Genomic DNA, 57,671 nt, shown 5'->3' on the forward strand with positions numbered 1-57,671 from the left:
AAGTTCGTGCTCGCGAAACGAGGAATGATGTGTAGTTATTCTACTCAAATGACTAGTGACAAAGAGCAAAGGCTTGCCAGACGAACACTTCAGGCAGCATTTGGCTGGCTTTTATGCAAGGCAAAGTCAGTGCAGTGTAGTTATTCTACATAAACGGACGATAACGCGGCAGAAAAGCCAGCCAAACTGCTGCAAAAATAACCCTGACACGTCAACACGCCCTAGTCATCATTATCTTCCAAAGGATCATAATCTAAGGCATAGGTGACTTGTTCGTAATTAAAGCCTTGGCTCAGTAAAAACCGTACTCGTTTGGCTTTTTCTTTTGCAATTTGCTCGCGGGAGAGTGAGCCTTTTACTTCAAGCACTTTAGGGACCGTATACTTTTTGATGGCTTTCGCTTTTGCCAACTCAAACCAATCATGCTCATTTGCAGATAAGGCAGCTTCGATACAATCTTTAGTCAGCCCCTTTTGAGCAATAGCTTGACGAATGCGTATTGGTCCATGACCACGGGCAATGTGGCTTCGAACGAGAAGCTCGGCATAGCGCTTATCATTGATAAATCCTGACGCTTCACAATCATCAAGCACAGGATCGATATCAGCGACCTCAAAGCCTTTTTCGAGCAGTTTTGTGCGGATTTCTTGGCGGGAATAATCGCGGCGCGCTAACAGCGCGACCGCAATTTGACGGGCAGACTGGCTCAGAATACTTCGCCTGTTTCTAAATCAATATTCCCCTCGATATTATCATCATCGGATGCTGATGATGCCAGTGCACTTGGGTTACTCAATAATAACTCACGCAATGTCTTATCGATTTCAGCGGCAATGGCTGGGTTTTCAGTCAAATATTTACCCGCATTGGCACGGCCTTGACCAATTTTATCGCCCTTGTAGCTATACCAAGCACCAGCTTTCTCAATCAGTTTATGGGCTACCCCTAAATCGACTAACTCGCCAGTACGGTTGATACCTTGACCGTAAAGGATTTGAAACTCAGCTTGCTTAAATGGTGCAGCCACTTTGTTTTTAACCACTTTGACACGAGTCTCGTTACCAACCACTTCATCGCCTTCTTTGATAGCACCAGTACGGCGAATATCTAACTCAATTTCTGCCTTGGGTGTTAATGCCGCGACCGAGTCAACGATGATCACATCTACCGCGCCAGAACGGGTTAACGCATCACAGATCTCAAGAGCTTGTTCACCGGTATCGGGTTGTGAACACAATAAGTTATCAATATCTACGCCTAACTTTTTCGCGTAGATAGGATCGAGAGCGTGCGCGCTGAGCAGCTGCAATCACTTCTAATGTCAGAGTTGTCTTACCTGATGATTCAGGGCCATAAATCTCAACAATACGGCCCATTGGTAGGCCGCCCGCACCGAGGGCAACGTCAAGGGAAAGTGAGCCAGTAGAAATGGTCTCGACATCCATAGAGCGGTCTTCGCCCAGCTTTTGGCTCAATACCGCAGCAAGTGCTTTCTCTTTGTTTGGATCGACCTTCATTCCTGTTCCCTCATCTAGACAGCATCAGTACTGTCAAAAGTGATATTCAATTTAATAAAGCGGGTGATCAAAAAGCGAGGCTCTTTGTCGTAATCTGCTGACTAGTATACTGTACAATCATACAGTATCAATACCTGTGAATGAATTATTTTTATACCTGAAAATTTTCCCGTTTAGACAAGCTTTTACCCACCCATCCTGCAGATTTATCAAGATATCAGTGAATATCCACGCTTTGAGGATCAATTTTCTGTAAATTGTTGCTAAGATTGGCGCCAATTGATTTTAGACAGTAATAGTGCAAATCAACTGATTTTATCTCCCATTACTGTATGACTTTATTCCCTATTTCAGGGCCGGCATAGCGGACGATAACGATTTAATGAATCCTATAGATACCGATGATTTAGAAAAACATACCCCGATGATGCGTCAATATTTGACCATGAAAGCAGAGCATCACGACATGCTGCTGTTTTATCGTATGGGTGACTTCTATGAACTCTTCTATGATGACGCCAAACGAGCCTCTGAATTATTGGGCATTTCCCTTACGGCCCGAGGCAAAAGTGGTGGCGACCCGATCCCGATGGCGGGTATCCCTTACCATGCAGTTGAAGGCTATCTCGCAAAATTGGTTCAAATTGGCCAATCGGTTGCGATTTGTGAACAAATTGGCGATCCTGCCACCTCAAAAGGTCCGGTTGAGCGTAAAGTCGTACGCATTGTCACCCCAGGAACCTTAACCGATGAAGCGCTATTGCAGGAGCGGCAAGACAATCTGTTGGCCGCGGTTTATCAAGGCAAAGTGGGCTTTGGCTATGCGACTCTTGATGTGTCTTCTGGCCGTTTCGTGATTGCCGAATTAGAAACGAAGGAGTCTCTCGAAGCCGAATTGCAACGTACGAATCCGGTCGAAATTCTTTATAGCGAAGATTTTGGTGCACTGGAGTTATTGCATCATTTTAAAGGCAAACGTCGCCGCCCTGAGTGGGAATTTGATTACGATACCAGTATCAAACTGCTGTTGGCCCAGTTTGGCACTAAGGATTTACACGGTTTCGGCATAACCGATGCTCGCCTATCGCTGCAAGCGGCAGGCTGCTTGATGCAGTACGTAAAAGACACCCAGCGCACCGCCCTGCCCCATATCAATGCTATTACCCGTTTTAATCAAACCGATACGATTGTCTTGGATGCGGCAACGCGCCGCAACCTCGAGCTGACACAAAATTTGAGTGGTGGTCGGGATAACACCCTAGCAGCCGTGCTCGACAATACTGCCACAGCCATGGGCAGCCGTATGTTACAACGCTGGATCCATCAGCCGTTGAGGGACCATGCACAGATTTTTGCTCGCCAAACTGCGGTCAATGAGTTGCTCGCGACCGCGGCCCATGAGTCATTGCATGAGCAGCTTAAAGCCCTAGGTGATATCGAACGTATCATGGCAAGACTGGCGCTTCGTACCGCTCGTCCACGGGATTTTGCCCGCCTACGCCAAGCATTAAACCTATTGCCTCAATTACAGCAATCATTAGCACAGTTAAGTGCCCCCCATACGGTGAAACTAGGTCAACTCTTAGGCGAGTTTCCCGAAGAGCAACAACTGCTTGAGCGCGCTATTGTCGATAACCCGCCCATGCTTATCCGTGATGGCGGCGTAATCCGTGAAGGCTACAATGCCGAATTAGACGAATGGCGTGGCTTAAGTGAAGGTGCCAGCGATTATCTAGTACAACTCGAAGCGCGGGAAAAAGAACGCACCGGCATTGCCACGCTGAAGGTAGGCTACAACCGAGTCCATGGTTACTATATTGAAGTCAGCCGTCTGCAATCACAGCAAGTGCCATTAAATTACCAACGCCGTCAAACCCTTAAGAATATGGAGCGTTATATCACGCCCGAGCTTAAGGAATATGAAGAAAAAGTGCTGTCGAGCCAAGGTAAGGCGCTCGCTCTTGAAAAACAACTGTGGGACGAATTGTTTGATTTAATCCTCCCCAAATTGCATGAGCTACAAGCCTTTGCCAGAGCAGCCGCCGAACTCGATGTGCTCAGTAACTTTGCCGAACGAGCCGAAACCTTAGGCTATACCTGCCCAGAACTGAGCAGCGAAATCGGAGTAAAAATTGAGGCGGGTCGTCACCCTGTGGTTGAGCGTGTGAGTCAAACACCTTTCATTGCAAACCCTGTCACTCTGCACAATCAACGCCGGATGTTGATTGTTACAGGTCCAAACATGGGCGGTAAATCGACCTATATGCGTCAAGTTGCACTGATCACCCTAATGGCACACATTGGCAGCTTTGTACCCGCAGATCGCGCCATTATTGGTCCTATCGATCGAATTTTTACCCGTATTGGTGCCTCAGACGATCTCGCCTCAGGCCGTTCAACCTTTATGGTGGAAATGACTGAAACGGCCAATATTCTCCATAATGCCACTGCGCAGAGTTTAGTCTTGATGGATGAAATTGGTCGCGGCACATCAACCTACGATGGCCTGTCATTAGCCTGGTCTGCGGCTGAGTATTTAGCACAGCAAGTCGGCGCGATGACGCTGTTTGCGACCCATTATTTCGAGTTAACACAGTTACCGGAACTCATGGCTGGGGTCTATAACGTGCACCTCGATGCGATTGAGCACGAAGACACCATCGCCTTTATGCACGCGGTGCAAGAAGGTGCGGCCAGTAAGAGTTACGGTTTACAAGTTGCGGCCCTTGCTGGTGTACCAGCTCGGGTGATTAAGGCGGCAAAACATAAACTACATCAGCTTGAGAGTCGCGACCATCAAGTGGAGGGCACAAAGGCACCGATTCAAACCTTGTTAGCCCTGCCGGAGCCAGTGGAGAATCCGGCCATAAGCAAGTTAAAAGCCATCAATCCAGATAACCTGACCCCAAAACAGGCACTGGATTTACTCTATGAGCTTAAACGCTTGAGTTAAATAGCTTTGTTCATCGTAACTTAATAATAAAAACGCCCACAAAATGGGCGTTTTTTATGGGTTGATTAAACAACCTTAAGCATTAGTTTCTAAATAAAGCCTCTACAGATAGCCCTTGCGCCCCCAGCAAATCGCGCATGCGTTTTAAGGCTTCCACTTGGATTTGGCGCACACGTTCACGGGTGAGACCAATTTCAGCGCCAACATCTTCAAGAGTTGATGGCTCGTAACCCAATAACCCAAAGCGTCGCGCTAACACTTCTCTTTGCTTGGTATTAAGTTCATTTAACCACTTCACAACTGAGTTAGAGATGTCTTCGTCTTGTACTTTAAAGTCTGGACCTACGTTATCGTCATCAGCAAGCACATCGAGTAACGCCTTGTCGTTATCGCCACCTAAGGGAATATCGACAGAAGTGATCTTCTCGTTGAGCTTCAGCATACGGCTGACGTCAACACTGGAGACTTGCAATTTTTCGGCAATTTCCTCTGCCGTAGGTTCATGGTCAAGTTTTTGCGCTAATTCCCGAGCCGTACGTAAATATACGTTAAGCTCTTTTACTACATGGATAGGCAAGCGAATTGTGCGAGTTTGGTTCATGATTGCACGTTCGATGGTTTGTCTGATCCACCAAGTCGCATAGGTTGAGAAACGGAAACCTCTTTCTGGGTCGAATTTCTCGACAGCACGTATCAAACCAAGATTACCCTCTTCGATTAAATCCAGCAGCGCAAGACCACGATTATTGTAACGACGGGCAATTTTAACCACGAGTCGCAGGTTGCTTTCGATCATGCGGTTACGGGATTTTTCGCAGCCTTTTAAGGCTTTACGGGAAAAGTAAACTTCTTCTTCTGCACTAAGCAGTGGGGAAAACCCTATTTCACCTAAATAGAGTTGTGTGGCATCAAGATTTTTTTGCAGGTCATCTTGAACCTGTTGTTCGAGTCCTAATTCTTGAACTAAATCAGCGGCGATATCCTCTTTATCGAGATCAAACTCTGCGGCATCAACGGAAAAATCTACTAGTTCTTCTACGGCAGTGCTATTTATGCGGCTCATGATCGAATCTCCCAAACCTAATTTAACTGCTTGTATTACTGCAATTTATTATCCTCCATGCCAAAACAAGGCCCTAAACAATCATTGCTTAGGTAAGTAGTTGAGTGGGTTAACAGACTGACCATGGTAACGAATTTCAAAACGTAACATTACTTGATTAGTACCTGTACTACCCATTTTAGCAATCGTCTGTCCAGCGAGGACATGTTGCTTTTCGTCGACTAAGATCTGATCCGCATGAGCATAAGCACTAAGGTAATCGTCACTATGCTTAATAATGACTAAATTACCATAACCCCTAAGCGCACTACCTGCGTATACCACCCGCCCATCTGCTGCAGCTTTGATGATATCTCCACGTTTTCCTGCGATCTTAATACCTTTATTTCCCTGCTCATTGGCAGAGTATGTTCCTATCAATTTACCTCTTACAGGCCATTGCCACTGGCTTACACTATCGGGTAGTGTCGATGTCGGAGCAATAATTGAAGGGTTAATATTTTGTTGGGAACTTGTTGCAGAATACGCAGGCTTTGCTTTCTGATCAAGTGTTTTTTTCTGTGTTTCACTAGATACAGAATTCTGAGAAAAATCATCACTAACTGATTGTTTTTTATTTTTATTATGCTGATATCCACCTTTATTTACCGAATTAATTCCACCTAAAGTCGTAGAAGGTTTACTATTTTGATTATGGTCATATGTTAAATACAAAACCTGACCAGGATAGATGGTATACGATTTATCTAATTGATTAATTTTAGCAATTTCGGCGTAATCTTTGCCTGCAGCCCAAGAAATAGAGTAAAGAGTGTCGCCTTTCTTAACTTTATATGAATTGGATTTAATATTGCCTTTGTTGTGCTTTGAATAATTGTGGGAAAGACTTTCGACAGGTGCGGGGCGACTCGCCTGAAAGCTACAGCCCGCAAGCAACAACAGTAAACTGAGGTTTAAAAGTAAACCCGCATTCAACAATAAAAACTCCTTTTTGGGGCTATCTTACTGTTTTAGTAATTTATAAATCGATAAACGCGCTATGCAAGCTCACCATTTACTAAAGGAACAAATTTGACTGTCTCTATCACTTCAGAACTAAAACTATCCAAGTGACGCGTAATCCGCATCAATTGCTGCGTTTCTTCACCCACAGGGATAATTAATACACCGCCTTCGGCTAACTGGGATAATAACGCTTCAGGAACCTTTGCGGCAGCTGCGGTGACCATAATGCCATTATAGGGACTACGATTCTGCCAGCCCTGCCAGCCATCGCCATACTTAAAGGAAACATTATGCAGATCGAGCCGCTTTAATCTTTGCCTTGCTTGGATCTGTAACGTCTTTATACGTTCCACAGTGCAAAGCTCTGGTACTAATTGGGCGAGAATCGCCGCTTGATAACCTGAGCCCGTTCCAACTTCAAGCACCTTATGTGGCTGATGCTGCAGCAGTAACTCAGTCATTCGCGCGACGATATAAGGCTGAGAAATGGTTTGCCCTTGACCAATAGGTAAGGCTGTATTCTCATAGGCTTTATGGGCTAACGCATTATCAAGAAACAATTCGCGTGGTGTATAGGATATTGCCTTAAGCACGGCTGGATTGCGGATCCCCGCATCCTGAAGCTTTTTCGCTAAATTCACCGCCGATGTTAAGGCAACTCGAGTCATATTTTATCTACCCAATTTTGCAATATCGATAATTGTTTATACGCGGTCAAGTCTACGGTTAACGGAGTGATCGACACATAACCATGAGCAATGGCATGGAAATCGGTACCTTCACTCGCATCTTGTTCAACACCCGGTGGGCCGAGCCAAAAAATTTCTCGTCCTGCGGGATCTTGCGTACGCACAATGCCTTCAGCTTTATGCCGCGCTCCAAGGCGCGTCACTCTTATGCCTTTAATCTCATCCAACGGTAAATCCGGCACATTGATATTGAGGATCTGATCACTGGCAATCGGGTGCGCTAATAGCCCCTGCACGATTCGCCGCGCGTAAACGGCGGCAGTGTGATAATGCTTAAAGGCTTTGCCATTAAGCGAAATCGCTACCGCGGGGAAGCCTAAAAAACGCCCTTCCATTGCCGCCGCGACCGTACCCGAATATAAAGTATCATCCCCCATATTCGCGCCAGCATTGATGCCCGATACCACCATATCCGGCTCACCATCACAGAGCTCCCGTATGGCTAAGTGGACGCAATCTGTTGGTGTACCGTACACCGAAATATAACCATTATCTAACCTATTAATTCTTAATGGATTAGTCAAGGTTAAAGAGTTACTTGCACCGGAACAATTACGATCAGGTGCGACCGTCATCACAGTGGCGATTTCGGCAAGCGCCTCCGTTAAGGCTTTTATTCCCGGCGCATTCACCCCATCATCATTGCTGACAAGGATGCGGATCATAAAGTGGACTCGCCATTATCGATTAGATTGACCTCTGCAACATCGCTTTCAGTTGCAGTATTTGCCTCAGGAGCATTCGCATCCGGCGTAACTGTTGCTTGCCATTGCAGCTCTTTGACATCTTGATAATCAACCAGCTCTCTTAACAGCGATGTCGCAAAGCTACCCGCAGGTAAAATAAACTCGAGTACCAATCCATCCGCGGTTTGCTCGTATTTAAGTCCTTGAGGTTCCAGTAGCAATGGGCGGCGTTCCTGCTCAAGACCTGCGTGCTCAAGGCCGTAGCAATCGTCGCTCAGCTCAGCCATGGCTTGGGTTTCAACCTCAGCGGCTTCGCCCTGCGGCAGCATTTTTCCGCGACCCCAAAGTGGGGCAGAAAGCTGAATATCTTTCTCAATCAAGCGTTTTAATACCACTAAATCCCATTCAGGCGTAACGAAAAAGCTTTTGCTGCCCGCCAGCATCACACAATCCCCCGCTAAGGGTTTAGTGCCATAATTCGCTAAACGATAGGAGACAACGGTATTGAATAGATTGGAGCGCACCGCAGACAGATACATGCTGCGTTTATTACGGTCTTTCACCTTTTTGCCCGCTAGCATTTGCCGACCAAGCACCAGGTTTTTACCATCATGCCCAAAACGCTGCTCACCAAAATAATTGGGCACACCTATTTGGCTGACTTTCTCGATGCGGCTGATAATGTCTTCCACGTTTGTGACATTGCGCAGGGTAAGGATAAAACGGTTGCCCAAGAGCGCGCCAATACGTAATTTTTTGCTGTGGCGACTACTGGATAATATGGTTAAACGCTCGCTGTTTAGCTCGCTCCACGCAGGGGTTTCTTTACCTGGGATACGAATGCCAAACCACTGTTCTGTGATGGCATTTTTATCTTTTTGTCCTGCATAGGTCACTTCTTTGGGATGAACCTTAGCGAACTTCGCCAGCATTTCAGCCACTTGTACCGTGTTCAATCCATCCTTACGAATGTGGACTAAATGATGTTCGCCCTCGCCCGACGGGCTAAAAGGCAAAATCTCTTTGACGATAAAGTCGCTGTTAACGGTTCTTAAATCTGCGGTGCCCGTCGGTTTGCCGTACAGGTAATGTAGTTCGCTCATGGGTCTTTCTTATCTCTTAAAGTTGCAGGCTATTGGCGGCTGAGTAATACGACGGCTTCGACCGCGATGCCTTCTTTACGGCCGGTAAATCCGAGTTTTTCTGTGGTAGTGGCCTTGACGTTGATATCTGCAATATCAGCATTAAGATCGGCTGCCAGCACGTGGCGCATATCCTCGATATGCGGCGCCATCTTAGGCGCCTGGGCAATAATAGTGACATCCAGATTACCCAGCTCAAATCCCTTCGCCCGCGCTAAGGCATAACAATGGCGCAGCAAGACGCGACTATCGGCGCCCTTATAGGCGGCATCGGTATCGGGGAAATGTTTACCTATATCCCCAAGGGCCATCGCCCCTAAAATGGCATCGGAGATGGCATGCAGCACTACATCACCATCGGAATGAGCTACCAGTCCAGTTTCGTAGGGTACTTCGACCCCGCATAAAATTAACGGGCGCGGTTCACCAAATTTATGAACATCAAAACCATGGCCGATACGGATTTTCATGACTTATTTCCTAACGTATTTAATAAATTGCGCAATTCACTCAGCTTGCCTTCAAGCCTTAGCACGCAGTAAAAAAAGTTCTGCTAACTCCAAATCATCGGGATGGGTTACTTTAATGTTATCCGCCCGCCCAGCGACTAATCCAGGGGAAATCCCCGCCCATTCCATCGCCGAGGCTTCATCGGTCACAACGGCCCCTGCGGCAAGCGCGGCTTTTAAATGCAATCGCAACAAGGAGGTTGGGAATAACTGCGGCGTCAAGGCATGCCAGAGATTATCGCGGCAAACGGTCGAGCTGATTTCACCTAAGCTATTGGCGCGCTTCATGGTATCGCGGACTGGCATCGCCAAAATGGCACCTTGGGGAAAGTGCACCCGCGAAGCCAGCAATTTATCTATGTCTTGCGCCGTTAAGCAGGGTCTAGCCGCATCGTGTACTAAAGCCCAACCATTGTCGGGCGCCTTATCGAGTGCCGCCAGCACTGAGTCGGCGCGCTCAGAGCCGCCAATAACAGTCACCAGCTTGGGATGCTTGGCCTGGGGCAACGCGGCAAACTCGGTATCCTCAGGATGCAGCGCGACAATCACTTGGTTAATTTGCGGATGGGACAATAACTTGTCTAAGGTATGAGCCAGAATGCTTTGTCCCAACAAAGTTAAATATTGCTTGGGTTTACCCGCGCCCATGCGGCTGCCAATCCCTGCGGCTGGCACAATCGCAACCACATTAGGTGAGAAAGGATCCAGCTGAATAGCGACTTCTGTTTCAGTCTGTGGCGCGGCTTCTAAGACGATATCCATTTGTGCTCCGTTACTGCGAGGGACTCGATACTGCACGGTCACCGCCCACCACGCGATAGAAGGTTTCGCCCTCTTTCACCATGCCAAGCTCGTTACGCGCCCGCTCTTCAATCGCTTCGGTACCACTCTTAAGATCGATAATTTCTTCTTTAAGCACTTGGTTACGCTCATTGAGTTTTGCATTACCATCTTGCTGAGCCGCAATCTGTTTTTGCAGAACAAAGTATTCGGGCAGACTGTTATCGCCCGACCACAGCCGATATTGCAGTAAACCGAGTAGCACTATGAGTGCAATGACAAAAAATTTCATGGAGGAATTAGCGTCAATGTCTTGGATTAAAAAAAGATACTGCAGATAGTACAACAAAAAAGGCCACCAAGTGGTGGCCTTTTTACATCGGTCGGCTAAATTACGCCTGACCTTTGATTTCCTTCAAACCGCGATACGGTGCTTTTTCACCTAATTGCTCTTCGATACGTAGCAATTGGTTGTATTTAGCCACACGGTCAGAACGGCACAGTGAACCGGTCTTGATTTGGCCAGCCGCAGTACCTACCGCTAAATCAGCGATAGTAGCGTCTTCAGTTTCACCGCTACGGTGTGAAATCACCGCAGTGTAACCCGCCGCTTTTGCCATACGGATAGCCGCTAAGGTTTCAGTTAATGAACCGATTTGGTTGAACTTGATCAGGATTGAGTTTGCAATGCCGTTCTCGATACCACGGGTTAAAATCTTAGTGTTGGTTACGAATAAATCGTCGCCCACTAATTGGATCTTGTCGCCCATGATCTTAGTTTGGTATGCCCAACCATCCCAATCTGACTCGTCCAGACCGTCTTCGATAGAGACAATTGGATATTGTTCAGTCAGTGACTTCAGGAAGTCAGAGAAACCGTTTGAATCGAATACTTTGCCTTCGCCAGACAGGTTATATTTACCGTCTTTGTAGAACTCAGAAGCCGCACAGTCTAATGCCAGAGTCACGTCAGTACCCAGCTTGTAACCCGCTAATTCAACCGCTTCTTTGATTACCGCTAATGCATCGGCGTTAGAAGACAGGTTAGGTGCGAAACCACCTTCGTCACCTACAGAAGTGCTCAGGCCTTTACCGTGCAGTACTTTCTTCAGGGTGTGGAAAATCTCAGCGCCCATACGTAAAGCTTCGCGGAAGTTTTTCGCGCCAACAGGTTGCACCATGAATTCTTGGATATCAACGTTGTTATCCGCGTGCTCACCACCGTTGAGGATGTTCATCATCGGTACTGGCATAGCGTATTGGCCAGGTGTGCCGTTTAATTCCGCAATGTGAGCGTATAAAGGCATGCCTTTAAATGCCGCAGCCGCTTTAGCCGCCGCTAAAGACACAGCGAGAATCGCGTTAGCGCCTAACTTGTCTTTGTTTTCAGTACCGTCTAAGTCGATCATGATTTGATCAAGTTCGGCTTGGGCAGTCGCATCTTTACCGATTAACGCAGCACGGATAGGACCGTTTACGTTAGCCACAGCAGTTAATACACCTTTACCTAAATAACGGCTCTTGTCGCCATCACGCAGTTCCAGCGCTTCGCGGCTACCGGTAGAAGCACCAGATGGCGCAGCCGCCATACCGATAAAACCACCTTCTAAATGCACTTCGGCTTCAACTGTTGGGTTACCACGAGAATCCATAATCTCGCGACCAATCACGTTAATAATCTTAGCCATATTACCCTCGATTTAAGTTTAAAAGAGAAAAGAAAAAACCAATACCAATGGGAATTAACAGATGTAGAGTACGACCAAAATCTTTAAATTCCGTTTACTATTTCCGTCTATACGCATGTCGTTTATACACATGGGTATGAGTTTTGACTCATGTTTACGCGGCCTGAGTGTAACAAAAGGCCGGGCCCACTGTCGCGGGTCCGGCCTTAAAATTTATTTCTTCAGATCACGTTTTTGATGTGCACTCGCGGCAGCAACGAAACCTTCGAACAATGGATGACCATCGCGTGGGGTCGAAGTAAATTCAGGGTGGAATTGACCCGCTACAAACCAAGGATGATCTTTGAGCTCAATCATCTCAACCAGTTTACGGTCAGAAGATAAACCACTAAATACCAGACCCGCTTGTTCTAAACGTTCTCTGTACTTGTTGTTCACTTCGTAACGGTGACGGTGACGCTCAACACAAGTGTTACCTTTGTACGCTTGCGCCGCTTTTGAGCCTTCCAGCAGATGACATAACTGCGCACCTAAACGCATAGTGCCACCTAAGTCAGAGGCTTCATGGCGCTGTTCAACATTACCTTCTTCGTCAACCCATTCAGTGATTAAGCCAACCACTGGGAATGGCGTTGCTTTATTGAATTCGGTTGAGTGAGCATCGGCCATGCCTGCAACGTTACGGGCAAATTCAATCAGTGCCACTTGCATACCTAAACAGATACCGAAGTATGGCAGGTTGTTTTCACGGGCAAATTTAGCCGCCAGAATCTTACCTTCCACACCGCGCTCACCGAAGCCCCCTGGGACTAAGATACCGTCTAAACCTTGTAAAACTTCATCGCCTTTGGCTTCAACGGTTTGTGAGTCGATATACTTGATAGTCACAGATACGCGGTTTTTCAGGCCTGCGTGTTTTAACGCTTCGTTGACTGATTTATAGGCGTCTGGCAGTTCGATGTATTTACCCACCATACCAATCACGACTTCGCCGTTTGGATTGGCTTCTTGGTAAATGACGTTTTCCCACTCAGACAAGTCAGCTTCACGGCATTCTAAGCCAAAACGCTTAACCACTAAGTCATCTAAGCCCTGTGAGCGCAGCAGCGCAGGGATCTTGTAGATGCTGTCGACGTCTTTTAATGAAATAACCGCACGTTCTTCAACGTTACAGAATAACGAAATCTTCGCACGCTCGTTGGCAGGAATCGCACGGTCGCCACGGCAGATCAGCACATCTGGTGCAATACCGATAGAACGCAACTCTTTCACTGAATGTTGAGTCGGTTTCGTTTTCACTTCGCCCGCAGCACCAAGGAATGGCACTAAGGTTAAATGCATAAACAGGGTACGATCACGGCCCAGTTCAACGCCTAATTGGCGAATAGACTCAAGGAATGGCAGTGATTCGATATCACCCACAGTACCGCCGATTTCAACGATAGCCACATCGTGACCTTCGCCACCAGCTAATACTTTTTCTTTGATCGCGTTAGTGATATGCGGGATCACCTGAATTGTCGCGCCTAAATAGTCACCGCGACGCTCTTTACGTAATACTTCTTCGTAAATACGGCCTGTGGTGAAGTTATTGCGACGGTTCATCTTAGTACGGATGAAACGCTCATAGTGGCCTAGGTCGAGGTCTGTTTCTGCGCCGTCCTCAGTCACAAACACTTCACCATGTTGCGTTGGGCTCATGGTACCTGGATCAACGTTAATGTATGGGTCCAGTTTCATGATGGTTACATTGAGACCACGGGCCTCTAAAATTGCGGCTAATGAAGCGGCTGCAATGCCTTTACCTAGTGATGAAACCACACCACCAGTAACGAAGATATACCTTGTAGTCATGCTGAACCTGAGAAAATGAGTTTGAAAATACGTGCTTGTAAGGAAGCACTAGGACGGGGCAGTAGTATACCAAAGGTGTTGCCATTCGACAAACACCAATCCGGATAATTTGCCCTTTATCTTGGCTCGCCCTGTTTAACCTTATCCCAGTAGGCATCTAACTCTTCTAAGCTATGTTCTTCTAATACTTTATTATTTTGTCTTGCAAATGCCTCTACACCTTTAAAACGGCGCTCAAATTTAACATTGGCTTGGCGCAGCGCTTGTTCTGGGTCCACCTTTAAATGGCGCGCCAAATTCACCACCGCAAAAAATAAGTCACCCATTTCGGCCTGCACTTTGGCTTGGTCGAGCGTTGGCTGGTTCACCTCCGCCAGCACTTCCTCAATTTCCTCATGGATTTTTGCCACAACTGGCTCAAGCTCAGGCCAATCGAACCCAACGCGCGCGACCCGCTGCTGAATTTTGATAGAACGGGATAACGCTGGCTGTGCGCGCGGAATATCATCCAGCACAGAAACCTCGCTTGGTGAAGTCACCCCAGCCGCTAATGCCTTTTGTTCACGCTCGCTGGCTTTGATTGCTTCCCAATTGGCCTTCATCTGCTGACTACTGGCATCGGCCTCAAACGCGGCTTCACCAAATACATGGGGATGACGGCGGGTGAGTTTGTCGGTGATTTTATTGACGACAGTGCTGAAATCGAACCTGCCCTGCTCTTTACCTAGCTGGCAATAAAATACCACTTGGAATAATAAATCGCCGAGTTCATCGGGTAATTCGTCTAGGGCTAAACGTTCAATCGTGTCGGCCACTTCATAGGCCTCTTCGAGGGTAAAAGGCACTATGGTTTGAAAGGTCTGCGCCTTATCCCAAGGACAACCCGTTTGCGGATCGCGCAGCTTCGCCATAATCTTCAGTAGCGGCGCAACATCGGTTGCAGAAAGTGCTGTTGCGGGAAGCTCGTTTGGTGATGGCACTTTTGAAGAAGGTTCTTTGGTTGATAGCTCTGTTGCTGAAAGCTCAGTAGTAGAAGGCGTGGTATGGGAAGTCATGCAGATATCCTTTCAAGAGAGTCGACACAGGTGCAGGATGCGTAAACAGGAATACACTCAAGCTGAGTCGCAACTAAGGCTGTAATAAGGGCAATAAAGCGCTAATGATAAAGTAGCCAAGCTCAAAGTGCTATTTTGCGTCTGAGATTAGGTTTTAGTGAAGAAGATATGCCCATCCGAACTTTCAAAAACCAGCCAATACGCCTACCAAGATAGTGATGTGATGGACGCCTCAGCTTGCTGTATTATGCTAAGCTTGAAGCTAACAAATAGTTCAGGAGGTTTCCATCACATCACTATAGAATCTTGACTGGTTAACATCTGGTTAATCCACCCTGTTGTCATCTGCATGTCACTTAAGCTTCATCATTCAGTCAAAGCCCGTCACTAATCTCTAAGGCAGTCAACAGCCGCATAGGGTGAATATGAGATGACTGGAGCTAATTACAGGGGACTTGATCGCACGCTTATCGACGCACTTAAGACTCCCCGCAACTCTTCCCGTAACACTCCTTCCAACTCTTCCGACAATGCTCCATCCAGTGTTTACGACACTTCCTTCTCAACCCCACATATTGCCAACGCCAGCAACGCCGCAAATAACCAAACCATCACAGTCAACGCCCTTTGGCTATCGGATATCCATCTCGGTTGTAAGGATTGCAAAGCCGACTATCTGTTAAGCCTATTAAATACAGTGCGTTGTCAGCACTTGTATCTGGTCGGCGATATTGTGGATTTATGGGCGCTCAAACGCCGCCTGCACTGGCCCGAGAGCCACAATAAGGTATTGCAAAAGCTGATTGAACTGGCACAAAACGGCACTCAGGTGATGTATCTGCCGGGTAACCATGATGAGCTAATCAAGCCCTATGCAGAGCTTACGCTACTAAACATCAAGATTGCTCGCCAACATATTCATCAGGGAATTGGCGGCCACAAACTATTAATGCTGCATGGCGATCAGTTCGATGCCGATGTTTGCGTTGGCCGCTTCTACGCCATCTTGGGCGATCATCTCTACGACTTGTTGCTATTCCTCAACCGCAATCTCCATCGCCTGCGAGAGCGTTTAGGCTACCCGTATTGGTCACTCGCCAGCTATATCAAATCCCGCGTTGGCAAGGCGCAGACGGCTATCGCCCGTTTTCGCCAGGCCGTAGTGAATTATGCGCAGCACTATGATGTGGACGGCGTGATCTGCGGCCATATCCACCAGCCAGAGCTATCGATTCACGCTCGAGATAACCAATACAGTACGCCGGATAAACGCCAGATAGTCTATGCCAATGATGGTGACTGGGTAGAAAACTGTAGCCTGATCACCGAAACCTTAAACGGGGAATTACAGCTCTGCCGCTGGAATGAGCAACACTTAAACCTCGATATTCTGAGCAGTATTGTGCTGGCGAAAACGCCGCCCAAAGCGCCCATTCGAATGCCTACTCAAGCCTCAAAACCTATTCCCCCAACGGCCACAAACAGCCCCAAACAAACAGAAATCCAACCAAGGGATGTCGCCTAATCATGAATCAATTAACTCCTCATACCCCAAACACTGAATCATTAAGTCCTAACACATTAAGCGCCAACGCTTTAACTCAGAGCACGGCCAGCGGATCAGCAGCCATGCTAATGCCTACCTTAAAAGCCAGTACGATGATCTTTACCGTCGATAATGTGGTGGAGCAAAACCTGCCCGCCCTCAAGGACAAACCCTGGTTAGCCAAGCCGACTAAGGCCATGCTGCGTTACCTGTTGAATGAAAAACAATGTAACGAGATAGCCAATCAGTTTGCCTATCTGCAAGGGGTCGATTTTGTCGAGCAAGTGCTCGCCAGCTTCGATTTTAGCTTTACAGTGCCCGCCAACGAGGTCGAAAATATTCCCTGCGAGGGCCGCGTGGTGATCTTCGCCAATCATCCGATTGGCTCCCTCGATGCCCTCGCCCTGATTAAACTCATCAGCGAAATTCGCCCCGATATCAAGGTTGTAGCGAACGAGCTCCTGATGGCGCTCGAGCCTTTGCATTCGATCCTGCTGCCAGTGCGTAATATGACGGGCGGCACACCGAAACAGCACCTCGAAAAAATCCATCAGCATCTGCGCAATGAAGGCGCGGTACTGATTTTCCCGTCGGGGGAAGTCTCTCGACTGCGTCCGAGCGGCGTGCGCGATACCCAGTGGTACTCGGGCTTTTTAAAGATGGCGATTTCCTGTAATGCGCCGCTGCTGCCAATCTTTTTGGATGCCAAAAATTCTGCCACCTTCTACGGCGCCTCGATGATTTACAAACCCTTAGCCACACTGCTACTGGTCAAGGAGATGTTTAAACAGGCCAAACGTAATATGCCCATTCGTATCGGCGAGCTTATTCCGAATGAAGCTGTGCGCTCGATGGATTTTCCGCTAAAAACCAAGATAAAACTGCTTAAAAATCATCTGTATCGCATCGGTAAAGATAAAGACCCGCTGTTTATCACCCAAAGCGCCATCGCCCACCCGGAGTCGCGCCGAGAGTTGCAGGCCGCGCTGCAACAATGTGAACTCCTCGGTGAAACCCAAGATAACAAGCTGATTTATTTGTATCAGCATCAGGACAGCAACCCCATCATGCGCGAAATTGGCCGCCTGCGGGAAATTGCCTTTCGCGCCGTCGGCGAAGGCACGGGCAAGCGCCGCGATATCGATAAATACGATTCCTACTACCAACATCTGGTGCTGTGGGATAAAGAACAGTTTGAAATTGTCGGCGCCTATCGTTTCGCCAGCGGCGAGCAAGTGCTAAATCGCTACGGCGACAACGCCCTCTACAGCCAATCCCTGTTCCAATATGCCGATGGTTTTATGCCCTTTGTTAAACAAGGCTTAGAACTTGGCCGCAGTTTTGTGCAGCCCAAATATTGGGGCAAACGCAGTCTCGACTACCTCTGGTTTGGCATTGGCGCCTTCCTCGCTAAACACCCTGAATACCGCTACCTGTTTGGCCCAGTGTCCATCAGCAATCAACTGCCTGGGAGCGCGCGGGAGATGCTAGTGCATTTCTACTCCAAGGAGTTTGCGCCAGCAGAGCAGCTCGCGGTATCCATGTCGCCCTTTGGACTATCCAAGCAGCGCAAATTGCAGTTGGATGAAATCTATTCGGGCGAGGATTACCAAAGCCACTTTAAGCAGCTAAAACAAATGCTGGCGAGTATGGGCGCCGCGGTGCCAACCCTGTACAAGCAGTATGGCGAGCTGTGTAAGCAGGATGGGGTGAAGTTTCTCGCCTTTGGTATCGATGCCGATTTTGGCGACTGTGTCGATGGTTTGGTTCTGGTCGATACCCATAAACTCAAGAGGAAAAAGTATCAACGTTATATCGGTGCTCATTTACCTGAAGACTTACGCAATCCTTTGATGGCTGAAGATGGATCAGACGAGCAGGATTAAGCATAATCCTGTTTAAGGTATTGGCTAAATAAACATCGGTCTGTTATAAGTATCTGTAATACAGTGCATTAAGGATACATATCCTTGTAAGGGTTTATCATGCCGATCATTATCGCCGATATTATGCGTACCCGAGTCGTCACAGTCGAAATGGACGATCGTTTAACCGTGGCGAAGGAGATTTTCGAGCAGGCAAACTTCCACCATCTGCTGGTGGTGGATGAATATAAACTCGAAGGCGTGTTGTCGGAGCGCGACTTGTTGCGTGCTATCAGTCCGAATCTGGGCAGCAGCGCCGAAACCTCGAAAGATCTCGAAACCCTACAAAAACGCGTCCATCAAGTAATGACCCGCAATCCGGTGACCGTAGCGCCACATGTGTCGCTCGATGTCGCCAGCCGTACCTTGCTGGAACACAATATTGGTTGTTTACCCGTACTGGAAAACGGCGATCTGGTGGGGATAGTGACCTGGAAGGATTTACTACGTGCCTATTGTGAACACAATGAGGTGAATGAAAGCGAGTGCTAACGGCACTCGCTTTCGACTTTATAAACTAGATTGCCCAGCCGCCCATATAGAAGGCAACAAGGCCCAGCGTAATGGCGAGTACGCCTAACTTAAGTTGACGAATTTCACCGCTAAAAATACGGCCAACCACTAAAGTCACAAACCCGAGCATAATACCGGTCACAATGTTACAGCTGAGGATGATGAACACAGCGCAGGTTAAGCCCGCCATCGCATCGACCTTGTCATTAAAGTCCAGCTTAGTCACATTGCTGAGCATCAATAGCCCCACATACATCAGCGCAGGCGCAGTGGCATAAGCCGGCACCAAATAGCTGAGCGGAGCAAGGAATACCATTAGCAGGAATAATCCGCCCACTATGGTCGCGGTTAAACCCGTCTTACCGCCCGCCGCCGTACCCGCTGCCGATTCGATATACACGGCCGCAGGTGCGCCGCCAACGATACCCGCAAACATGCTGCTGACAGAATCCGAAGTTAATGCCTTGCCACCGCCAACGATATTATCGTCTTTATCCAGCAGATTAGCTTGACCCGCTACCGCACGGATGGTGCCGGTGGCATCAAAAATCGCCGTCATCACCAGTGCGAGTACAATCGGTAATACCACCGGATTCAAGGCGCCCATAATATCCATTTGGCCAATCAGCGAGTGCTCAGAGGTAAAATCAGGCACGGCGAATAAACCTTGGAATTTCACGCTTGGATCAAACACTAACCCGAACAGGGATAGGCCGATAATCACCAGTAAAATCCCGCCGGGTACGCCGCGACGCTCTAAACCAATCGTCGCCGCTAAACCCAGCACGGTCGCGATAACGGGCAGGCTGTTAATGTCGCCTAACTTCACGGGCAGACCCGCGTCATTGGCCACAATCAACTGCACACTGTTAGTGGCAATTAAGAGTAAAAACAAGCCAATACCTATGCCTGTACCATGGGCAATCCCCTTGGGTAGGTTAGCCAGCACCCATTGACGCACACCCGTAACGCTCACGATGGTAAAAATCACGCCCATCCAAAAGATGGCGCCTAAGGTGACAGGGATACTCATGCCCTGACCTAACACCAAGCCGAAGGCGGTAAAGGCGGTGAGTGAAATCGCACAACCAATGGCCATGGGCAGATTCGCCCAGAGTCCCATCAGCAGCGAGCCAAAGGAGGCAATTAAACAGGTAGCGACGAACACGGCACCAGGGTCGAATCCGGCTTTGCCTAACATATTGGGTACCACAATCACTGAGTACACCATAGCGAGGAAGGTGGTTAACCCTGCAATCACTTCTTGGCGAACTGTGCTACCACGTTGTTGAATTGAAAAAAAACGGTTCAGAAACGAACCAGAGGGTACGGCTGTTGAACTCAATTGCTCAGACATATCTTGTTATACCTTGTGATCTCTTAAAATAGGGTCGATACCAATTGGTTTTACCATTGGCGACGCCGGCTGCGGCAGATTAGAGCCCCAAATCCAATGACTTGGGTGAGAGATCCACATCATTCTCCTACATCGGGAAAAATCCATGATCTGCAAGCAGTGACGCTTTGCCCAGTTAAAATCACTTTAACCATGCAAACGCAGCCTTTGTTGGCCGCGGATAATACTGTAAACGCCGCCAGATAGCTAAGACCTCGCCTGCACTTCAGTAAATAATTAGCCAAAAAAGTCAAAATCAGTGTTTAAAAAAACACCTAAACTGCATATCAAACTGCCGATAGCGATCACAGAAATAAGATTAACGCTCTGTCAGTAAAACAAAAAATGATGGGATTTTTAAAATTTTCATAATTTTTCATATATTGTCAAAGCCCATTCATCCCAACAGGCAAGTCCATTCACATCTCCCCTTTATAGTGCTCCCATCAAAAATCGCTTTCGAACGGAGCTCTTCCCAATGACAAAGCCCACCATGCAAACATCGGATAAGTCCTCACGCAGCAATGAGTTAAAGGCGCTGGGATTCATCATTTTCATACTCTTTCCCGCACTGACTATCGCGGGGATCAGTCTCTACGGTTTCATCATTTGGATGATCCAAGCCTTCGGCGGCGTTGTCGGCCACTAATTCACTGATACTTTGAGGACGCTATTATGAAGTGGTTAATCAACCTCTGGCGCACACTAAACAAACCCACAAAAGCTCTCACCTTAGGCGCTGTCAGCATCAGTGCTTTTATCATGGGCATCATCTTCTGGGGCGGATTTAACACCGCATTGGAAGCCACCAACACCGAAGCCTTCTGTATTAGCTGCCACAGTATGGAAAGCAAGCCTTACCAAGAGTTACAGGAAACTGTGCATTGGTCGAATCATTCAGGTGTGCGCGCCACCTGCCCCGACTGCCACGTGCCCCACAACTGGAGCCGTAAGATTGCCCGTAAGATGGAAGCTTCCCACGATGTTTGGGGCTGGTTATTCAATACGGTCAACACCCCTGAAAAATTTGAAGCTAAGCGCCTAGAAATGGCGAGCCGCGAATGGAAACGTTTCGATCGCGACAATTCTCTGGCCTGTAAAAACTGCCACAACTACAACTCGATGAAGTGGGAAAGCATGTCACCACTGGCGCAAAAACAAATGAAACGTGCCGCCGAAATCGACCAAAGCTGTATCGATTGCCACAAAGGCATTGCCCACCATTTACCTGAAATGGGCACGGCCCGCGCACCCGAACTCATCGCCGAAGTGGGCGCAGGTGTCAGCTCAGTCGAAACCAACCAAACCTACTACAGCGCCCTGACTAAGCCACTGTTCTTTAGTGAAAAAGGTGACGTTGAAGCCGGTACCTTAAACGTAGCCACTAAAGTCAAAGTGCTCGAAACCCAAGGTAAGCGTATCAAAATTGGTATCGATGGCTGGCGTAAGAAAATCGGCGCAGGCCGCGTGATCTACATGGACTTTGGCGTGAACATTCTGTCGGCGCAGTTAAGTAAAGATGCAGCAGAAACCGAAGGTGTTATCCAAACCTTTGAAGAGAAAGAAGACCCCATGACAGGCCTGAAATGGCAACGGGTTGAAGCCCAAATCTGGACCGATAAGGATTACCTGCTCACCGAGCTGCAACCACTCTGGGGATATGCCCGCGATACGTTCCGCTCAAGCTGTAGTGTGTGCCACACCCAGCCAGATGAAGCGCATTTCGATGCCAATACCTGGCCTGGCATGTTCCAAGGCATGTTGGCCTTCGTGAACATGGACCAAGACACCCAAGCGCTGGTGCAGAAATATCTGCAGGAACATTCGTCAACCTTCGTGAAAAAAGAGCACTAATTCGGGAGTAATACCATGAACAGAAGAGACTTTTTAAAAGGCTTAGCCTCAACCTCTTTCGTTGCTTTAGGTGGCAGCTCAGTGTTAGCGCCCTTAAATGCGCTGGCCAGTACAGGCTTAAATGAAGACGAATGGCTGACCACGGGCTCACACTTTGGCGCCTTTAAAATCAAACGTAAAAACGGTGTGATTGCCGAGGTCAAAGCCTTCGATTTAGATAAATATCCAACGGATATGATTAACGGTATCCGCGGTATGGTCTATAACCCATCCCGTGTGCGTTACCCTATGGTTCGTTTAGACTTTTTACTAAAAGGCCATAAGAGCAATACTCAGCAACGGGGAGATTTCCGCTTCGTTCGCGTGACCTGGGATAAAGCATTAAAGCTGTTTAAACACTCACTCGATGAAATCCAAACCAAGTATGGTCCATCGGGCTTACACGCGGGGCAAACCGGCTGGCGCGCAACCGGGCAACTGCATTCCAGCACCAGCCATATGCAACGTGCGGTGGGAATGCACGGCAACTATGTGAAGAAAATCGGTGACTACTCCACCGGTGCAGGCCAAACCATTCTGCCATATGTATTAGGCTCAACCGAAGTGTATGCCCAAGGCACCTCTTGGCCGCTGATCTTAGAAAACAGCAACACTATCGTGCTCTGGTCAAACGATCCTTACAAAAACCTGCAAGTGGGTTGGAACGCTGAAACCCATGAGGCCTTCGCTTACCTCGCGCAGCTAAAAGAGAAGGTAAAACAGGGCAAGATCCGCGTAATAAGTATCGACCCTGTGGTCACCAAAACTCAGGCTTACCTTGGCTGTGAGCAGTTGTATGTGAACCCACAGACTGACGTGACGCTGATGCTGGCCATCGCCCATGAGATGATCACCCAAAAGCTTTACGACGATAAATTCATCCAAGGCTACAGCTTAGGCTTCGAAGAGTTTGTGCCTTACGTGATGGGCACTAAAGATGGTATCGCCAAAACTCCTGAGTGGGCAGCGCCAATCTGTGGGGTTGAGCCACACATCATTCGCGATCTGGCGAAAACCTTAGTTAAGGGCCGCACCCAAATCATGATGGGTTGGTGTATTCAGCGCCAACAACACGGTGAGCAACCTTACTGGATGGCCGCCGTCCTCGCGACCATGATAGGTCAAATTGGTCTGCCCGGCGGTGGCATCAGCTATGGTCACCACTACTCCAGTATTGGTGTGCCTGCAACAAATGCAGCGGCGCCCGGCGCCTTCCCGCGTAACTTAGACGAGAACCAAAAACCCCTGTTCGACAGCACCGACTTTAAAGGCGCGAGTAGCACCATTCCCGTCGCCCGTTGGATTGATGCGATCCTCGAGCCCGGCAAAACCATTGATGCCAACGGTTCGAAAGTAGTGTATCCCGATATTAAGATGATGATTTTCTCGGGTAATAACCCATGGAATCACCATCAAGACCGTAACCGCATGAAGCAAGCCTTCCAAAAGCTTGAATGCGTGGTCACTATCGATGTGAACTGGACGGCGACTTGCCGCTTCTCCGACATAGTGCTGCCCGCCTGCACCACCTATGAGCGCAACGATATCGACGTATACGGCGCCTATGCTAACCGCGGTATTTTGGCGATGCAGAAGATGGTCGAGCCGCTGTTTGAAAGTTTGTCAGACTTTGAAATCTTCACTCGCTTTGCCGCGCTGATGGGTAAAGAGAAAGAATACACCCGCAATATGAGCGAAATGGAGTGGATAGAAACCCTCTATAACGAGTGTAAAGCCGCGAACGCAGGTAAGTATGAGATGCCAGATTTTGCCACCTTCTGGAAGCAAGGTTATGTGCACTTTGGTGATGGCGAGCTGTGGACACGCCACGCCGACTTTAGAAACGATCCTGAAATCAACCCACTAGGCACGCCTTCTGGCTTGATTGAAATCTTCAGCCGTAAGATTGAACAGTTCGGTTATGACGACTGCCAAGGCCACCCCATTTGGATGGAAAAAGCCGAGCGTAGCCATGGTGGCCCGGGTTCAGACAAATATCCTGTGTGGCTACAATCTTGCCATCCGGATAAACGTCTGCACTCACAGATGTGTGAATCGAAGGAATACCGCGAAACTTACACAGTCAACGGCCGCGAACCCATCTATATCAGCCCTGTGGATGCCAAAGCGCGCGGCATTAAAGATGGCGATATAGTGCGCGTCTTTAACGACCGTGGCCAACTGTTAGCAGGCGCCGTGGTATCGGAACGCTTCCCTAAAGGCGTTGTGCGAATTCATGAAGGCGCATGGTATGGCCCAGTGGGTAAAGATGGCAGCGTCGAAGGTGGCGCCGAAATCGGTGCCCTGTGTAGCTATGGCGATCCAAATACTCTGACCTTAGACATTGGCACCTCGAAGTTGGCTCAAGCCTGCTCAGCCTATACTTGTCTGGTCGAGTTTGAGAAATACCAAGGCAAAGTCCCTAAGGTTAGCTCCTTCGATGGTCCTATCGAAGTCGAAATCTAACCGAGCCCACAAGGCGATGCGCCTAGTTAACTAGACGCATGCCACTGTTAATCTTGAGGAATATGCAATGAGCAACGTCGATATCAATCATGCCAGAGCCTTAGTGTATCAGCTGCTGTCTTCTCTGTTTGCCCGTGAAATTGATGAGCAGCGCCTTAAGCAACTCACCAGTGAGCAAGCGCAGCAATTCTGGACGCAACTGGGCTATGCACCCGAGTTTAGTGCGCCGGTGGCCAGCATACAAAAGGTGCTGAATGGCTTAACGAGCGATGAAGCCTTGCTCGAACTTGCCGCCGATTATTGCGGTTTATTCCTCGTAGGCACAAAGCACAGCGCCTCGCCCTATGCCAGCTTGTACTTGAGTCGCGAGGAAGAACCCTTGCTATTTGGGCAGCAGCATCAACAAATGAGCGAGTTTTTACACCAGAGTAAACTGCAAGTGCAGAGTCACTTCCCTGAACCTGCCGACCACTTAGCCGTAATGCTTGCCTATATGGGACACTTAACTTGTCACAGTGAAGATGCTGCCCAGTTAAGCTTCCTAAACGCTTGTATAGACTCTTGGTTATCAAAGTTTGTCGCTAAGGTCGTTGAGTGCGATAGCAAGCACCGCAATGGCTTTTACAGCGCTCTCGCCACGCTGACGCTGGCTTGGGTGCAGCAAGATAAACAGCAGTTAGAACAGGGAATGCATTAATCGCCATAAGCATAAAGCCCGATTAGCGTTACACCTGAGTCGCGTTAAACCTGAGTCGCATTAAGACTCAAAGTAATAACTCATGTCTCGTCCTGGAATAAGTTAACGAAATGCGGCTCCCATGGGAGCCGCTTTTTTATCACTCGATTTGCATAGATTAGGCAAAATACATGCAGTTAAAAACGACTCACTAATAGAGTTAACGTCTTGTCGCGAATCCTTTGCTGCTAATCCAGTGTTGCGAGCCACTGCTCAAGCGCTGTTATCGACGCCTGCCAGCAGGTGGTTAATTCAGCCACGGCTTTGCTATCCAATACATTTTCCCCTGTGGTGTTTAGTGCTTTCTCCCACTGCTGACAACACTGGGTCAGTGCTTTTAGCCCCATACTGGCACTGCCGCCCTTAAGCGCGTGCAATAGTTTTGCGCCCTCGCTGATATGCGCCACATAGCTTAGCGCCGAGAGTTGCTCCATTTGCTCAGTACTGGATGTTCGATAGAGCGTCAACATATCACTCACGGCTTTCACGCCTAAGACCTCAAGATCTTGCTGTAACTGTTTAAGATCTAACAAGGTTTCAGCTTGATGGTTATGGCAGGCCGGCTCAGCCTTATTTACCGATTGAAGCGATTGTGCCGAGTGCGGCGATGACTCACTTGGTGAAGCTGGTAGTGAAGCTGGCACACGCGCAACACCTAACCATTCTGTCAGGGTTTGCAGGCTCAAGGGTTTAGCTAACACAGTATCAAACCCAGCCTCCCGATAGAGGCTAAGATCCTCTGTCTGCATCTGCGCGGTAAAGGCGGCAAACTTCACCTTGTCATTGGCGAATAACGCCTTTAACTGGGGTAATAGGGTGAGTCCAGAGCCATCACTCAGCTGAATATCCAGCATCACGGCATCGAATGTCTTATCGCCACTTACATGCGCTAGCGCCTGCTGGCAACTGACGGCCAAACTGGAACTGTGGCCTAAATGCGCCAAAAATCCCTGCGCGACCATGGCATTGACCTTGTTGTCTTCAATCACTAACACCCGCTGGGGATTAACACGCTTTTGCACCTGAGTTTGCGTATCTAATGCCTTATCACATTGGGTAAAGCTCAGCTCAAAACCAAACTCACTGCCCTTGCCAGGTTCGCTCTTGACCCAAATTCCCAGCCCCTCGGCATCCATCAGTTCAACTAACTGTTTGCAGATGGCAAGCCCCAAACCTGTCCCACGGCTGCGCCCCTGATTAGGCAATACGCAGTAAGGCATAAATAATTGCTCGCGCACCTCGGGCGCAATCCCCACGCCGGTATCGGCCACCACAAAGGCCAACTTATCGCCTCGAACGCTGACATTCAGACTCACGCCGCCTTCGGGGGTGAATTTAATGCCGTTACCAATCAAGTTAAACAGCACTTGCCTCAGCTTAGGGCCATCGATATGAATACACGCGGGTAACTGGGGACGATTCAGCCTTAGGCTCAATCCTGCCAAATTAGCGCCCGCCACCATGATCGCCAGCACTTCATCAAGCAAGGCGTTAATATCCGTTGGCCGCGGTTCATTGGTTAGATTGCCCTGCTCGAGGCGGGAGAAATCGAGAATATCGTTGAGCACAGTTTGCAGCAGCGTGCCGCTGTATTGCGACAGCGCGAGCATCTGTTGCTGCGCTGGCGGTAGCTGGCTATGGCCGAGCAAGGTAAGAGTCCCGAGTAAGCCGTTGAGCGGAGTGCGAATCTCATGGCTCATGGTCGCGAGAAATTGTGATTTTGCCTGACTCGCCTCCTCGGCAACGATTCTTGCCTTAGCGTGGCCTTTGGCCTCTGCATCGAGTCGCAGGTTGGCTTCGGCCAATTCCTGCGTGCGCGTGGCCACGGTTTGTTCGAGGGCCTTTTTATGCTCGGTCAGCTCATCGGCGACCTGACGCAAATCCGTCTGTAATTTCAGGTTATGGGCGGTTTTTCGCTTAAATGCCTCGATGGCATTGGCCATGGCGGTCAACTCATCGTCACCGTGGGCATCGAGGCTCACATTGGTGTCCCCTAAACTTAAGCGCGACATGGCCTCGGTTGCCTGATTTAACCTCAAGGCAATGCCGCGATAGATCACCCGGTAAACCACCACACCGATGATCACCAACATTAAGATGCCCGTGCCCCACAGCCCCAAGCGGGCGTAAGACAACTGCATTAAATAATCACTACGCGCCAGCTCCGCCCGCTGTTGCTGTTGATTAAGCGCACTATCCACCAGCGTATTGAGGCTATAGAGTTTTTCCGCTAACTCCTGCTGCTGCCGCTGTTGCCGCTGCAAACTTTGACTCAGTTCTCGCTGTAATTTAATAATTTTGGGGGTATGGAGAAGAACAGCCAGTTCCGCCTTTAGCGCATTGAGCCTGCCGGGATCGCGTATCAGCTCAGAAACTGTCGTTAGCGCCATTAAATCGATACCCACCTCTGCCGCAGGCGAATCTGTGTTTGCGCTTGATGCCTGATCGATAGCCGTCCCTTGTTTTGGATGATTCTGCGCCATGGGGTGCGATGATGCAGTGCTGGCAAAGGTTGCCAATAAACGGGGAACACTCAATTGCAGCTCGGACTGTAATTCAGATGCCTCAAATAACTGACTGAGCAGCGCAATTTGATGCACTAACTTGAGCGCGCGATTGAGCTGTTCTTGGATATCGAGCTCACGTTCAATCACATCATCAAGCAGTTGCCCACTGCGTTTATTCCCCGCCATATCCGGGTAGGCTTGGCTGAGTTTTGCTAAAATCGCCGAGTCGACTACCGCCAATTCGGATTGCAATAACTCAGAGGCATGGGCTGCGGCAAGTGATAACTCACGGGCCCTAAGCTGCAACTCATCGCCCAAGGTAATGCGCTGGCCCACACTCTTACCCAATAAGGTTAATTGCTCGATGATTTGCCCAGCTAATACGGATAAATGATTATCTTCGTTCACATCAAGTGTTAGTAACACTTTGATGCTATTTAACATTGTGGCGCTTTCAAGGCTGAGCTTACGGCCGATAAATTCCCGCTGCCGCTCATCCTCCACTTGGCCTAACTGGGTCACGCCATCGGATAAGGCATTAGAGGCCTGCACTAATTGGCGCGCGGCTTGAGAGGCGGGTAAGGATTCTTCATACAGATAACTGTCAGCCTGCTTGAGCCAATGTAAACTCAGGCTACCTAAGCTAACCAGTAGCAACAGCAATACCCCAAGCACACCGAAGGCGAGCATGAGTCTGCCGGTTAAACTACTTCGCGATAAAGATAAAGGCGCCACACTTGTTCCTTCTGTTACAATGCCTTCGAAATGTTCACTGTGGATGATACGAGACAATGGGAAAATTTTGGCAAGCTTTGCTCACACTCACCACTTTTGGCCTGTTATGTTTATCGCCTGCCAATGCCAACAGCCAAACTTGGCCATTAGAGCAACGCCATCCCTTTAATGCCAAAATTCAGCAGGCGCAGGCGCTTGATTATCATCCTCTCACTAAAGCTCAACAAGCTTGGCGTCTATGTGTCCTCGTCCCTCACCTGAAGGACGCTTATTGGATTGGCATCGATTATGGCCTAATCCAACATGCCAAATTCCTTGGCGTATCTTTAGATCTGTTCGAAGCGGGCAGCTACTACCATCAGGATAAGCAACTCGAACAGTTACGCACCTGCATGAGCGGTGACTACGACGCAATTTTACTCGGCGCAGTGAGCCCCAATCTGCTCGAACAGTTTTCCGAGCCGCTAACCAAACCCGTGCTCGCCTTAGTGAATAAACTTAATTCAGAACAAGTGCAGACCCATATCGGCGTTAACTGGTATCAAATGGGGCTAAGCGCGGGCCATTTTATTAAGGCGGATGCCAAGGCACATACGCCAACCCAGCCGACCACTTTGGCTCTCTTAGCCGGCCCCGAAAACCTCGGCGGCACCGATTTAGTAGAGCAAGGGATTCGTCATGCGCTTGAAGGTAGCAATGTTAGCATCAGTGCGATTCAGCACGCCGATAACAATCGCAATCTCTACCGCGATCAACTACAGATACTGCTAAAAGCCCAGCAGCCTAACTATATTCTAGGTAGTGCGGTGGCGATAGAAGCCGCCGTTAGCACCCTCAAACAAAAACAGCTGACACAAGATATCAAGCTGGTGAGCAGTTACTTATCCCCCGCGATTCTGCGCGGCTTGATGCGGCAAAAAGTGGTCTACAGCAATGATGATTTGGTCGTGTTGCAGGGCAAACTCGCCATTGATGTTACGGTAAAACAGCTCGAAGGCGCCGCGCCTTTTGGCGATATAGGTCCAGCTATCGTTGAGCGCACCACCTCAAAAAATACCCTGTCGGCACTTGGCTTTAGCCTTGCCGAAGCGGATTTTTATCCCTTGTATCAAGTGCGCCCTTGAGCGCTTAACACAAGATCTAAGTTAGAGATCAGTCATCCACCTTAGCGGCAAATAAATACCCCTCACCATGGACAGTGACAAAGAGCTCGGGATTGAGCTTATTACGTAGACGGCGGATAATAACATCTATGGTTCTGTCATTCACATCATGATTGCGATGACTGGTTTGCTGCATTAAGCGCTCGCGAGAAAGTACCTGCTGCGGATGCAAAGCAAAGGCGGTTAATAACTCAAATTCGGCCTTAGTGAGCTTGATAAGCTCCTCCCCTTGCCGCAGCTTACGACTATTTAATTCAAGCTGATAGCCTTCAAAACTTATCAAATCATCGGGCTGTGATAATTCCTGCACTAGCGCCTGTTCGGCTTGTTTTACCAAAGAAATCCGCCAAAGCAGATTTTTTACCCTCACCAATAGTTCCCGCAGTTCGAAGGGCTTAGTCACATAATCATCGGCGCCCATCTCCAGGCCAACGATTTTATCAATCGATTCATCACGGCCAGAGACTAAGATAATCCCCACATGGGAGCGGCTGCGTAACTCGCGGGTTAAACTTAAGCCATCGACCCCAGGCAGGTTAATATCTAACATAATTAAATCGATATGTTGACGATTAAACTCGTACCACATTTGCTCGCCATCGGCAGCCTCAATCACACGATAACCTTCCTTTTCAAAGTATCCCTTCAATCGCGCACGAATAACCGCTTCATCATCGACAACGAGCACACTATAGGCCATGTTCAACTTCTCTTATTTTGCTTAACTGAATTATTCATACTTTTTCATATTTGCATATGAAGGAAAGGTAAAATATGCGATCTACATTACTTTATTGCACAAAAATCTGCCGAGCTTTTACACTCTCCTCAATATGACATATGCTTAGGCATATTGATTGGTGTGGGCGCTAACAAACTATGAAAGATAAAGAATTAGTGATTGATGAAAGACGACATTTTTCACGGATCCTCTTTGCCGCAAGTGCGTCAATACACCAAGGCGAAAAGCAATGGCAAACCTCAATATTGGATCTCAGCCTAAATGGCGCTTTAGTGGAAGAACCCGCAGGATTTAGCCATTCAGATGAGCCTATCATCCTTAACTTTACTCTGCAGGGCTCGGATATTGAGCTGCAAATGGAAACTGAGTTGGTGCATCAACGTAATCACCAACTAGGGCTTAAATGTAACATTATCGATGTCGACAGCATCAGCCACCTCAAACGCATCGTTGAGCTTAACTTAGGCGATGCCTCAATTCTGAACCGTGAATTGGCGCTCTTTGTCGAAAAACATCATTCCGCCGATTAAACACCACGGATAGTGATTGCACGGATAGTGATTGGGTACGGGCTTGACTCCCGAGAAAAAACAAACAGCGCTTAAGGCGCTGTTTGTTTTTTAGATTAGATTGCTTCAAGGGCTTCTGATAGCTTGGAAACGCCCACCACTTCCATTCCCACTGGCGGTTTTTTCGGCACGTTCGCTCGAGGTACTATTGCTCGTTTAAAACCATGCTTAGCGGCTTCGACTAAACGTTCTTGCCCATTTGGCACAGGTCGAATTTCGCCAGATAAGCCCACTTCACCAAACACCACTAAATCACTCGGTAAAATATCGCCACGAAAACTCGATACCATAGCCAGTAGCAGGGTTAAGTCGGCACTGGTTTCGGTTACTTTAACCCCGCCGACCACGTTCACAAACACGTCCTGATCCGACATTTGTAAGCCACCGTGGCGATGCATCACCGCAAGCAACATGGCCAAACGGTTTGCATCCATCCCCACTGCCACGCGGCGCGGATTGGACATGGCAGAATTATCCACCAGCACTTGCAGTTCAACCAGTAACGGGCGCGTACCTTCCCACACCACCATGACCAAGGAGCCCGAGGATTCTTCCTCGCCGCGGGAGAGGAAAATTGCTGATGGGTTAGCCACTTCCTTCAAGCCACGTTCCGTCATGGCAAATACGCCCAGCTCGTTGATCGCCCCGAAGCGGTTCTTGTGGGAGCGCAAAGTACGATAACGGCTGTCGCTATCCCCTTCAAACATCACCGAGCAATCGATACAGTGCTCGAGCACTTTTGGCCCGGCGAGGCTGCCATCTTTGGTGACATGACCCACCATAATAACAGCAATGCCATTTTGCTTGGCGAAACGGGTTAGATAGGAGGCTGATTCACGTACCTGCGACACGCTGCCGGGACTCGACGCTACATCGCTCATATGCATAACTTGAATAGAGTCGACAACGATGACTTTTGGCGATTCTTTCAGGGCGACTTCGCAGATCAGCTCCACACTGGTTTCGGATAACATCCTCAGTTTATTGGTCGGTAAGCCAAGACGATGGGCCCGCATCGCCACCTGTTGGAGCGATTCTTCCCCAGTAACATAAAGCGCGGGCATTTGCTCGGCTAAATGACATAGGGTCTGAAGCAGCAAAGTACTCTTACCAGCTCCGGGATGGCCGCCAATCAAAATCGCCGATCCAGGCACAATGCCGCCTCCAAGTACCCGGTCGAGTTCACCAAAGTGGCTCACTATACGTGGCAAGGCATTGAGATCAATTTGGTCTAAGGTTTTGACTTCGCTACTGCCTGCACCAGCGTAACCGGCAAACTGAGTCCCCCGTCCGGGCGAGGCAGCACCTAAGCGCACTTCAGTTATCGTATTCCACTCGTGACAAGCACTGCATTGCCCTTGCCAACGGGGAAAATCCTGTCCACACTCATTGCACACGTACGCGGTTTTATTCTTTGCCATAACTTATTAAAATCTGTATAAAATCAATTTAAGTAACTGTGAATACTGCCGACATTAGACTAACACAGCACACATAAAATCAGCATTAGAAAAGACCACTACATGAGTTTAGATAACCATAGTGCACTCATAGAACAACTCAAGCCGCTGCTCATGGAACCTAACTTCCAGGAGATTTTCCAGCAGCTGACTGTCGATGAAAACAATTCCACCCGTTTTTTATTAAAAATGGAGTTGAATCGTTTAGCTTCGCCCTGCACGCGGATTATTGACCTTAGGGATAAGTCAGAGTTGCCCTGTAGTGAAGTCATGCTGGGTCAGCAGCGCCATTTTCTCGACGAGCCAGCTAAACATAGCCTGCAAGAGGCCATGTCCTTATACCGTAACAAATACACTTTAGGCGTATATGAATACGTCATCGCCGCCCATCAACTTCGGCGACAAAAATTACGCCAGGTGACACAACAAAGCGATACCGCCGAACTCGAACCCTTTATGGTGCCAGGCGTTGTGCTCGGCAGTTATTTTAATCGCACTGAAGAGCGAATGAATTACAGTATCCGCATTGCCGTTTCCCAACCAGGCAGACCTGAAATGCCGGGGATCACCGTCGATTTATCCATTGGTGGTGCGCGCATTCGCTTGGCGGCGAATCATCCTTTTGACCTCGATAAACCGCTAAAGGTAAAGCTTCTCGAGCTAAGTGAAGAATATTATTACCCCGATCTACAACTTGGAGTCGATTACCACATTGTTGATAGCCAAACTAATGGTGAATTTATTTGGTTAAGATTGAAGCGTATTGGTGGCACTGATGCGCTAGGCGAGATGCTGGGCAATTTGATTCGAGGCTATAAACTCCGTTATAAACTCGATGTTAATGACGTATTAGTAACCGCATCCGGCCTTGGATTCGAGCGTCATTATCTGCCGCATTTGCCACATTTACCGTTATTTTTGAATCAACAAACCCAATCAATTAGCCATATGCTGCTGAGTCGAGATAATCAGCAGATAGTGCATTATTTTCAAGATGAGAACGATATCAGTCAGTTACCAGCAATGCTGACATCAGCACGGCTTTCTGCGCTACTTAGCCATCCCGAAAATCCTGACTATGGGTTATTTTTTACGTTTACCTACAACGCCCAAGGCTGCTTGTATTTTTATTCGGCTACCTTAGCCGAATTAAAAGCTAAAGGCTTGGTATCATTGTTTTTAGGTTTTGCTTCAACCAAACCAAGCTGGCGTATTTTCAAACTGGTTCCAGATAAAATTTACCATGCTAAAGGCTATCGCCGAGCGACATTACCGGGAGATGATGCTAAATACAGCCCGCTGGTGGAGCAACAATTAGCCCAGTTCAGCCATATGCTACAACTTATCGATCTGACCAACGAGGATGAAAGAGCGACCTATAAAGCCTGGCAAGACGATAGTAATGCGAATGCGCTAAAAGCTTTCGGCCAGCAACGGCTCAGCACCCACCAAATCAAACCGATTGCAATGCAATTTAGTGAGCGGCGGCAGGAAGCACGCTTCGCCTTTAAAACCTTAGTCAATGTCTCGCAGGGAGGCCTAAAAGCAACAGGAATAACCTTAGATATCTCAGGTCGTGGCATGCAGCTCACACTCGACAATCCCACGGCGTTTGTAACCAATAAACCCTTAATGATCAGTTTACCTAAACTGCAAACCATTGCCGGCAAAACTCAACTCGAGAATTTACCCTACCGCTTAGTTCGAACCCGTAAGAATGGCGTCACGTTACATTTAGCCGCTGTCATGGGCCATACGCCCCATGTCGGTGTCGAGTTTTTAAACAAATTAATCGCCCACAATAAAGAAAAGCTAGAACAACTCACTGAAAATAATAGTGAAGCAAACGAGCTTGCTGATGGACTTAAAAATATCCTATTACGCGAACTCCATTCTGTGCCCTACTTTGTTGAAAAAACGACTAAATCAGCACAAGTGGCTTGCTTAGGCGTCAGTACTGAACATGATGAAATTAGTGATATTTTTGCCGCAGGTTCTTCAGATACGTTGCAATATAACCTCGCTCCGCTGCTCAAGGATGGTTTTTTTAAACGGGATATTCTCGAGCCCATCCGCCAAATGAAACCCCAGCAGGATATGGATTTTATTGAAGTCTTTATTCAACTGACGCGTCAGTCTCGCGGCCGATTCCATTTAAAATGTATACCCGCTATTGAAGTCGGTGATGCTCAAGCTAAAGTCGCATTTATCACCCAAAGTAAATTGGCTGGACGCTTTATGGCGCTACGAATTTATCGAGGTGCCACCGAAAAACCGGATATGGGGTATCTGCGCCGCGAATTGGAATATATCAATATCCATGCAAATCACAGGGCAAAACAACTTGAAGATCAGCTCTGGCGCATTATCGGTGTAGGTGAATTGCTGGATATCACCCAAGAAGTGGAATTAAGATACCCAGTGTTACATAAACAGGCCTAACTTATTCCTCGTCTTTTAATACCGCGAGTTCAAAGCCTAAATACCAATCGCGGATCAGCGGAAAATGGTCACTCATCGCATCCAGATGAGTCAGCATATCCGCATGGCCATAGTCGTGTTTAAAGCCGTTCGCCTTTGAGAGCAAAGTGAATTTCACTTGGCGAAAGCCACACTCAGAGATCATATCGGCGACATCTTCAGGATGCCCAAGCACAGTATCGTTTTGCCCCGCTATAAACCAAGCGACGGGCCAGTTGGCTACCTTCGCCGCCTTGGCATAATCAAAACCGTCATCGTGATCGCGCCACTCACCTCGCACCCAATCGATACTTTGATTCAATGACGCCCGGCTCTCGTTATCCATACCGACACGCAGTTTATCGGCGGCGAGATATCCCTGCCCAACCGCTAAACTTGGGGCAAGGCGATTCCAAAACACATCGACCATCAACCATTTTTTGAAAGATTTGACGCGAATAGTGCGTTTACTGCCGAAGGTGAGTAGTGAACGCACACTTTGCTGCAGTTCAGGGTAACGCGCTAAGGCGCTCGCCATCAACACGCCACCCCAGGAATGGGCGCACCAATGCACACGTGAGGGGGATATTTTCCCCTGTTTCTGACAGGCCTGATTATGAATATTCAAAATATACTGCTGTACTAATGGCAATTGCTCACGGATCACCTCACCTTGTCCTAAGGTAAAATCTCGACTGATTTTTGGTAAACTTAATCCTCGTCCAGCGGTATCGAGCACATAAACCACAAAACCCGCCTTAGCAAGAAAACATCCCAAACCACGACCGCTCTGGCTGTAAAAAACTCGGCCATTTGACATAGCGCCATGCAACATCAGGATCGGCGGTTTAGAAAAATCAGCAGTAGTTGGCAACAACTGGCGCAGGTGTAACTGTCCATCCCGATAAGGAAGATAGAGGGAGGTTTGTGAAAGTGTTTGAGCAGAATGCTCATCTGGAGTTGAAGTCAAAGTCAGTCACTGGTAGTCCATTAATGAACACTAAACTACCAGTTAAGCCTCAAAAAACAAGAGTCATTACTCTAATGTCACCACATAGTCGACTGAGTCACTTATTAAAACTGCAACAGATAAGGCAATACTCTAAGGTCCAAACTACGGATCCGAGCATCTGCTGCGGCGGCAAGTTTGGGCTTGGCATGGAAGGCAATCCCAAAGTCAGCCGCCTGCACCATAGGAATATCGTTAGCACCATCACCGATCGCCACACGTTGCCCCACTGGGATTTGCCATTCTTGGCTACAACGGTTGACCACATCGGCCTTAAACTGGGCATCGACGACTTTTCCGGTGACGGCTCCCGCCAGCTTACCGTCCGTTATGACTAATTCATTGGCAAAGGCCGCATCTAAATTCAGCAGCTGTTTTAAGTGACCAACAAACGGCGTGAAGCCTCCTGAAGCCACAATGAGGCGCCAATGATGCGACTTAAGCTCGGTCAACATGGCCTCAAGACCCGGCATCAATGGCAAAGTGTCACACAAGGTTTGAATAATCTTGGCATCGGCGCCCTGAAGCTGGGCAACCCTTTGGCGCAGACTCTGCTCAAAATCGAGCTCCCCCTGCATCGCGCGCTCAGTGATCGCCGCCACTTGCTCGCCGACCCCAGCCATCGCGGCAAGTTCATCGATACATTCAATTTGGATCGCGGTAGAATCCATGTCCATCACCAGTAAACCGGGCTCGCTCAGTTTAGGTAATGGGCCATGAATTAAATGTAACTCTACCTGAGATGGACAGGTTGCTAACAATTCGGCACTGGGTTCTACAGGAAGCGCTAATTCGACGCAATGCAGTGCCACTTGACGACGAATAGGTGCAATGGAGAGCATGGTTAATTTGAGACTTTCAGCCAGAGAAACAATCCAAGTCGCAAGAGAGTCTTCGAGACTTAAATCTTCGTAAATCAGACGCATAGCAAATCCACTTTGGGATGGCCGCGTAGACGATTCCTGATAAGCCTCGAAACTGAGCCCCTGATATTCAAAACGAGGTAAAGGGTTAGCTGCTAACCATACAAACAGCGGATTTTGGTTCAAGCTTTCCATAGGACTCGTGTTCTCCAGCTATCGGGCTCACGCAGAATCAATTATGATTAGGCAAGCGCTCTCATTATTAAGGGTCAAAGTGTTATATCTTAAAGGGCTAAAGAAAAGCCATAAAATCAGTAGACTGCTCCAAATCGCCATCGCCTTGACCTTGATGGTCGGCTTAGTGCAATTGTGGCAAACAAGCCTACTACAAGGTCAGCTGCTTCTAAAGTCCCAAACGCAAAAGATGGCCAGATTACTAGTGCAGCAAACAGCCTATAGCGCCGCGCCCGCCCTACAATTACAAAATGATGAGCAACTCCAGTGGCTCGCCAGCGCCCTAGTTGAAGATCCTAAGGTGATGTCGGCTGCAATATTTAGCGATCAAGGAATACGCTTAGCCTTTGCTCAAAGCCTGACTAAAGATGCCTTAGATCCCGAATCAGAAGAAATGAGTCTGCTACTGAGCAAATATCCGCCCTATGTTGAACCCGTGACTCAGGATGGCAAGAATTTAGGTTATGTCGAGGTTAGGCTCGATACCAAACTATTTTTTAATGAAATCAAAGAAGCGCATAACCTGAATATGGAGCAGCAACAAATAATGCTGCTGGTTGCAGGCCTAATAGGCATGTTGTTATCCCGCGCTTTATCTTTTAAACGCGCCGATTTTGACCGTCGCCGCACCCGCGCCAAATTGCGTAAAAACCCTAAAAAGAATAAAGCGATAAAAGCCCCTGAAGCGGCTGAGGAATCGAAGTCTGCGGGTCATCAGGATGAGCAGTTGGATGAAGTCATCGCGAGTGATACAGAGGCCGCTCAAAAGCCGACAGAAAATAAAGAAACCGAAGAAAATAAACAAACTACAGATACTTTGCCTTTAGGAAAAATCACAGAAAACGCTAAAGTGCCGGATGAAAACAGTAATCAAGCCAGTATTCAGCCTAAAGTGAAGAAGGCCAAAGCCATTACAGAAACAAAAACTGAGTCTGAGCAAATGCCAGAGCAAGTGTCTGATCTGAAAACTGAGTTAAAACCAGAGATAGCTCCTGAGATGGGAGCAAAGGATGAATCATCATCCAACACTATGCCTCAGTCTAAAACGCAGTCGACGCAAGCTGTTGCGTCGGCCACAGAGCCACAAACCTCAGTATCCACACCGAATAAACCTAAGGTTAAATCGGTCCGCCGCGTGAAGACCAATACCTCGAAATCCTCTGCGGAGAAAGTCCCTGTTCAACCGAGCGATTTAGACACAGACTCAACGGGTTAATTGAAGCGTCTCAGGTCAAACTGAGGCATCTTTGGTCTGCGCCGCATTACAGGATTTTATCCATCGAACATTTGGCAGCACGGTTTAGCAGGCTAATCTAAAAGAAGACAGGGTAATAAAAAGGGTTCGCAATGCGAACCCTTTTCTTATGACTGCATTAGCAACACATTACAGCGTAATTGCAGCGTCTAATGTCATCACGATCATATCGTTGAACGTGGTTTGACGCTCTTCAGAAGTGGTTTTTTCGCCAGTACGGATATGGTCAGATACCGTTACCACACACAATGCACGGGCACCGAATTCATGGGCAACACCGTATAAACCAGCGGCTTCCATTTCTACGCCTAACACGCCCATTTTTTCCATCACGTCAAACATTTGTGGATCAGGAGTGTAGAACAGGTCGGCAGAGAAAACGTTACCAACACGGATCTTAGTGCCTTTCACTTTGGCAGATTCGATCACGGCATTCATCAGCTCGTAGTTCGCGATAGCAGCGAAATCTTGGCCTTTGAAACGTAAACGGTTAACTTGAGAATCGGTACAAGCACCCATGCCGATGATCACATCGCGCACTTTAACGTCAGTGCTGATCGCGCCACAAGTACCCACGCGGATCAGGTTCTTAACGCCGTAGTCTTTAATTAATTCGGTTGCATAGATTGAGCATGAAGGAATACCCATGCCTGAACCCATAACAGAAATACGTTTACCTTTGTAAGTACCAGTAAAACCTAGCATGTTTCGAACGTCAGTCACTTGCTCAACATTTTCTAAGAATGTTTCAGCGATATATTTTGCACGTAATGGATCGCCTGGAAACAGAACTGTCTCAGCGAATGCGCCCTCTACAGCATTAATGTGTGGTGTTGCCATCGAAATAACCCCTGTTTATTTTATTAAGACTTAAGTCTTTGTTTACTGGCGGCCCAATGTTGGCCGCCAAATCGAGATCTTGCACGTTTACTTAGATAAACGACTCACCGTATTCCATCGGCTCAAGCTTGAAGTAGCTTGCGATAGATTGGCCGATATCGGCGAAACTGTTACGGCGACCGAGTGAACCGGCTTTCAGCCCTGCGCCATAGGCCAATACAGGCACATATTCACGAGTATGGTCCGTACCTTGCCATGTTGGGTCGCAACCATGGTCAGCGGTGAGGATTAACAGATCGTCCTCATCCAGCAGCGCCAGCATTTCAGGTAAACGCGAGTCGAAATACTCCAGCCCTTTAGCATAACCTGCCACATCACGGCGGTGGCCATAGTGGGAGTCAAAATCAACAAAGTTAGTGAATACGATAGTATTTTCACCCGCTGATTTCACTTCGGCTAACGTTGCATCAAATAACGCTTCTAAACCGTTTGCCTTCACCTTTTTGGTGATGCCACAGTAAGCGTAAATGTCGGCAATCTTGCCCACACTCACCACTTCACCACCGGCGGCTTTTAACTTATCTAACACTGTCTTCGCTGGCGGCTCGAGGGAGTAATCCTTACGGTTACCAGTACGAGCAAAGTCGCTTGGGCCAGTACCATCGAATGGACGCGCAATCACGCGGCCAATGTTATAAGGTTCTAACTCTTCACGAGCGATTTCGCAAAGACGATATAAATTTTCTAAGCCAAATGTGCCTTCATGGCAGGCAATCTGGAATACAGAATCTGCCGAGGTGTAAAAAATTGGCTTGCCAGAGCGCATATGCTCTTCGCCTAATTCTTCCAGAATAGTAGTACCAGAAGCATGGCAGTTACCTAAAAAGCCATCGAGTCCCGCACGGGCCAAAATCTTATCGGTCAGCTCTTTAGGGAATGAGTTTTGGTGCTCGCTAAAATAGCCCCATTCGAATAATACGGGTACTCCCGCCATTTCCCAGTGACCGCTCGGGGTATCTTTACCCGAACTTAATTCCTGAGCGTGGCCATAGGCACCAATCAGCTCAACATTGTCCGCAAAGCCTGGTGCAAACGCCCCAGTACTCTCCATCGCGGCATGGGCTAACCCTAAACGGGCCAAGTTTGGCAGAGCTAATGGGCCTTTACGACCAGTATCCGCTTTACCTTCGGCGCAGGCTTTGGCGATATGGCCAAATGTGTCAGAACCTAGATCCCCAAACTTGGCAGCGTCACCAGCAGCGCCCACGCCAAAGGAATCCAACATCATTATAACTGTACGTTTCATAATTCTTCCTTAAAGATCCGAAGCTCGAATATAAGCATAGATCTCAGGTGTTTTTTCTGGAGCGACTTCATCGATATGAATCGCTTTTTTCACCGCTTCTTCTGCCTGCGCAAAGGCTTCTTCAGATTGCGCGTGGATCACAGCAATCGGCGTAGAAGCATCAATTTTATCGCCAAGGGCACAGACTTGCGTCAAACCAACACTGTAGTCGAGTGCATCACCAGGTTTGCGACGACCACCACCTAAGGTAACCACGGCTAAACCGAGTTCGCGGGTATCCATGCTGTAGGCATAACCTTGGGTATCCGCAAAGACAGGGCGAATAATTTGCGATTGCGGTAAGTACTTACTGTAGTTTTCGACAAAATCGACGGGGCCACCGAGGCCTGAAACCATCTTGCCAAAGATCTCGGCAGCACGGCCATTATCGAGTACACGGTTTAACTTGGCACGGGCATCCGCTTCATCAGTCGCTAAGCCACCAAGGAGTAACATCTCGGCGCAAAGACCCATAGTCACAGCGTACAGACGAGGATTACGGTAAGCACCGGTTAAGAAGTCGATGGCTTCTTTCACTTCAACCGCATTACCCGCACATGAGGCTAATACTTGGTTCATGTCGGTGAGTAAGGCCGTCGTTTTAGTACCTGCGCCATTGGCTACCGCTGCAATGCTGCGAGCAAGCTCTTCAGAGGCTTCGTAAGTTGGCATAAATGCGCCGCTACCGACTTTAACGTCCATCGCCAATGCATCGAGACTACAAGCTAATTTCTTAGAGAGAATAGAGGCGGTAATGAGGGAGATGGATTCGACGGTCGCAGTGTTGTCACGGATGGAGTAGAAACGTTTATCGGCGGGGACCAGATCGCCAGTTTGGCCAATAATCGCCACACCAACGTCTTTAACCACTTTGCGGAACAATTCACTCGAAGGTTCGGTTTGATAACCGGGAATAGCGTCGAACTTATCGAGCGTACCGCCTGTATGTCCGAGTCCGCGACCCGAAATCATCGGCACATAACCACCGCAGGCAGCAGCCATGGGACCGAGCATAAGACTAATCACATCACCGACACCACCTGTACTGTGTTTATCGATGACTGGGCCATTAAGACCAAGTGATTGCCAATTGAGTACAGTGCCAGAATCGCGCATTGCCGTAGTCAAAGCGATTCTTTCATCCATATTCATGTCATTAAAATACACTGCCATGCCTAATGCGGCGATCTGACCTTCCGACACTGCATTAGTGGTTATGCCCTTAACGAAGAACTGGATCTCTTCGGCACTTAAGGCTAACCCATTGCGTTTCTTACGTATAATTTCTTGAGCTAGAAACATGATACTGCCTCCAAGCTAAATACTAATACAACATATCCGTTATTTAGCTTTGCAATGAAACATCAAAACTGTAGCAATATTACAATTACATGCTATCGAAGTTTTGATGTTTCCAACTAGATTTAGGTCACACTTAATTAGTTTCGATATACGATTTTGGTATTAATCGAGATGCAATGTTCGATTAATAGCCTTGAGTCGGCTTAGGCGCATCGGCTAATTCTAACGTGTGTAACAAGCTATTGAGTAAGCTTGAAGCACCAAATCTAAAGGTACGTGGAGAGACCCAATCCGCACCAAGAATACGCTCAGCCACACCTAAAAACTCTGCAGCTTGAGCAGCATCACGTACGCCGCCAGCAGGCTTAAAGCCTACTTTGGTGTTCTTCTCACTGATCACAGTCAGCATGATTTCAGCCGCTTCAAGGGTTGCGTTGACAGGCACTTTACCGGTAGACGTCTTAATAAAATCAGCTCCGGCATCGATAGACAGTTCAGAGGCGCGGCGAATAAGCGCAGGATCGGCTAATACACCCGATTCAATGATGACTTTCAGCAATACTTCGCCACAGGCTTCTTTACAGGCTTTGACTAACTCATAGCCGACTGTTTCGTTGCCTTCCATCAGCGCGCGGTATGGAAATACCACATCCACTTCATCGGCGCCATAGGCAACCGCTGCACGGGTTTCTAATACCGCAATAGCGATATCGTCGTTACCGTGTGGGAAGTTGGTTACTGTCGCGATTTGAATGTCTTCGGCGCCCAATTCATCGAGGGTCTTACGTGCGATAGGAATGAAGCGAGGATAGATACAGATGGCAGCAGTATTACCCGCTGGCGTCACAGCTTTGTGACACAGGTCGATCACCTTCTGATCGGTATCGTCATCATTTAAGGTGGTTAAATCCATAAGTTCGATGGCGCGTTGTGCTGCTTTTTTTAAATCAGTCATAATAGCTCTCCAAAAGAAAAAACAAATAAATAGAAATCAGTCGCTTATAAGCAACGCTTAGAGGTGGCATTATTTTGATTATTTTTATATGGCCGGGCCTTCAGGCGATGCCGAGTAATTTGTGTAGGGCAAATTACATATTTATTAGGTATTCAATCTTGCCTATACATAACTAGGCATCCTGACACTTAAATTGACTATAAGTGATCACGACTTGAATCCTTGAAGACCGGAAGAGAGGAGACGAATAATATCTTGTTCCTACTTTTCCGCGAAAAATCCGTTTTAGCGCGAGAAAAACACAAACCTTTATATAAACGCACTGCTCAAATTATAAATGGGTTTAGATAAAGATTCATGACACATAAAAGATGGAGCCGCCATCGCGGCTCCAACAAGTCTTACAAGCAATTAGAACTTGTAAGTTGCAGTGAAGTAGTGAGCGAAACCTTTAGTTTCTAAACCAAATGTTCCTTCATCCTTCAGCAAATAAACATCGCTATAGGCTTTCAGGCCATAACCAAGAGCATAGTTATCAGAATGCCAGTGCAGACCAAAGTATGCTGCACCACCGTGTGAGGTGAATGTAGTATTGATAAATTGACCATTATCGTCATACGCATTCACTTCGTCAGCACCGAATTGGTAATCAACATAACCCTGGAATGAAATAAAGCTCTTATTGTCAAAGAAATAGAAAGGCTTAAACCAGTTCATAGAGAATTGGTAACCATTCCAATCTTTAGCATTAATATCATAAGTAGCATACAGGTTCATGCCAGTCTTACCTAGCCAAGGCACCATAACATCAGCACCAACACCCCAAAATGACATATTTACGTCACCTGAGCCATCTTTATTAAATGCACCACCGCCCCAGTTAAACAGAGTAGAGAAGTAAACTTCTTGTACTGGGCCGAAAGATAAATCTTTGCCAGTAATAGCATCTAAAGAGAAACGTGGCGCAAACTTCATAAACATCTTGCTGTCGCCGCCAGTTTTATCGCCTGAGCTACTGTTAGCTAAATTGAAGACGTCTACATAACCATATAAATCAACGATGCCTTTACGACCACCAAATTCCATTTCTAAGTAATCATGGCCGCCATCATCAGCATCACCACGTGGCAATTCATTAACAGCATACATAGCATTAAACTGCATCCACTTGTAATCAGTGGCATAAATATCAGAACGGTCTGCAGCAAATGCGTTACCAGAGATTGCAGCTACTGCTGTAGCGGCTAAAGCTAAAGTTTTAACGTTTTTCATCATCAACCCCATTATTTTGGTTGCTACCGTCTAGGGTAGCGTTCTTTTTGTGGCGCTCGCATTTTACCTCGATTAAAAAAAATCTCAATAATCTTGCGTAAAATCACGAACACAAAATTCTTAATTGTGAACAAAGTCGCGACTTATTGTTTACGACTAATTAACTTAACCGTACGTCACGACCGTAAGACAGCATCACAGCTAAAGTTTAGTTGTAATCTGACCTATACAATCGGAGAAACTATTCACTACAGGAATCACTACTGGAAAATGGTTGAATTAACTTAGGTCCTGCCCTGCATGGTCAGGACCTAGTTAGTGGGGAATCTCTCCCCAACGTTTCTGTGCTTAGATAGCTAAGAACAGACCCGCAATTGTTGCACTCATTAAGTTAGCTAACGAGCCTGCGATAACCGCACGAATACCCATTTTAGCTAAATCGTGACGACGGTTAGGAGCCATAGCACCTAAACCACCCAGCAGAATTGCGATAGAAGACAAGTTCGCAAAACCACACAGTGCAAACGAAACAATCGCTTTGGTTCTGTCGGTCATAGCTAAACCAGTTTCAGCCACAACCATACCGCCATCAGCGATGTCTTTTAAGTATGGAGCAAAGTTCAGGTAAGCTACGAATTCGTTAACAATGATCTTTTGACCAATGAAAGAACCAGCAACTAATGCTTCATTCCAAGGCACACCGATAAGGAATGCTAAAGGCATGAACACATAGCCAAGGATCAGTTCCAGTGTTAAACCTTCAACACCAAACCAACCACCTACACCACCGATGATGCCGTTGATCATAGCGATCAAGCCAACGAAGGCTAACAGCATTGCACCTACGTTCAGCGCTAAATGCATACCAGATGAAGCACCCGCAGCAGCAGCGTCTAATACGTTAGCTGGCTTATCAGGATCTTCTGGTAATTCATCCATGTCGTTTTTAGCAACTTCAGTTTCTGGATGCATCAGTTTAGCCATTAATAGACCACCTGGTGCCGCCATGAATGACGCAGCAACTAAGTACTCAATAGGCACGCCCATTTGCGCGTAACCAGCCAATACTGAACCTGCGATAGAAGCTAAACCACCCACCATGATCGCAAACAGTTCTGATTGAGTCATGGTAGGAATGAATGGACGAACAACTAACGGCGCTTCAGTTTGACCAACGAAGATGTTAGCAGTCGCAGACATAGATTCAGTACGGCTTGTGCCTAATGCTTTTTGCAGACCACCACCGATGATACGGATGATCCACTGCATTACGCCTAAATAGTACAGAACGGCGATTAGAGAAGAGAAGAACACAATAACTGGCAACACGTTTACCGCGAAGATAAAGCCAAGTTTGAAGTTAGCTAAATCACCGAACAGGAAACCGATACCATTTTGTGCATAACCGATAACGCTAGATACGGCGTCAGATACACCTTTCAGGATATCTTTACCGACAGGAACGTACAGTACAAAACCACCGAAGGCGGCTTGGATGGCTAATGCCCCACCCACAGTACGCAAGTTAATTGCTTTTTTGTTATTCGATAGGAGGAAACCTATCGCAAGTAGGACGACCACCCCTACTAAGCTCATCAATATATTCATTAACCATCACCCTATTGTTAACACTTTTTAATTATGTTGTTAATCAACCTATTTCCGAGTCAGATTATACCCGAGAGAAAGTCGAAAATCGTCGTTTTGATCAAAATTTTGGAGTTTAATTTCAATCGCTTAGAGCAAAATGCTATTGCGACATACACCTGTTTAACCAAAAACAACTAAAGGTCAAACAGTTGCATTGCATTCGACACCAAGTGTTCTGATATTAGAACACTAGATTTTTTTTGCAAAGTTGCAATTTTGTCTATAAAAAGTACAGCGTTAGCGGGTTGATTGCGTTTTTCGGTAACATTTAGCGGAGTCATAGCAGGAGAATCAGTCTCAAGTAGGAAACTTTCTAAGGGCAATTCACTGACAGTTTTGAGCAGTTTTTTCGCATTCGGATTCATCACTAAACCACCAATGCCTAGTTTAAAACCTAACTTAGTGTATTCGAGTGCAATATCAGGACTGCCAGAAAAGGCGTGTATTACGCCCGCTTTTGGGAGTTTATGGTGCTTTAAATGGAATAGCACCTCTTGATGTGCCTTTACCGCATGGACGATAACGGGCAAATTCTGCTCATAAGCAAGCGACAACTGAGCGTCAAAAAATGCTAACTGGTTGCTCCAATTGTCAGCATAAAGTTTGTCTAACCCACACTCACCAATGGCAACAAATCGGGGACATTCTCGTAACTGAGCAACCTGTAATGTTAATTCTGTGATGGCCTTATCAACATCTCCCGGGCAAAACCAAGGGTGGATCCCTAAGGCAAAATAACACTGGTATTGCTCAGCAATGGCCAATTGTTTAGTCCAGTGTTGTGGTGAGACTCCTGGGATAATCAGATTATCGATGCCCGCATGATGCATACGCTGTATGACTTGATCGCGGTCACTATCAAACTCGACAAAATCGAGGTGCGCGTGAGTATCTAGCATCATCAATCTGTCACTCCGTTTTTGTGTCTCCATTCGATGATTGCGCTTTTATTCGACAATCAGCTTTAGTTCGAATTAGTGGCGGATCTTCTAATCTTGGCATGCAACAACGACGATTCTCGGGCGTGAGTCCCATCTTGTCACACCAACGGATATAAGCCTGCCACGCCCGAGTTATCCAACTTATCATCAATCACCCCACAAATTTTAGATACAAAAAAGGCGGTGAATCACCGCCTTTAACCCTAGAGTCACTTACCTGTTAGTGTTCGCGCGTTTTAGCGAACTCGATATCAGGGTATCTTTCCATTGAAAGATTTAAGTTAACCATAGTTGGCGCAATGTAAGTTAAGTTATCACCACCGTCGAGCGCCAAGTTTTGGCTACACTTACGGCGGAACTCTTCTAGCTTACGCTCATCTTTACAATAAACCCAGCGCGCAGTTGAAACGCTAATACCTTCGTAAATCGCCTCAACGTTGTACTCGCTCTTTAAGCGGCCTACAACCACTTCAAACTGGAGTACACCCACGGCACCGACGATCAAGTCATTGGTATCTAAGGGACGAAACACCTGCACAGCCCCTTCTTCAGATAGCTGAACTAAGCCCTTAAGTAATTGCTTTTGCTTGAGCGGATCGCGCAGACGAATACGGCGGAACATTTCAGGCGCAAAGTTAGGTACACCGGTAAAGCGGAACTTTTCACCTTGAGTGAACGTATCGCCGATACGAATGGTTCCGTGGTTATGTAAACCAATAATATCACCAGGATACGCCACTTCAGCGCGCTCACGGTCGCCCGCCATAAAGGTCAACGCATCGCTGACGTTAACATCTTTGCCGATGCGTACATGGTGCATCTTCATACCTTGCTCATAGCGACCAGAGCAAACACGCATAAAGGCAACGCGGTCACGGTGTTTAGGATCCATGTTTGCTTGAATTTTAAACACAAAACCGGTGAATTTTTCTTCGTCAGGCATGATCATCCGCACATCGCTTTCACGAGGTAGCGGTTTAGGCGCCCACTCCACAATACCATCGAGGATATGATCAACACCGAAGTTACCTAATGCGGTACCGAAGAACACTGGTGTAAGCTCCCCCTTTAAGAAGGCTTGATGATCAAACTCGTTTGATGCTCCGCGAACCAGTTCCATTTCATCACGCAGATCAGCGGCATAACTGCCAATCGCTTTATCCAGATCAGGGTTATCGATACCTTCAATCACACGGCGCTCTTGAATCGTGTGTCCCAAACCGCTTTGGTATAGCACCACTTCATCGCGCAGAATATGGTAAACACCCTTAAATTCTTTACCGCTGCCAATAGGCCAAGTAATAGGCGCACAGGCGATATTAAGTACGTTCTCGACCTCATCCATCAGTTCGATAGGATCGCGAATATCACGGTCGAGTTTGTTCATAAAAGTCACGATAGGTGTATCGCGCAGACGGGTCACTTCCATCAATTTGATGGTACGATCTTCAACACCCTTTGCCGAGTCGATAACCATCAAGCAAGAGTCGACCGCCGTTAAGGTGCGGTAAGTATCTTCCGAGAAGTCTTCGTGGCCGGGGGTGTCGAGTAGGTTAACGAGCGCGCCACCATAGGGAAACTGCATGACAGACGTTGTAATCGAAATACCACGGTCTTTTTCCATTTCCATCCAGTCAGACTTAGCGTGCTGACCCGACTTTTTGCCCTTAACGGTACCCGCTTTCTGCAGCGCGTTTCCGAATAACAGCACTTTTTCGGTAATGGTGGTTTTACCCGCGTCGGGGTGCGATATAATCGCGAAGGTGCGACGTTTATCGACCTCTACTTTATTGTCTGACATTTAACCTATGCACTCGTATCGCTAAAAAAGGCGCAAATTATAGCGCCTCAGTGCGTGCTTGGCTAGGCAAAGCCCAAGATGAGCCTCAGGCGATAAGACTTATTTTGTGCCTTCGAGCAACCCTTTGACCTTTGCCAGCTCAATTCGCGCGTATCTGTGCTCAACAAAGTCATAAATATTAGTCGCAAGAGCGAGGCGGAAATAATTTGCAGCCTCTTGATATTGCTTATTGGCAATGGCCATTTTGGCAAGATAGAAATAAGCTTCACATAAACGTTCAGCATATTCTTTAGGATGAGTGAGGCCTAACTTGGCATCGGCAAATACCTGTTCACGACTCTTAACGCTCAAATAATAATCAACAATCACGGTTGACCATGCATCCGCTTCAAGCCCCTTACGGTGTTCCTGTAGCTGGCGTTTAGCCTCAACGGCATCATCCTTTGATTGGATCAAATACAACCATAATGCTCGGTAACCATCTTTATTATCGGCAGCATAGAAGGATTGCATATCTTTTAAGGCAAGATCGTTACGGTCACCATAATAAAGCGCGATACCACGATTCAAGTAGGCATAATCATAGTTTGGCGATAACTCTAATACACCATCAAACGCCTCATAGGCACTATCGTATTCCCCCTCTTGGGTATAATAAATACCAAGGAAATTATAGGCATCGGCTAAGTCTGGTTGCAATTTTAGCGCTTGCATAAAATCGATGCGCGCCATTAAACGCAAGCCCACGCTGTCGTAAATTACCCCACGATCATAATGGAAACGAGCGCGCTGCTCGTTGGTCAATTCAACAGCTGATAAAATCTCATTGAGCTTAGCAAGGGTCACCTCGACTTTATAATCAGTCATCACCGGGGCGATAACCAATTTACCTTCAACGTCATTTTGGTTGTCTAAGGGGGATTGAGTGGTCGCACATCCAGCCAACATCAAGCTGGCACCCGCCAGCACAGCAACAACAGCGGTTCTAATTTTAAGACTCATCCATTTCTACCTTTTTAGATTCCCAACTCACGCAGAAGAATGTTCATGATAGCAATCCCACAACTGGACTGCTATTGAGGAATAGCATTAAACACAACTTTATTAAACCCAAACAAACAAAAAGGAGATCAATTGATCTCCTTTTAGTCACGTCACGTCGAAACTGACACCGATAATGTCTGTTTAGACCATTATTCAGCAGCTGGCTCTTTAGTCTGTGCTTCTTTGATTGACAGTCTTACACGGCCTTGACGATCCACTTCCATCACTTTAACGGTGACTTCTTGGTTAAGTTCAAGGTGGTCAGAGACGTTAGCAACACGCTCATCGCTGATTTGCGAAATGTGCACTAAACCATCTTTACCTGGCAGAATGTTAACGAAGGCACCGAAGTCAACGATACGGATAACTTTACCGTTGTAGATACGACCCACTTCAACTTCTGAAGTGATTTCTTCGATACGACGGATAGCTTCTTTGGTGGCTTCACCATTAGAAGAAGCAATTCTTACTGTACCGTCATCTTCAAGCTCGATAGTCGTGCCAGTTTCTTCGGTCAGTGCACGAATTACCGCGCCACCTTTACCGATAACATCACGGATCTTCTCAGGGTTGATCTTGATAGTTGTGATACGTGGAGCATGGTCAGAGATATCATCACGGTGCGAACCAATCGCTTGATCCATCACGTTTAGGATATGTACACGTGCGCCATAGGCTTGTTGCAGTGCAATTTCCATGATTTCTTTGGTAATACCTTCGATCTTGATATCCATCTGCAGTGCAGTCACACCGTCACGGGTACCGGCTACTTTGAAGTCCATATCACCTAAGTGGTCTTCATCACCTAAGATGTCAGACAGAACCACAAAGTCATCGCCTTCTTTCACTAGACCCATAGCGATACCCGCTACAGAAGTCTTGATAGGTACACCCGCATCCATCAGCGCAAGAGACGTACCACAGACTGATGCCATAGAGCTTGAACCGTTAGATTCAGTGATTTCAGAAACCACACGTACACTGTATGGGAACTCTTCAGCAGAAGGCATTACTGCGTTGATACCGCGCCATGCTAACTTGCCGTGGCCGATTTCACGACGCTTAGGTGAACCCACCATACCTGTCTCACCAACAGAATAAGGAGGGAAGTTGTAGTGCAGCATGAAGCGGCTAGTGCGCTCGCCCATAATGCTATCAATCTTCTGTGCGTCACGCTCAGTACCTAAAGTACAAGTCACCAGCGCTTGGGTTTCGCCACGGGTAAACAGTGCACTACCGTGGGTACGTGGTAATACGCCTGCCAATACGCTTAATGCGCGAATCATATCTGGCTCACGACCATCGATACGCGGCTCACCACGGATGATGCGACCACGAACTACTTTCTTCTCTAAACTACCGAGCAGACCATCAACTTCACGTAAATCAATATTAGGATTGCTTGCTAATAACGCTTCTTTCGTTGCAGCTTTAACAACAGCAACTTGAGCATAACGATCTTGCTTTACTTGGATTTTATACGCATCGCCTAAACCCGCTTCAGCAAGCGCTTTGATTTGAGCAACCAGCGTTTCATCTTGTACTGGAGCAGTCCAATTCCAAGCTGGTTTACCGGCTTCTGCTTTGAATTCAGCAATCGCTTTGATAACCACTTGTTGTTGGTCGTGACCATAAACCACTGAGCCTAACATCACTTCTTCTGGTAAGGCTTGAGCTTCTGACTCAACCATCAATACCGCGCTCTCAGTACCTGCAACAACCAAGTTTAGTTGGCTGCTTTCTAACTGAGTCACTGTTGGGTTCAGTACGTATTCGCCATTGATGTAACCCACACGCGCCGCACCTAATGGACCGCTGAATGGAATACCCGAAATGGCAAGCGCCGCCGAAGTACCGATCATCGAAATAATATCCGGCTCGATTTGTGGATCGACAGATACCACAGTGATGATAACTTGAACTTCGTTGGTGAAACCATTGGGGAAAAGAGGACGAATTGGACGGTCGATCAGGCGAGCGATTAATGTCTCATCTTCTGAAGGACGGCCTTCACGCTTAAAGAAACCACCAGGAATTTTACCCGCTGCGTAGCTCTTTTCTTGATAGTTAACAGTCAGAGGAAAGAAGTCACGGCCTGCTTCAGCTTCTTTTTTACCTACAACAGTGACTAACACTGTCGTGTCACCCATACTCGCTAACACGGCTGCATCAGCTTGACGCGCTATAACGCCTGTTTCCAGGGTGACTGTATGTTGACCATACTCAAAACTCTTTACAATTGGATTCACGTGACCCATTCCTTAATTAATGACCTTGAATTACGCGCGTAAGTATACTGCAATTATGAACCATAGATAAAGAGCAGATAATGATGACAAACTGCTATCTTTTCACTAAAGTGGTTAAATCAACAAAGAGTTATGCTCTACAGTGATATAGGCAATCCCCTCTGGTGAAAAATAACAATTAAAAGGAAGATCTGAATGACGGGTCGTTTTAAATCCCTAACTTGGAAACAGACTAACCTCGTCGTTTTTACTGCGTTATTTTTTGCTATCGCTATTTTTATTGTTGAAATTGCTCTTGTGGTGGTATCCACCAAACATCAACTCACGACCACTCAACAGGAATTACTCGATTCGGTAGAACAACCCTCTGCTAATGCCGTTTGGGCACTGGATGATAATCTCGCAAGACAAACCTTAGAAGGTGCAATAAAAGTTGAGCATGTAGGCTCAGCAGTCATCGAACTCGATGATGGTTCCATGTTTGTGTCTGTGAGTAATAATCAGAAAACCAGCTCACAAACTTTTATAAGCCTCAGTAATAAACTGTTTGATGATCTTAAAGAAATTTCACGCCCACTGTATCGTCCCTTCTATTTTGAAGGCACTCAAAAACAACAGCTTATTGGCACATTGACCATTTTCTATGACACCCAGGAACTGACTAATACCCTCTTTAGCCAACTCAGGTTTAGTTTTTTTGCAACCTTAGCCCGTGCGCTTTTGCTCACCTTGGTATTATCTGTCGTCTTCCACCGCTTCTTAACCCAGCCGATAGCCCGGATAAGTGAAGCAATCGATAAAATCGCACCCGATTCGCCCGACGAAAACCTCTTGCCCATGTCCAATGCCCATAAGGATGATGAATTGGGACTGGTAACGTCGAAATTTAATCAGATCTTAATTCAATTTAGTCAAACTCAGTCAAAACTTCGAAAAATGGCAACACGAGATCCACTCACCGGATTGCCTAATCGTACTTTACTGCTCGAAACAATTGCCGTCACAATCCAGCGCTCTAGAGTACACAAACGTAGCTTTGCCCTGATGTTTATCGACCTAGATCGCTTTAAAAATATTAATGACTCCCTAGGACACGCCCTTGGCGATCAATTCCTCGCCCGTATCGCTCGCATCCTCGAACGTGTAGTGGGTGATAAAGGCACTGTATCTCGCCTAGGCGGTGATGAATTCGTTATTTTAGCTGACTCAGTCCACTCTCCAGACCAAGCTGCTGACTTTGTCGATAAACTCTTAGTGCAACTTAATGTCCCCATCCAATTGAATGAACACGCGATTCACCCTGCGGCTTCTATCGGAATATCTATCTACCCTGAGGATGGAAATAGCGCCGAAGATCTTATCCGCCATGCCGATATTGCGATGTACAGTGCAAAAGCAGCAGGTTCTAATCAATGGGCTTTCTTCAAACAGCAAATGACAGAACGAGCTGCGGTTAGACTTCGGACAGAGGCATCACTACATGATGCATTGAAAAATAATGAATTTCTGCTCTACTTCCAGCCTAAGCTTGATCTGCAAACAGGTAAAATTACCGGTTGTGAAGCCTTAATTCGTTGGCAAAAAGATGGCCGCTTAATTAGTCCCATGTCCTTTATTCCGGTGGCAGAAGAAACCGGCATTATTATCCCTATCGGTCGTTGGGTGATAGAGCAGAGTTGCCGAGTACTGCGGGAGTGGCAGAAGAAATATAACTATGCCATTCCCATCGCAATTAACGTCGCCTCACAACAATTTGCCGACGCAAGCTTAGTCTCTGATATCAAACAAATGGCGCTACGATACCAAATTCAACCAGAGTTATTAGAAATAGAGATTACTGAAACCTCATTAATGAATGATATAGAACTTGCTATCAACAAATTAGAGCAACTTAAATCGGCAGGATTTGGTATCGCGGTAGATGATTTTGGTACTGGTTATTCCTCCCTCTCTTACTTACGCCATCTGCCAATCACCACTATGAAAATTGACCGCTGCTTTGTTTCCGATCTTCCCAAGGATAGTGCAATTGCATCAACAATCTTGATGTTAGGTAAGCAATTAAACCTAACTATTGTGGCTGAAGGGATTGAGAACGAGCTGCAACTCGATTGGCTTAAGAGTAATGAGTGCCAGATAGGTCAAGGCTTTTACTTTAGCCAACCTTTACCACAGGCTGAGTTTGAGACGCTATATATTGCCAGTCAAACTGCAACCATTAGTAATATTGATGGATTACGTGGTGCCTAATGTACTGAGGATATAGTTCAACATACTGAATTTTAGGCAATAAAAAAGGAGGCTAAGCCTCCTTTTTTACGTTAATCGACGAGAGATTAACGACGTAAACCTAACTTTTGGATTAGCTCATTGTAACGTGTAGCTTCGGTACGCTTCAGGTAAGCTAATAACTTACGACGAGCGCTAACCATACGTAACAGACCACGACGTGAGTGGTGATCGTGAATGTGCTCTTTGAAGTGATCTTGCAAATGGTTGATTTGAGCAGTTAACAGCGCAACTTGAACTTCAGTTGAACCAGTGTCGTTTGCGCCACGGCCAAATTCAGCCAGGATTTTTGCTTTCGCTTCAGTACTTAGTGACATGTGTCTCTCCAAATATAAAATGTGAATCCCTAGCCGATCACTAACTCAGCCAGAGGGCGCGCTATTCTACCCATAATCTTTGGCATGCGCAATAAAAGCGGTGGAATAATATCCGAGCAAATCCATTAAGATGCTTTAGGTTCATCGTGAATAACGACTAAACGCTTCGGGGCCAGTAAGCCATCATCATTCATCTCACCGATACCAACAAAACGACGTGCAGTCCCTAAGGTAATCCGTACCAGCTTATTTGCTTCTAAGTTCGCGACTCGCACCGCTTGACCTTGCATTAAGTAAGCTGCACTCGCATCAGGGACATTGACCTCAGGAAAATCGGCAACCGCCGTATCCATAGGTAACAGTAACGAATCCAACAAACTGCTTGGATCAAGTTGTTGTTCCTGTGCTTTAGCGACTAAGGCTTCAAGCTGCTCAAGAGTGACCATTTTATCGTAGGGATAATGTGCAACTTGAGTACGGCGCAGCATGATCACATGGGCACCACAACCGAGCATTTCGCCTAAATCGTCAATGATAGTGCGAATATAAGTGCCCTTAGAGCAATGAATGTCTAAGGTTAGCTCATCGCCTTCTAGACCGATGAAGTTCAGTTCAAAGACAGTGATTGGACGCGCCTCACGCGGCACTTCAATCCCCTCACGGGCATACTTATACAAGGGTTGGCCTTGATATTTGAGCGCTGAATACATGGATGGCACTTGCAAAGTATCGCCACGGAAATGCGCTAAGGCGGACATTAACTGCGCCTCTGTAAACTCGAGCGGGCGTGTTTGTACGACTTCGCCGTCTGAGTCGCTGGTATCGGTACGTTGCCCTAGTTTTGCAGTGACCAAATAACGCTTATCCGAATCGAGCAAATGCTGGGAAAACTTAGTCGCTTCACCTAAACAGATTGGCAGCATGCCCGTCGCCAGTGGATCGAGCGCCCCCGTATGCCCTGCTTTGTTGGCATTAAAAAAGCGCTTTACTCGCTGTAATGCAAAGTTGGAACTCATGCCAGTGGCCTTGTCCAACAATACAATACCGTCAATAAAGCGGCCCTTTGAACGTCTTGCCATTACGCTTTACCTTCGGTGTCATCGCTCTCGTCAATGTCATTATCAACAACATCATCTTCAACGCTGCCAAACTGTTGTTGTTTGGCTTTATCGCTGTTGATGACTTGGCTGACGAGATTAGACATACGCATGCCTTCAACCAATGAGCTGTCGTAAACAAAGCGAATTTCTGGCATCACGCGCAATTTCATGCGGCCTGCCACTAAGGTGCGAATATAAGGAGCGGCAGCAATCAGCGCGTTCAGCTTTTCTTGCACAACCTCTTTGTCTTCTTCAAAGAAGGTGACAAAGACTTTGGCGTAACTTAAATCGCGAGAAACATCAACGTCATTGACGGTCACAAAACCAATACGGGGATCTTTCATGTCGCGTTGTAGGACAACAGCCAGCTCTTGCTGTAACTGCTGGCCTATACGACGTGTACGACTGAATTCTTTTGCCATAATAGAGTTACCATAATAGCTAATGTCATTAAATTGAAAGGGCGGCTAATGCCGCCCTCTTTATCGTTACAGTGTACGTGCCACTTCGACGGTTTCGAATACTTCGATTTGGTCACCCACGCGGACATCGTTGTAGTTCTTAACACCGATACCACATTCCATGCCATTGCGAACTTCGTTAACGTCATCTTTAAAGCGACGTAATGATTCGAGTTCACCTTCGAAGATCACCACGTTATCACGCAGAACGCGAATTGGTGCGCTACGCTTGATGGTGCCTTCAGTCACCATACAACCAGCGATTGCGCCCAGTTTTGGTGATTTGAACACGTCACGAACTTCAGCCAGACCGATAATCTGTTGTTTGAACTCAGGTGACAGCATACCTGTCATCGCCGCTTTCACTTCATCAATCAGATTATAGATAACGCTGTAGTAACGTAAGTCAACACTTTCGTTTTCGATAGTCTTACGCGCTTGCGCATCGGCACGCACGTTAAAGCCAACCATAATCGCGTTAGAAGCCGCAGCTAAAGTCGCGTCGGTTTCGGTCAGTGCACCTACACCACGAGCGATGATGTTTACTTTCACTTCGTCGGTAGACAGACCCATTAAGGAGTCGGTAATAGCTTCGAGTGAACCTTGAACGTCTGCCTTCAGAACGATGTTCAGTTCTTTCACTTCGCCTTCGGTCATGTTCGCGAACATGTTTTCCAGCTTAGACTTCTGCTGACGCGCTAATTTCACATCACGGAACTTGCCTTGACGGTACAGCGCGACTTCACGGGCTTTACGCTCGTCACGCACAACGGTTGCTTCATCACCGGCTGATGGCACACCTGACAGACCTAAAATCTCAACAGGGATTGATGGGCCAGCTTCTGTGATTGAACGGCCGTTCTCGTCTTTCATCGCACGGATTTTACCGTACTCTAAACCACATAGAACGATGTCACCTTGGCGCAGTGTACCTTCTTGAACCAGAATCGTTGCTACAGGGCCGCGACCTTTATCCAGTTGAGACTCAATAACCACACCAGCAGCCATACCATCACGAACAGCTTTGAGTTCAAGTACTTCAGCTTGGAGTAAGATACCCTCAAGCAAATCATCAACGCCTTCACCCGTCTTAGCAGATACGAAGGCAAACATGTTGTCTCCGCCCCATTCTTCAGACATCACGCCGTGCTGAGACAATTCGCTCTTCACGCGGTCGATATCGGCTTCTGGCTTGTCCATCTTGTTAACTGCAACAATTAATGGCACGTTACCCGCTTTAGCATGTTGAATCGCTTCAATGGTTTGCGGCATAACACCGTCATCGGCAGCCACAACGAGTACAACGATATCCGTCGCCTTAGCACCACGAGCACGCATTGCGGTAAACGCGGCGTGACCAGGGGTATCTAAGAAAGTGATCATGCCGTTTTCGGTCTCAACATGGTATGCACCAATGTGCTGAGTAATACCACCGGCCTCACCCGCTGCCACTTTCGCGCGGCGGATATAGTCAAGGAGCGATGTTTTACCGTGGTCAACGTGGCCCATAATGGTTACAACAGGTGCACGAGGCTCAAGCTTCACGCCGCCTTCTTCGTCACGCTCAGAAAGTACTTGTTGTTCTAATTCGTTTTCACGAATAAGTACCACTTTATGACCCATTTCTTCAGC

Annotated in this window: 46 protein-coding genes and 1 pseudogene (1 of these 47 running past the window's edge); 13 read left to right on the top strand and 34 right to left on the bottom strand. The window is 47.4% G+C overall.

Translation table 11 applies throughout. The annotated features are described in order from the left end of the window. Positions 1 to 221: 221 nt before the first annotated feature. Together IEY09_RS05605 and IEY09_RS05610 are read right to left on the bottom strand one after the other, a co-directional pair. The gene (locus tag IEY09_RS05605; protein WP_373290347.1) at positions 222 to 689 is read right to left on the bottom strand and encodes a regulatory protein RecX; all 468 of its coding nucleotides are present in this window, start codon (positions 687 to 689) and stop codon (positions 222 to 224) included. Positions 690 to 706: 17 nt separating this feature from the next. After that, positions 707 to 1,517 (bottom strand): annotated as a pseudogene (locus tag IEY09_RS05610) (recombinase RecA family protein). Positions 1,518 to 1,899: 382 nt separating this feature from the next. Between IEY09_RS05610 and mutS the strand changes: the two are divergent. Next, a complete protein-coding gene (gene mutS / locus IEY09_RS05615; protein ID WP_037426206.1) occupies positions 1,900 to 4,470 on the top strand; it encodes a DNA mismatch repair protein MutS in 2,571 nt (856 codons plus the stop codon). 82 nt (positions 4,471 to 4,552) lie between these two features. On the opposite strand, the gene rpoS is transcribed toward mutS, so the two are convergent. From rpoS to mazG, 11 genes are all read right to left on the bottom strand, one after another. Next, positions 4,553 to 5,533: an RNA polymerase sigma factor RpoS gene (gene rpoS, locus IEY09_RS05620; RefSeq protein ID WP_037421178.1), complete on the bottom strand. Its 981-nt coding sequence runs from the start codon at positions 5,531 to 5,533 to the stop codon at positions 4,553 to 4,555. An 81-nt stretch (positions 5,534 to 5,614) separates the two neighbouring features. Then, positions 5,615 to 6,511 carry a peptidoglycan DD-metalloendopeptidase family protein gene (locus IEY09_RS05625; protein WP_188870207.1) on the bottom strand — a complete coding sequence of 299 codons (897 nt, stop codon included), beginning with the start codon at positions 6,509 to 6,511 and terminating at the stop codon, positions 5,615 to 5,617. 59 nt (positions 6,512 to 6,570) lie between these two features. Next, a complete protein-coding gene (locus IEY09_RS05630; RefSeq protein ID WP_037421172.1) occupies positions 6,571 to 7,206 on the bottom strand; it encodes a protein-L-isoaspartate(D-aspartate) O-methyltransferase in 636 nt (211 codons plus the stop codon). Then, entirely contained in the window at positions 7,203 to 7,952 is a 750-nt protein-coding gene (gene surE / locus IEY09_RS05635) for a 5'/3'-nucleotidase SurE (protein ID WP_037426213.1), read from the bottom strand. The genes IEY09_RS05630 and surE overlap by 4 nt, the downstream gene beginning before the upstream one ends. Then, positions 7,949 to 9,076: a tRNA pseudouridine(13) synthase TruD gene (gene truD / locus IEY09_RS05640; protein ID WP_188870209.1), complete on the bottom strand. Its 1,128-nt coding sequence runs from the start codon at positions 9,074 to 9,076 to the stop codon at positions 7,949 to 7,951. The genes surE and truD overlap by 4 nt, the downstream gene beginning before the upstream one ends. A 29-nt stretch (positions 9,077 to 9,105) precedes the next feature. Next, complete coding sequence (ispF, locus tag IEY09_RS05645; RefSeq protein WP_037421163.1) at positions 9,106 to 9,585, bottom strand: 2-C-methyl-D-erythritol 2,4-cyclodiphosphate synthase; 480 nt, start codon at positions 9,583 to 9,585, stop codon at positions 9,106 to 9,108. A 51-nt stretch (positions 9,586 to 9,636) separates the two neighbouring features. Continuing rightward, positions 9,637 to 10,386: a 2-C-methyl-D-erythritol 4-phosphate cytidylyltransferase gene (ispD, locus tag IEY09_RS05650; RefSeq protein ID WP_037426221.1), complete on the bottom strand. Its 750-nt coding sequence runs from the start codon at positions 10,384 to 10,386 to the stop codon at positions 9,637 to 9,639. Between the two features lie 10 nt (positions 10,387 to 10,396). Beyond that, on the bottom strand, positions 10,397 to 10,696 hold the full coding sequence (gene ftsB / locus IEY09_RS05655) for a cell division protein FtsB (protein WP_086023979.1): 300 nt from the start codon (positions 10,694 to 10,696) through the stop codon (positions 10,397 to 10,399). A 100-nt stretch (positions 10,697 to 10,796) separates the two neighbouring features. Continuing rightward, a complete protein-coding gene (eno, locus tag IEY09_RS05660) occupies positions 10,797 to 12,092 on the bottom strand; it encodes a phosphopyruvate hydratase (protein ID WP_037421154.1) in 1,296 nt (431 codons plus the stop codon). 213 nt (positions 12,093 to 12,305) lie between these two features. Beyond that, positions 12,306 to 13,946, bottom strand: coding sequence for a CTP synthase (gene pyrG / locus IEY09_RS05665; protein WP_055648578.1), 1,641 nt, complete (start codon positions 13,944 to 13,946; stop codon positions 12,306 to 12,308). A gap of 116 nt (positions 13,947 to 14,062) precedes the next feature. Then, entirely contained in the window at positions 14,063 to 15,001 is a 939-nt protein-coding gene (gene mazG, locus IEY09_RS05670; RefSeq protein ID WP_188870211.1) for a nucleoside triphosphate pyrophosphohydrolase, read from the bottom strand. Between the two features lie 430 nt (positions 15,002 to 15,431). Between mazG and IEY09_RS05675 the strand changes: the two genes are divergently transcribed. The 3 genes from IEY09_RS05675 to IEY09_RS05685 all read left to right on the top strand — a co-directional run bounded on the left by IEY09_RS05675 (position 15,432) and on the right by IEY09_RS05685 (position 18,964). Beyond that, positions 15,432 to 16,526 carry a UDP-2,3-diacylglucosamine diphosphatase gene (locus tag IEY09_RS05675; protein ID WP_188870213.1) on the top strand — a complete coding sequence of 365 codons (1,095 nt, stop codon included), beginning with the start codon at positions 15,432 to 15,434 and terminating at the stop codon, positions 16,524 to 16,526. Between the two features lie 134 nt (positions 16,527 to 16,660). Next, complete coding sequence (gene olsF / locus IEY09_RS05680; protein ID WP_479631608.1) at positions 16,661 to 18,433, top strand: bifunctional ornithine lipid synthase OlsF; 1,773 nt, start codon at positions 16,661 to 16,663, stop codon at positions 18,431 to 18,433. A gap of 99 nt (positions 18,434 to 18,532) precedes the next feature. Next, positions 18,533 to 18,964, top strand: a complete 432-nt coding sequence (locus IEY09_RS05685; protein WP_055647269.1) for a CBS domain-containing protein — start codon at positions 18,533 to 18,535, stop codon at positions 18,962 to 18,964. 25 nt (positions 18,965 to 18,989) lie between these two features. Here the strand turns inward: IEY09_RS05685 and IEY09_RS05690 are convergent, their stop codons facing one another. After that, positions 18,990 to 20,342 carry an NCS2 family permease gene (locus tag IEY09_RS05690; RefSeq protein WP_037415303.1) on the bottom strand — a complete coding sequence of 451 codons (1,353 nt, stop codon included), beginning with the start codon at positions 20,340 to 20,342 and terminating at the stop codon, positions 18,990 to 18,992. A gap of 517 nt (positions 20,343 to 20,859) precedes the next feature. Between IEY09_RS05690 and torE the strand changes: the two genes are divergently transcribed. The 4 genes from torE to torD all read left to right on the top strand — a co-directional run bounded on the left by torE (position 20,860) and on the right by torD (position 25,437). Beyond that, positions 20,860 to 21,030 (top strand): trimethylamine N-oxide reductase system protein TorE, encoded by a 171-nt coding sequence (gene torE / locus IEY09_RS05695; protein ID WP_011071462.1) that lies wholly within the window; start codon positions 20,860 to 20,862, stop codon positions 21,028 to 21,030. 26 nt (positions 21,031 to 21,056) lie between these two features. After that, positions 21,057 to 22,235: a pentaheme c-type cytochrome TorC gene (torC, locus tag IEY09_RS05700; protein WP_011621843.1), complete on the top strand. Its 1,179-nt coding sequence runs from the start codon at positions 21,057 to 21,059 to the stop codon at positions 22,233 to 22,235. 15 nt (positions 22,236 to 22,250) lie between these two features. Then, on the top strand, positions 22,251 to 24,740 hold the full coding sequence (gene torA, locus IEY09_RS05705; protein WP_188870217.1) for a trimethylamine-N-oxide reductase TorA: 2,490 nt from the start codon (positions 22,251 to 22,253) through the stop codon (positions 24,738 to 24,740). Between the two features lie 67 nt (positions 24,741 to 24,807). After that, positions 24,808 to 25,437 carry a molecular chaperone TorD gene (torD, locus tag IEY09_RS05710; RefSeq protein WP_188870219.1) on the top strand — a complete coding sequence of 210 codons (630 nt, stop codon included), beginning with the start codon at positions 24,808 to 24,810 and terminating at the stop codon, positions 25,435 to 25,437. Positions 25,438 to 25,664: 227 nt separating this feature from the next. Here torD and torS read toward each other — a convergent pair whose 3' ends face one another. Continuing rightward, complete coding sequence (gene torS, locus IEY09_RS05715) at positions 25,665 to 28,718, bottom strand: TMAO reductase system sensor histidine kinase/response regulator TorS (RefSeq protein WP_188870221.1); 3,054 nt, start codon at positions 28,716 to 28,718, stop codon at positions 25,665 to 25,667. A 56-nt stretch (positions 28,719 to 28,774) separates the two neighbouring features. Here torS and torT point away from each other — a divergent pair, with 56 nt between their 5' ends. After that, positions 28,775 to 29,842 carry a TMAO reductase system periplasmic protein TorT gene (gene torT / locus IEY09_RS05720; RefSeq protein ID WP_188870223.1) on the top strand — a complete coding sequence of 356 codons (1,068 nt, stop codon included), beginning with the start codon at positions 28,775 to 28,777 and terminating at the stop codon, positions 29,840 to 29,842. 28 nt (positions 29,843 to 29,870) lie between these two features. Here torT and torR read toward each other — a convergent pair whose 3' ends face one another. Then, positions 29,871 to 30,581 carry a two-component system response regulator TorR gene (gene torR, locus IEY09_RS05725; protein ID WP_037430273.1) on the bottom strand — a complete coding sequence of 237 codons (711 nt, stop codon included), beginning with the start codon at positions 30,579 to 30,581 and terminating at the stop codon, positions 29,871 to 29,873. A 179-nt stretch (positions 30,582 to 30,760) separates the two neighbouring features. Between torR and IEY09_RS05730 the strand changes: the two genes are divergently transcribed. Beyond that, positions 30,761 to 31,153: a PilZ domain-containing protein gene (locus tag IEY09_RS05730; protein ID WP_086024078.1), complete on the top strand. Its 393-nt coding sequence runs from the start codon at positions 30,761 to 30,763 to the stop codon at positions 31,151 to 31,153. 95 nt (positions 31,154 to 31,248) lie between these two features. On the opposite strand, the gene radA is transcribed toward IEY09_RS05730, so the two are convergent. Then, entirely contained in the window at positions 31,249 to 32,613 is a 1,365-nt protein-coding gene (gene radA / locus IEY09_RS05735) for a DNA repair protein RadA (protein WP_037415324.1), read from the bottom strand. A 102-nt stretch (positions 32,614 to 32,715) separates the two neighbouring features. Between radA and IEY09_RS05740 the strand changes: the two genes are divergently transcribed. Beyond that, the gene (locus tag IEY09_RS05740) at positions 32,716 to 35,094 is read left to right on the top strand and encodes a PilZ domain-containing protein (RefSeq protein WP_188870225.1); all 2,379 of its coding nucleotides are present in this window, start codon (positions 32,716 to 32,718) and stop codon (positions 35,092 to 35,094) included. Position 35,095: 1 nt separating this feature from the next. Here IEY09_RS05740 and IEY09_RS05745 read toward each other — a convergent pair whose 3' ends face one another. Both IEY09_RS05745 and serB read right to left on the bottom strand, forming a co-directional pair. Beyond that, positions 35,096 to 36,082 carry an alpha/beta fold hydrolase gene (locus IEY09_RS05745; protein WP_144345725.1) on the bottom strand — a complete coding sequence of 329 codons (987 nt, stop codon included), beginning with the start codon at positions 36,080 to 36,082 and terminating at the stop codon, positions 35,096 to 35,098. A 104-nt stretch (positions 36,083 to 36,186) separates the two neighbouring features. After that, complete coding sequence (gene serB, locus IEY09_RS05750) at positions 36,187 to 37,179, bottom strand: phosphoserine phosphatase SerB (protein WP_188870227.1); 993 nt, start codon at positions 37,177 to 37,179, stop codon at positions 36,187 to 36,189. Positions 37,180 to 37,258: 79 nt separating this feature from the next. Between serB and IEY09_RS05755 the strand changes: the two genes are divergently transcribed. Then, a complete protein-coding gene (locus tag IEY09_RS05755; protein ID WP_188870297.1) occupies positions 37,259 to 38,434 on the top strand; it encodes a YtjB family periplasmic protein in 1,176 nt (391 codons plus the stop codon). 168 nt (positions 38,435 to 38,602) lie between these two features. On the opposite strand, the gene deoD is transcribed toward IEY09_RS05755, so the two are convergent. The 11 genes from deoD to pnp all read right to left on the bottom strand — a co-directional run bounded on the left by deoD (position 38,603) and on the right by pnp (position 51,872). Beyond that, positions 38,603 to 39,313, bottom strand: a complete 711-nt coding sequence (gene deoD / locus IEY09_RS05760; RefSeq protein ID WP_011071449.1) for a purine-nucleoside phosphorylase — start codon at positions 39,311 to 39,313, stop codon at positions 38,603 to 38,605. A gap of 91 nt (positions 39,314 to 39,404) precedes the next feature. After that, on the bottom strand, positions 39,405 to 40,619 hold the full coding sequence (locus IEY09_RS05765) for a phosphopentomutase (protein ID WP_069453334.1): 1,215 nt from the start codon (positions 40,617 to 40,619) through the stop codon (positions 39,405 to 39,407). A 9-nt stretch (positions 40,620 to 40,628) separates the two neighbouring features. Next, on the bottom strand, positions 40,629 to 41,960 hold the full coding sequence (deoA, locus tag IEY09_RS05770) for a thymidine phosphorylase (protein WP_047535367.1): 1,332 nt from the start codon (positions 41,958 to 41,960) through the stop codon (positions 40,629 to 40,631). 184 nt (positions 41,961 to 42,144) lie between these two features. Continuing rightward, positions 42,145 to 42,915 (bottom strand): deoxyribose-phosphate aldolase, encoded by a 771-nt coding sequence (gene deoC, locus IEY09_RS05775; protein WP_011625501.1) that lies wholly within the window; start codon positions 42,913 to 42,915, stop codon positions 42,145 to 42,147. A 411-nt stretch (positions 42,916 to 43,326) separates the two neighbouring features. Continuing rightward, positions 43,327 to 44,187, bottom strand: a complete 861-nt coding sequence (locus tag IEY09_RS05780; RefSeq protein WP_188870228.1) for a nucleoside-specific channel-forming Tsx family protein — start codon at positions 44,185 to 44,187, stop codon at positions 43,327 to 43,329. Between the two features lie 348 nt (positions 44,188 to 44,535). After that, on the bottom strand, positions 44,536 to 45,795 hold the full coding sequence (locus IEY09_RS05785) for a NupC/NupG family nucleoside CNT transporter (RefSeq protein WP_037415347.1): 1,260 nt from the start codon (positions 45,793 to 45,795) through the stop codon (positions 44,536 to 44,538). A gap of 176 nt (positions 45,796 to 45,971) precedes the next feature. After that, complete coding sequence (locus IEY09_RS05790; RefSeq protein WP_188870299.1) at positions 45,972 to 46,736, bottom strand: TatD family hydrolase; 765 nt, start codon at positions 46,734 to 46,736, stop codon at positions 45,972 to 45,974. 10 nt (positions 46,737 to 46,746) lie between these two features. Next, positions 46,747 to 46,929 (bottom strand): DUF5363 family protein, encoded by a 183-nt coding sequence (locus tag IEY09_RS20350; RefSeq protein WP_308219524.1) that lies wholly within the window; start codon positions 46,927 to 46,929, stop codon positions 46,747 to 46,749. Positions 46,930 to 46,998: 69 nt separating this feature from the next. Next, positions 46,999 to 48,579 (bottom strand): peptide chain release factor 3, encoded by a 1,581-nt coding sequence (gene prfC / locus IEY09_RS05795; RefSeq protein ID WP_037415348.1) that lies wholly within the window; start codon positions 48,577 to 48,579, stop codon positions 46,999 to 47,001. A gap of 99 nt (positions 48,580 to 48,678) precedes the next feature. Then, on the bottom strand, positions 48,679 to 49,581 hold the full coding sequence (gene nlpI, locus IEY09_RS05800; protein ID WP_188870230.1) for a lipoprotein NlpI: 903 nt from the start codon (positions 49,579 to 49,581) through the stop codon (positions 48,679 to 48,681). Between the two features lie 191 nt (positions 49,582 to 49,772). After that, positions 49,773 to 51,872: a polyribonucleotide nucleotidyltransferase gene (gene pnp, locus IEY09_RS05805; protein ID WP_037415351.1), complete on the bottom strand. Its 2,100-nt coding sequence runs from the start codon at positions 51,870 to 51,872 to the stop codon at positions 49,773 to 49,775. 195 nt (positions 51,873 to 52,067) lie between these two features. On the opposite strand from pnp, the gene IEY09_RS05810 reads away from it, so the two are divergent. Next, on the top strand, positions 52,068 to 54,122 hold the full coding sequence (locus IEY09_RS05810; RefSeq protein ID WP_047535359.1) for a putative bifunctional diguanylate cyclase/phosphodiesterase: 2,055 nt from the start codon (positions 52,068 to 52,070) through the stop codon (positions 54,120 to 54,122). An 86-nt stretch (positions 54,123 to 54,208) separates the two neighbouring features. Here IEY09_RS05810 and rpsO read toward each other — a convergent pair whose 3' ends face one another. The 4 genes from rpsO to infB all read right to left on the bottom strand — a co-directional run. After that, on the bottom strand, positions 54,209 to 54,478 hold the full coding sequence (gene rpsO, locus IEY09_RS05815; RefSeq protein WP_037415266.1) for a 30S ribosomal protein S15: 270 nt from the start codon (positions 54,476 to 54,478) through the stop codon (positions 54,209 to 54,211). 125 nt (positions 54,479 to 54,603) lie between these two features. Then, the gene (truB, locus tag IEY09_RS05820; RefSeq protein WP_037429691.1) at positions 54,604 to 55,557 is read right to left on the bottom strand and encodes a tRNA pseudouridine(55) synthase TruB; all 954 of its coding nucleotides are present in this window, start codon (positions 55,555 to 55,557) and stop codon (positions 54,604 to 54,606) included. Then, the gene (gene rbfA / locus IEY09_RS05825; RefSeq protein WP_037415260.1) at positions 55,557 to 56,000 is read right to left on the bottom strand and encodes a 30S ribosome-binding factor RbfA; all 444 of its coding nucleotides are present in this window, start codon (positions 55,998 to 56,000) and stop codon (positions 55,557 to 55,559) included. Before rbfA ends, truB begins: the two co-directional genes overlap by 1 nt. Before the next feature lie 66 nt (positions 56,001 to 56,066). Then, a protein-coding gene (gene infB, locus IEY09_RS05830; protein ID WP_037415258.1) for a translation initiation factor IF-2 crosses the window boundary here: on the bottom strand, positions 56,067 to 57,671 show its 3' portion. The gene runs 1,053 nt beyond the window's last position; only the last 1,605 of its 2,658 coding nucleotides appear in the window; its start codon lies beyond the right edge, outside the window — the gene reads right to left on this strand; its stop codon occupies positions 56,067 to 56,069.

The sequence above is a fragment of the Shewanella xiamenensis genome, from assembly GCF_014647135.1.
Lineage (GTDB): Bacteria > Pseudomonadota > Gammaproteobacteria > Enterobacterales > Shewanellaceae > Shewanella > Shewanella xiamenensis.

Coding starts and splice junctions, on each gene's coding strand:
- IEY09_RS05810 (WP_047535359.1), top strand. CDS start 52,068: ATGACGGGTCGTTTTAAATCCCTAACTTGGAAACAGACTAACCTCGTC.
- surE (WP_037426213.1), bottom strand. CDS start 7,952: ATGATCCGCATCCTTGTCAGCAATGATGATGGGGTGAATGCGCCGGGA.
- IEY09_RS05630 (WP_037421172.1), bottom strand. CDS start 7,206: ATGACTCGAGTTGCCTTAACATCGGCGGTGAATTTAGCGAAAAAGCTT.
- deoA (WP_047535367.1), bottom strand. CDS start 41,960: ATGTTTCTAGCTCAAGAAATTATACGTAAGAAACGCAATGGGTTAGCC.
- rbfA (WP_037415260.1), bottom strand. CDS start 56,000: ATGGCAAAAGAATTCAGTCGTACACGTCGTATAGGCCAGCAGTTACAG.
- IEY09_RS05780 (WP_188870228.1), bottom strand. CDS start 44,187: ATGAAAAACGTTAAAACTTTAGCTTTAGCCGCTACAGCAGTAGCTGCA.
- truB (WP_037429691.1), bottom strand. CDS start 55,557: ATGGCAAGACGTTCAAAGGGCCGCTTTATTGACGGTATTGTATTGTTG.
- prfC (WP_037415348.1), bottom strand. CDS start 48,579: ATGTCAGACAATAAAGTAGAGGTCGATAAACGTCGCACCTTCGCGATT.
- mazG (WP_188870211.1), bottom strand. CDS start 15,001: ATGACTTCCCATACCACGCCTTCTACTACTGAGCTTTCAGCAACAGAG.
- IEY09_RS05690 (WP_037415303.1), bottom strand. CDS start 20,342: ATGTCTGAGCAATTGAGTTCAACAGCCGTACCCTCTGGTTCGTTTCTG.
- torC (WP_011621843.1), top strand. CDS start 21,057: ATGAAGTGGTTAATCAACCTCTGGCGCACACTAAACAAACCCACAAAA.
- IEY09_RS05685 (WP_055647269.1), top strand. CDS start 18,533: ATGCCGATCATTATCGCCGATATTATGCGTACCCGAGTCGTCACAGTC.
- ispF (WP_037421163.1), bottom strand. CDS start 9,585: ATGAAAATCCGTATCGGCCATGGTTTTGATGTTCATAAATTTGGTGAA.
- torA (WP_188870217.1), top strand. CDS start 22,251: ATGAACAGAAGAGACTTTTTAAAAGGCTTAGCCTCAACCTCTTTCGTT.
- IEY09_RS05765 (WP_069453334.1), bottom strand. CDS start 40,619: ATGAAACGTACAGTTATAATGATGTTGGATTCCTTTGGCGTGGGCGCT.
- torR (WP_037430273.1), bottom strand. CDS start 30,581: ATGGCCTATAGTGTGCTCGTTGTCGATGATGAAGCGGTTATTCGTGCG.
- eno (WP_037421154.1), bottom strand. CDS start 12,092: ATGGCTAAGATTATTAACGTGATTGGTCGCGAGATTATGGATTCTCGT.
- rpsO (WP_037415266.1), bottom strand. CDS start 54,478: ATGTCACTAAGTACTGAAGCGAAAGCAAAAATCCTGGCTGAATTTGGC.
- deoC (WP_011625501.1), bottom strand. CDS start 42,915: ATGACTGATTTAAAAAAAGCAGCACAACGCGCCATCGAACTTATGGAT.
- IEY09_RS05785 (WP_037415347.1), bottom strand. CDS start 45,795: ATGAATATATTGATGAGCTTAGTAGGGGTGGTCGTCCTACTTGCGATA.
- radA (WP_037415324.1), bottom strand. CDS start 32,613: ATGGCAAAGAATAAAACCGCGTACGTGTGCAATGAGTGTGGACAGGAT.
- torT (WP_188870223.1), top strand. CDS start 28,775: ATGGGAAAATTTTGGCAAGCTTTGCTCACACTCACCACTTTTGGCCTG.
- olsF (WP_479631608.1), top strand. CDS start 16,661: ATGATCTTTACCGTCGATAATGTGGTGGAGCAAAACCTGCCCGCCCTC.
- IEY09_RS05730 (WP_086024078.1), top strand. CDS start 30,761: ATGAAAGATAAAGAATTAGTGATTGATGAAAGACGACATTTTTCACGG.
- rpoS (WP_037421178.1), bottom strand. CDS start 5,533: ATGAGCCGCATAAATAGCACTGCCGTAGAAGAACTAGTAGATTTTTCC.
- nlpI (WP_188870230.1), bottom strand. CDS start 49,581: ATGAGTCTTAAAATTAGAACCGCTGTTGTTGCTGTGCTGGCGGGTGCC.
- serB (WP_188870227.1), bottom strand. CDS start 37,179: ATGGAAAGCTTGAACCAAAATCCGCTGTTTGTATGGTTAGCAGCTAAC.
- truD (WP_188870209.1), bottom strand. CDS start 9,076: ATGAGCGAACTACATTACCTGTACGGCAAACCGACGGGCACCGCAGAT.
- IEY09_RS05675 (WP_188870213.1), top strand. CDS start 15,432: ATGACTGGAGCTAATTACAGGGGACTTGATCGCACGCTTATCGACGCA.
- torD (WP_188870219.1), top strand. CDS start 24,808: ATGAGCAACGTCGATATCAATCATGCCAGAGCCTTAGTGTATCAGCTG.
- IEY09_RS05790 (WP_188870299.1), bottom strand. CDS start 46,736: ATGCTAGATACTCACGCGCACCTCGATTTTGTCGAGTTTGATAGTGAC.
- pyrG (WP_055648578.1), bottom strand. CDS start 13,946: ATGACTACAAGGTATATCTTCGTTACTGGTGGTGTGGTTTCATCACTA.
- ispD (WP_037426221.1), bottom strand. CDS start 10,386: ATGGATATCGTCTTAGAAGCCGCGCCACAGACTGAAACAGAAGTCGCT.
- ftsB (WP_086023979.1), bottom strand. CDS start 10,696: ATGAAATTTTTTGTCATTGCACTCATAGTGCTACTCGGTTTACTGCAA.
- mutS (WP_037426206.1), top strand. CDS start 1,900: ATGAATCCTATAGATACCGATGATTTAGAAAAACATACCCCGATGATG.
- IEY09_RS05740 (WP_188870225.1), top strand. CDS start 32,716: ATGAGTTTAGATAACCATAGTGCACTCATAGAACAACTCAAGCCGCTG.
- deoD (WP_011071449.1), bottom strand. CDS start 39,313: ATGGCAACACCACACATTAATGCTGTAGAGGGCGCATTCGCTGAGACA.
- torE (WP_011071462.1), top strand. CDS start 20,860: ATGACAAAGCCCACCATGCAAACATCGGATAAGTCCTCACGCAGCAAT.